Consider the following 51249-nt stretch of genomic DNA (forward strand, 5'->3'; position numbering starts at 1 on the left):
CTGGCGGTGCCCTCGTTGGACAGCTTCGCACTGTCCACTGTGGGGGTGATCTTCGCGTTGCGACCTGCTTGGTGCAGGACGCGCGTGATGTCCCGCTGCATGTCTTGCGCGGAGACCGCCAAGGTCACCCACGCAGTCATCAACTCCGGGATGATGCACCCCCCAACATTGTTGCGCCAGAACGCATGTCAAATTCCTTTCATGAGTTCGAGCACCTGTGGGCTCATGAGGTCGGTGACGTCCTCGACGGTGTCCCATGTCGGGCCGGTGTCCGCTGGCTCGTCGCTGCCTGGTCGCGGAACCCGTTCCGGGAAGGGCTGTTCCGCGCATCCCTCGAAATGGAGCGCGGCATAGCGCCAACGGATTTCGCTGAGTTCATCAAGCAGGGCAGCGGCCAGGTAGTCGCTGAGCGTCCACCCGCCGTTTCGGACGTGGTAGATCGCAGTACCGGGTTGTGCCGACTCGATGTAGGACCGCATGTCGCGGGGGTGAATCGTGTTGAAGTCGAGCCGATCTGAGAGCAGGTCACGGGTGATCGCGTCGGCCAGATCGCCCGTGACCTGATCGACCAGCCACGCTATTCCCCCGCGGTGGTGCCTTCCCCGTCACTCGCCTTATCTGCCGCCGTCCAAGCGTTCCACAGCGCCTGAAAGTCGTCAGGGCCATCAACCGGACACGGTCGGTTGTCGATCAATTCCTTGGCGGTTTCGCACGCGGCCCGGTCGATCGCCGCGGACTCGATGTCGAATTCGGTTGGCAGGTTCTTGATGCTGCGCAGCCATTGCTTGGAGTAGATGTGCTTGAACCGGCGCAACGCGACCACCTGGCCATCGGGGTAGGTGTGGACGTACAGCTCGGCGGCGCCGTAGTGGCTAGACCAGTCATAGTCGGGATCGCCCGGCACGGGCTCGGGCAGCATGTCACGTACGTCGTCGGATGCCTGGGCGCGGGCGTCGGCCAGCGCTTCGTGGGTGGACGGCGGCTCTCGATCGAGCGCCGCATTGTCCTGGGCCAGTTCGTCGGCCAGATCCGGCGCTTCGTCGTCTCGTCTCTTTGCCATTCTTCGGTTTCACCTTGGCTCACCTTGGCTGTGGTGTTTGGAGCCTCCCCGCGCCGCGCCAAGGTGTGTTTACGGCACGGGGAGACGGTTCTGGAATGCAGCCTGTGACTCGGCTGTACATTCGCGGGATGAGCAAGCTGGACATGTACGTGGCGGCCGCGCGCAAGGCATTCCTGGGAGCACCAAAGCCAGGCCGGTCTGCGCTCTCCCTTGCAGCAGTCACGTTTCTGATCACCGCGCTAATGGCGCTGTGGCCCGTGACCAACTCGCACGGCACCGACTGCGGCATGTGGATCGAGAACAACACGTCCAAAGCCGCCTATGAGGACGCCCGGTGGCAGTCTGATCACCCCGACTACTGGGGAGGGACACGTAGCGATCAAGTGGACGGTTGCATAGCGGAGCGAAATTCCCGCACACCGTGGCTTGCGATTTTCGCCGTTGCGGCGTTAGCGCTGTTGACAGTGGGAGTAATTCGCCGGTACCGGCCCGGTGGCCGCGCCCCGGAGGACGCGGCCACCAAGGACTGATTAGGCCGGCGCGATGGTCACGCCGCCGGCCGGGGTGAGCCCCGAGGCGTCGGCGCTGACCGGAGCGGCACCGGCGGTGACCAGGCTGATGGTGTAGGGGCCGCCGGCTGCGCCGGTGACGGTCGCCGAGCGGACGTTGACCAGCGCTTCCAGCTTCGCCTGGAATTCCGTGCCGTCATCGTCGAAGACGATCGTGGCGGGCTCGCCTGCCACCTTGAACAGCCAGCTACCGCCGGTCGGACCGCCAGTCAGCGTGGCAGTCAGCGCCGTGGTCACCAGCTTGTCGTCCAGCTCGGTGTAGTCGTAGAACGTGTTGCCGGCCAGGTCCGGGAACAGGTCATAGGTCAGCGGGTACACCGACCAATCCTCGGATTTCCATACCTCGTCTCCGATCTCGGCGACCTGAGCGTCGGGCAGGCACCGGCGCTTGCGCACGTTGCCGTCGAAGACGTCGATGATGTAGGCGTAGTGCGGCAGCACGTCGGAGTTGCTCTTCGCGGCAATCAGGGTGCCGTGCTCGGTCGTGGCCTCCGTGACCGTCACGTTGGCCTTCCCGAAGTACTCCTCCATCGTCCGCGGGTTCAGCGGCTCGATGTAGGTCACCTTGAGGGTGTCATCCTTGCCTGTCTGCACAGAACGGACCTTGTCGCCGTTCCAGTCCTTTTTCTTGTCGGTGTCACGCTTGGTGTTGCTGGTGGCGCCTTCGTTGGAGACGCCGCCCAGGCGGGAGTCCCAGTTGGGGATGATCGGTCGAGGGGTCCACGGGTCGGTGGGCAACGGGGTGCCCAGCGGGTAGCGGAAGATGCCGCCGGTGGCCTTCGGAACGAGCACGCCGGTGTTCTTGACGTTGGTGTGTGCCATGGCACGGTCCTTTCAAATGATGGTGTGTTACACGGGAATTGCGATAGTCCAGGCCACGACGGTCTGGTAGACGGCGACCTCGGGCAGGTCCGGGTCATCGAATCGCTCACAGGATTCGACCGTCGCTCTTGTCACCGCCGGCACGGTTTCGGCGGCCGCTTCGAGGGCACCAGCGATGCCGCGTGCCACCTCGCCACATTCGACCGCTTCGGCTTTTGGCCGGTGGATGCGGGCGGTGATGAGGTGGTTGGCGATGCGGGCGTTGCGTTTCCGGCCGCCGGTGACGACGAACTTGACGAACCATTCAGGACGGGGAAACGGGATCTCGGTGGCCACCTCCCAGTCCTGCAAACCGAGGTCACCGAGGCCGGCCGAAATGCACACTTCGGCCATCTCTTCGACGTCGGGCCCGACGACTACGGTCACGAGATCGCCCTGAGTAGCGCTTGGGTTTTGGCCTCGTGAGCCATCGCCCGGGCGCCGGTGCCGATGATGCGGCGGCGGGCCCGTTCCTCGTCTGAGCCGTCCGTGATCTCGTAGTACGGCTCGTCATAGGGCGGGCTCGTCGTTGAGGCAACCGAGTTCGCCTTGTCGGCAACGTTTTCGGCTAACTCGTCGAGGAGTCCCTGAGCTGCTGCGCCCGTGAGAAGCTCGCGGAACCCGCCCTCGTTGATCTTGATGCGTACGCTCACCCTTCGACCCTCCTGAGATTGACGACGAGACGATCCGGAGACATCCACGGCCCGTGGTTGTAGTCCTCGGGTAAGCCGGTGACCACCGAGTGACGCTGTCCGTCCACGATGAACCGGTCCCGATGGTCAACTGTCAGAGCCGAATCAACGATCAGCACCTGGTGGACGATGACCCGACTGCCGCCGGTGGGCGGCTGCGCCGGCTCGCTGGACTCTGGCGTCCACCAGACACAGTCGACCGGCACAGGGGCCGCCCATCCGGGTTTGGTGTTGCCGTGAGCATCCTTGGGCCCCGCAGCCGGCGTGTAGACCTCATGTCCGCACTTGAACCGCAGCGGGACACTAGGCATCCGACGCCCCTTCTGACGACCCCCACAGCGGGCCGCCGCCGGCCCCGGTGTAGATCGCCCCGCAATCGCAGTACGTGGCGCCGAAATTGATTGCGCACGTATCGCCGTGCTGCACTCCTGTGCTGCCGGCGGTGTCGTAGCTCCAAGCGCTACGACTACCGCCGGACGCGCAGATCTTTTGCAGCTGAGCGATCTCCGAGGGCCACAACAGCGAGCGCCGCGGCGCGGAGTTGTCGAAACTCTCGGAGTGCTGAAACGGCCCGGCGACGTCGGTGACTTGGGTTCGACCACCTTGCCCAGCTTCGTTCCACCGCAGGACCGCACCGCGCAGGATCGCTTTGGCAGCTGCGGCTTTCGCCGGGGCTAGGTTCTCGTCGTCGAGGCAGGGCGCTGCCAACCCGGCCAACGCCAACACGTCGTCGATCATCGCCTTGGCCTTGTTCTCGTCGAGGTCGGGCGCGAACGGTGCCAGGTCGGGCGGGGTGAGCAGCGCGTCAGCCATGGTCGGGTCAGGCCACCGCGTCGATGATCTTGGCGAAGGCGTTCAGGTCGGCGATGCCCCAGCCGTAGACAACCTCGGCACGGAACGCGACCTCGTTGTTGCGCTTGAGGTCGCCCTGGCCGTCCGGGTCGCCGTACTCGATCATCTCCAGGCCGATGGCGCGCTGAATGCCCCAGCGGATCGCAGAGAAGTCGCCGACGAACGCCTTGACGTTGGTGGCCACGTCCGCGATACCGACCGCGCCGACAGTGTCGGACACCGAGCTGTTGTGGTTCTCCAGCCGGCCCGCCGGCGCCGTGGCGTAGACGAGGTCGGGGTACATCTTCGGCCCGATCTGCTCCCCGGTAGCCACCGGCATGCGCTGCTTGCCGAACGCCGCGGCGAACGTCGTGTCGAGCGCCAGATCCTTGGGCATGAAGCGATCGGCCAACACCAGCTCGTCAGCGTCGTCCAGGAGCAGCTGCGGCGCATCACCGGCCGCGATCTCCACGGCGTTGGCGGTCTGCGACAGGTGTTCCTCCATCGCCGTGACCTCTTCGCCGCTGGCGGGGTTGATGCCGTGGTAGACGCCGAAGTCGAGCGCACGCGACAGCGACGGCTGGATCAGGGCCAGAATTTGCTTGACGGCATCCAACTGATGGTCCTCGTCGGCCCACTTGACCTCTTCGGTCCACCGCACCGTCTTGTGGAACTTGTACGGCTTGGTCTTCTTCCGCGTCCGAGTGATTGTCGACGGCCCCTTGGCCGTACCTTCCCCGACGTACTCGGCTTCTCCGATGTCAAAGGTCATGTACGAACCGGTGCCGAACTTCATCGGCTCCGAGGCCGACAGGGTAGCGATGGACGACCCGAACTTGACCTTGCCCAACCAGGGATCAAGGATCTCGTCGGGCAGTTCGAGCTGCGAGCTGTTGAAAACCGCCATGATGGCTTCTCCTTATTCGTCGTTACCGAACAGATGGCGCGTGAATTCGCGTATGCCACTGTCTTTTTCGGTGTCTTTGCTTCCGTTGCCCTGGTCGGGCACGTAGTTGGTGTTCTTTCGACGCTTGCCTGATTGGGCGAGCAGCCGATCGATCTGCTTGAGCATCAGTTCGGGATCGGTCGCGGTGAGGAACAGATCGGCATCCTCGGAGTCGATCTCGTGGCGGGCCACCAGGTGGGTTTTGAGCGCCTCGGCAACCTTCGCCGGTACGGTCGCAACCTCAGCCTCTGCCGTGGTGAGCTTGGTGGTGGTTTCGGCCAGTTGGGTAGCCGCCTTGGCGTTGGCCTTGGACTTGGTCTCCCAGTCGCGGGCTTTACCCTTCCAAAACTCCACTGTTTCAGTGGGGTTCGGTTCACCGTCACCGTCGCCGCCGGACTGGGCTCCCGTTGCGGGATCTCCCTGGCCGTCTCCTTCGCCGCCAGCGGCGCCACTGTCGCCGCCGCCGTGGTCCTCCGATGCGCCCATGATGGGCCACCACGGGCCTCGCTTGCCGATGCCGATGGCTCGCAGACCGGTTGTCGGGTGGATGGGCAGATCGTTGCAATCAGACATGCGTGTTTCTCCCGTTTCGGGTTCGCCCCTGCCGTTGCGGCCGAGGTTTGTTGAGGGGTGGCGTCCAAGGGACGCCGAAACACCGCCCCACGTTGCGTGTGGGCGGTCGAATAGGGGGTTACGGCTTAGGTGCCGTCAGTGGTGTCGCGGTTGGCGAGGTAGCGCTGAGCGCCGGGTGTCGAGTACCAGCGTTCCAACAGCATGTCCTCGTAGCCGGCGGCCCAAAGCTTGGCCAGGGCCAGCGACTTGCCGGCGTACGGGTTGACAGCGCCGAGCTGCGCGGCGCGGCCCTCGGCCCGTGCGCGCTTGCAATCTTCGGCGGTAATCACTGCAGGAAGTCCTCACCCATCGCGGTGTATCTCCGTAGACCGTACTGCCCGGACAGGATCATCTGCTTGTAGATCTGGCGAGTAATCCGGCCGCCGTTCTGGTCGAACCATTCGGCCATCTCGTCACTCATCCACTCGCGGGCCTTCTTGTCGCTGACGTACCAGAGGTTCTTCGTGTTGACCTTGCCGTCGAAACGGGGCTTCACCATGAACCCGTTTGTGGCGTTCTCGGCCTCGATTGCCAATTCGCTGATGTGCTTGTGGAATGCGGACGACAACAGTTGCTCGAACGTGTTGCCACGTAGACCCTCTAGCCGTGCCATGCGGACGAAGTCGCGGCGCCGGATTGCCTCGACCGACTTTCCGGTGACCTCAGCCTCAGCCTCAGCTGGGTCGTAGCCCTGTTCGATCTTGGCCAGGATCTCATCGGATTGCGCGTTGGCTTTCGCGGCCCGGCGGTCGCGGGCCCGTTCACGGTTGCGCGCCTTGCGTTCCGCCGCTTTGCGTTCGGCATCTTCGAGGTTCTCCAGGGCGATGGCGGCCCGCTCGACGCGCTCGTCATCACCGGCCGCCAGTGCCTCATCGAGCTCGCGGGCAGCCCGCTCCATCGGGGTCTCTGCTGCCGCCGGAGCTTCGATCTGCTTGGTCTCTGCCGGCGCGGTCGGCGCGGCCGGCATCGTGTGAAGGTCCTCGGCATCGACGCGGCGCCAGTAGTCGATGGCGGCCAGGTGCTCATCCTCGGCGTCGAGCCAGCGGCCGACGTCGGTAGCGTGCCGGCGTTCAGCGACACGTTCGGCGGCCACCCGGACCCGTTCCTGTGCAGCGCGTTCCATTCCCCGGGCGACCTGTGCGGGGCTGCGTGCGCCGCCGCGGCGCGCCAGGTTGTAGTCGGCTTGCCACTGTTCGACGTAGGCCGGCGGTTCGTAGGTGCCGTCGCGGTCGGGTACTGCGGTGCAGTGACAGCGATCGTGTGACTTTTTGGCGAGCCTCTCGTTGTGGTAGACCGCGCCACGGGTGGCCAGCATCCGGCAGAAGCCGCAAGCGTTGGCGGAGGCGTGACGGGCCCACCGGACGCCCTCGCGGCCCGCGTTGAGGATCACGGTGTTGCGTGAGCCGGTGAATACCGCTCGAGTCGCGCTGCCCTTGAGCGCGTCGGCCGGGTCACCCTGCAATGTCGCCCACCGAGCCGATGCGGCCAACTGCTTCTCGAGCGGTAGGTCGGCCGGCACGGCGACGAAGTCCGATCCCCCAGGGCCGGTGGGCAGATCGGTGTAGTAGACGGCGGTCAGGTCACTGCTGGCAGCAATGTACGGGGTAGCAAGCGCCGGGTAGGCGTCACTGACAAACGCGAGCTGCTCGTGGCGATCGAGGCGGCCCAAGCTCGGCGTCAGGGTATCGATCTTGGAACCGAGGTCAGCTGCCAGCCCGGCGAGCAGCTCCTGTAACTCAGTTGGCGACAGCGCCATTGAGCGTTACCTGGTCGGCGGCGGCCTGGTCGATGGCGTTGGCCGGGGGGGCCGGCATCGGTGCCGGAGTGGTCAGCTTGTTGACCAGTGCTGCGGCCTGGGCGCGGCGCTTGTCGGCCATGGCGCGCTTGATCTGCGAATCGGACAGGCCGAGCAGCTCTAGGCCGACCTCGGTCTCAGCAAGCCAGGGCACGGCGGCCAGCTGCTTGGAGCCGGCGTCGGCGGCCGCCGAGCGCGACAGGTAAGCCGGCGGGCGCCACTTGGTGTTGATGCTCTTGTAGTTGTCCGGGATCTCGTTGAGATCGTTTTTGATAGCCAGCGCCCGAATCATGGCCCGGCGGAAGGCCGGCGACCAGTCGTCAGTGGCGCCCTCGGCCTCGGCGATCAGTTGCTTTTCGGCGTTGTCGGAGCCATCGGCGGTGGTGGTGTTGGTCTTGGCCTGCACGCCGAGAGATGAGACGGGCAGGTCGGTTTCCCCGGCGAAGTCGTTGGCACACTGCTGAAACATGTCGATGTGTGGTTCGGGCGAGGACTGTTTAAACTGCTTGACGTCGGCGCGGGCCAACTTCGGGTCATCAGAATCAAGATCATGATCGTCAGCGATGCCCTTTATGCGGCCCATCACCGCCTTCCACGTAGGCAGCGGGTTACCGTCCTCATCTACGAGCACCTCAGACGGGTCCGCCCCCAAGATCCACAGCTCCGGGTAGGAGAACAGGTCGGCGTGACCTTCCATCCGAATCAGGGTTCGCAGTGCGCGATCGTGCAGGGACATCACGACACGTGAGATCCGTGACGAACCGAACGGACGCCCGGTCCTGGGCTTGTAGATGGCCGCTTCTGCCGGCACACCCCACGGGTGAGGTTTCGCGTCGACAGACCAGCGACCGTTGGCCCGCCCCCGGGTTGCCGTGATGGTCAGGCCGTCGAGGTAGAGAACGAAACTGAGGACGTTACGTTCCTCGTCGCGCTTGAGCACCGACAACAGGTTGTCCAGCCGGCGGCGGCGGCCGTTCATGTCGCCGGTCGCGTTCATCGCATCAGCAACGTGGATCAGCGACTCAGGCTCATCGGTGTCCTCGTCGCCAGTGGTGTTGATCAGGAATGAGGGACCGTGGATCAGTGACGAGATGACCGCACTGGACGATTCAGCACTAAAGAAGTTGTCATCCATGACCTCGGTGTAGCCGAGGGAATCCAGGTCTCCGTCCGGCCAGGTGTAGCCGTCGAGGTTGCAGCGCCGGGCCAAGATGTCCACTGACTTTGCGGACCAGCCGAGCACCAGGCCGATCTTGAAGTACTGATCAGGAATGACGCCGGCACCGAACTTGCGAACCGCATGACGGCCGTCGTAGTAGCAGGCCCGCAAGAAGTTGCGGCGACGGTGATTCTCGATCTCCTTGAGCAGACCGTTGATCAGGGCGTTGTGTTCACTGCCGGTGCCGCGCAGGCGCACCTGGGCAAGTTCTGTGGAGGTCATCGAACTACCCCCCTCCTTCCTGATCGCGTTGAATCTCTTGCGGGTCTGTGCTTTTCGGTCGCCGCTGCCAGAGCGAGAGTGACGCCGACGAGCGGGTGAATGATCGCGGTGGCGTCGCGGCGGTCGTATCCCCATCCGCCGGCATCAGCGATCGGCCGGCGCCGCGCCCCCTTGAGTGCCTTGGTCACCGAATCCTGATTGGCATGGGTCAACGTGCCGGCCTTTCCTCTGCCGCGGTTCCTGAAGAGCAAGCAGGCTTTCGCCATGTACCGGGCGGTCGAGCGGATCACCTTGACCTTGCGGGCCTTGAGCCCCGGAATCATCTGCGCGGCTGGTGACAGGTCATCGATCACGACGGGGATTCGGCGGCCGGCCACCTTGGCGATCCAGTCGATGGCGCCGGCCACATCGGTTCCGGCCCACACTTCCTCGACGTGGGCGTTCGAGCCTTCGATCCACGCGGCCCCCACTGAAATGTCCTCGTCGTGAGACATGTCCACCGCGAGGCCGTCTGGGGCGACGTCCTCGTCGGGACCGATGGCCCCGCGTTTCCGCCAGGCGTTGGGTCTGATGATCTCCTGGTGGACACTGACCTTGGGCCAGATGCCAAACGCCTCGCGGCGGAAGGCATCATCCGACAACGCTTTACGCATACGGCGGATCGCGCGTTCGCTGGTTCTGATCAGATAGGACGGGTTGGCCTTGCGGAGCTGGTCGCGGTCATCCAGGTCAGCATCAGCATCGGCGGATAGCTCGATGTAGAGCGACAATTCAGTGCTGACCCCGTGCACCGAGGGGTTGTCCTCTTCACCCCATTCGGGATTGACGGAGTCGAGGGCGTCCTGGCGCAGCATCGTGAACACTTCGCCGGGATCGGTCGGCCGAGGCGGGGTGCCCATCAGGAACAGCAATGGGTTGGCGACGGTGTTCATCGTCGGGATAAGGTCGTCCATCGCCTTTTCGGTGACCCGCTGGGCCTCGTCGAGGATCAGGATTCCGACTCCGGTGAAGCCGAGGCCGAAGCCGTTTTCTCTGGCTCCGAACAGGATTCGGGAGTCGTTGCGCAGGTATATGCCTTCGTCGCCGTGCGAGTCGGAGATTCTCTCGACGTGTGGCCAGCACTTGTCGCCGCGGGCCATGGCCTTCATCGAGTCGAACGTCTCGCGCGCGGTCTTGAAGCGGTGTGCGGTCCAGATCACAGTCAGGCCGGGGATGATCAGGGCCAGGGCGAACACGATCGCCCCCACCAGGTAGGTCTTTCCGACCTGGCGGGGGATCGAGATGACGATGGTGTCGGCGGCGTAGAGGCCTTCGGCGTCGAGCGCGAGGATCAGCCGGCCGGCGCCGTCTTGCCAGTTGTCGAAGCCCCAGCCGAGATTGATGCACGTGTCGCGCACCTTCGGCCACGCGGTCGAGACAATGCCGGCCGGTTGGACCAGGTGGCGGGCGACCTCAGATAACCGAGGCGTCCCAGAGTTCATCGCTGGTGGTGGCGATGACCGCGCCGTCCTGGTCGCCGGCTGCGGCGGCCAGCGCGGTCAGTTCGCGGCTGATGTCGGTCTGGCGGTGCGTCAGCGCCGACAGTGCGGTGGGACTGGTCCGGGAATCATCCAACGCCCGGGCGACCCTGGCGCGCATCGTGATCAGCCGATCAGGGTTGATCGGTTCACCGGACAAATCGGCGATCTCGCGCAGCAGGTCGAGCTGCCGGCGCACGAGAGCGGCCAGGGCGGTCGCGTTGGTCGACGGGTCGGCGATCGACCGGGCGATCCTGGCGCTCATCGCGACGAGCTGATCGAGTTCGCTGCCGGATTCCGCGGCGGTCAGCACCGAGGCGGTCAGTTCCCTCGCCGCCACCGTCTGCGCGGCGGTGTCAGGGACAGTGCCGTCAGCACGCACGAGGGCCAGATGCCGGCCCGGTGCGGGGGTGTCGTTGAACAGGACGTGATCGGCGGGCTTGCCAGCTTTGCGGCAGTCCTGGCACTGCCGCGTTCCCCCCGGAAGCGATCTGCTACCCCCCCAGAGCATCTTGCCGCAGCTTGAGCAGGGAGTATCGGGGTTGCGTGCCATCATCGATCACCTCCTTGCCTATGGATCGAAAAAGAAAGAAAAGCCCGGGGAGAGAGGGCCGCCTATGCCCTGAGGGGCGGGGACCGACCGCCTCGGGTCGACCCGCCCCAGGGGGGTGGGCGCCGGGGCGATCCCTCACAGCCCTGACCCGGCTTCCGCCCTGGGCTTAGAGGGTGGCGGGCGGCTCGCTCGGTGTTACCTAGTAGGAGTGCCACCCTTTGACGTCAGCCCCTCTGACGACCTGTTATCGGCGCGCTGCCTTGCTCTTTGGCCAGGCGGGTGGCGGTAGTTCTTAATCCGCGACGGTCCACCAACACCGCTCGGTCACGAACGTGACCCCGGCGGGCAGCTGCTCGTCCGGGTCCTTGTCGGACTTGTCGCGGTTGCACTTGCGGTGGGCCGGCACGATGTTGTCGAGCACGTCGCCGGCCGGCCCCGTGATCGCCAGCGGTTTGAGGTGGTCGATGGTGAAGCTGAGCGGGTCCAGGTGGTGAGCGTCGTAGTCGATCGGCTCGCCGCAGTGGTAGCACGGTGGCTTTGGCCCGAACGGACTCGGCGGTAGCCCGCGGCTGATGATGCGGCGGTGCCGATCGCGTGTCGTGGTGTTGCGCTGAACCTTGCCGGCCCTGCCTCGGCCCGCTCGTCCCGTCCTCATTTCACCTCCGACGAAGGTAGCTAGAAACGAGGAAACCCCCAGGTCCGAACGGGTTCAGACATGGGGGTATCGACTCGAGAAGGCATATTAGCAGGTCAGGGTGGACATATCTCCGCAAGAAGGTTGGAGCGGCGTGTTCCTTTGGCGATGATGCTGATTAGCCTGATGAGCGTCGCTAGCATCGAGCGATGGCGCCGATAGACCTCGACCTATTCGAAGAGCACACACGCGGCCGAGGCATGGTTGAGGTTCTACTGCGCGGCCACCTATGGCTTGAGAATGCCGTGATCGATCTGATAACAGTGGAGGTCAAGAATCCTGAGCCCCTGAAGTTGGACCGGATGACGTTCGCCAACAAGGTGAATCTCGCCGAGGCGCTTGGCCTCCTGGGACCCGGCGAAGCATCCACACTTCGAGCGTTTAACAGGATTCGCAATCGTCTGGCTCACGACCTTCATGGCGAGCCGACACTTGACGACCTCTCAAGGATCGAGCAAGGACTCACTGATCTCCAACGCGAGCTGGCTGACGGCCTATGCCGGACAGACGACTTTCAAAAGCGGCCCGCAGATCCTGACCACATGATTCGTCTTTCCACGACGATTCTGGCTTTGCTCGCGGATATCGAGTGGCACCGACAGCGGCACAAGTACTGGAAAGAGAACCGTGCCTCTATCGACGCCTTCGGCGTAGTGGCAGCAATCCAGAAGAGGTATGGACGGACACCTCAGACTTGGGATGACTGGTGCGCTGAGCGGAACATTCCGAAACCACCTTCGCCCGAAGGCGTCTCGTTTCGAGCCCGGGACATTATCACTTCCGAGTGATGGTCAAGTGGTGCGCGCCGAGCATCCTTATGTCCGGTTACCGGAAGCTCAGCCAGCGACCCGACAGTTCGGCTCGGAATACTCGTCAGCGCCCTCTAGCAAGAGATATTCTGGGGCCGTACTCAGCTAGAGTGCACCCGCGCACAGTTGGCAGAGTCATTGCTTGGCGGCGGAGTGAATCCCCCGTTCGGCCACGCGGTCACGGCGTCATAGCAGATACCCAGCAAATCGGCTCCTGTTAGGTCGGCACCCTCTAAGTTTGCTCCCGCTAAGTCAGCATTTCGGAGCTTGGCACCGGTCAGATCCACCTCGGCCAAATTCGCTCCCCTGAGGGATGCATGCTCCATGTTCGCTTCGATAAGGCTGGCCTGGTAGAGGTTAGATCCGGTGAGGTCGGCCGCAGGGGAGTACCCAAAGTCCTCTTCCTCCCATGAAAAGTCGGCCTCGTCAGCCTTAGCGTGAACCAGTCGAGCGTTCTTCATATTGGTGCCACGGAGTTTAGCGTTACTCAAATTCGCATTGCTCAAGTTCGCTTCAATCATTTGTCCATTTATTAACTCTAAACTGGCCAAATTTGCACCCTCTAGGTTCGCCCTATCTAACTTCCCTGCACTTAGGTTAGCGCTGGTTAGGTCAGCGTTTCCGATCTGGCTGCCCGAAAGGTCAATTCCGTACCCAGTGACAGAACTCATATTTGCTCCCGTCAGTGTTGCGCCAGGCAGATCGGTGTTAAGAAACGATGATTTGAAGAAACTTGCGCCCGCGAAATGTGCGTTGGGCAGATCTGCCAGATTGAAACACGAATACTTCAGATCGAGCGCGTTAACACCGTCATGACTTACGTCACGACGTGCAAGCACGGTCTCTGCAGCATAGATATCACTGGTTAACCACTCACCGGGAGGGCACTTTAACGGCGCGGAGCCGTACCGCTCGCCAGCGCGAATATGCGTATGGCTACGGATAAATGCACTCAATACTTCGACGATGGTTGGATGGTCAGGTGGCGAATCGTGCGCTAGTCGCTCTAACGAGTAAATGGCACCCATCCGCACATCGACCTTTTCTGAGCCGAGCTGATCGATAGCCTTCGTAAATCGGTCGGTAATCTGGCCGCGTTCTGTCAGCGCGTATTGGCTGTTGGTTGACGACAGCGCGCGGCCGCTGAAGTACAGCGCTGCGATTGCGGCTGCGGCTGTCGCCAACGCTGCGATGGACTTCCAACCCTCCCACGCGAAGAACCTGTGAAATCTGCCACCACTCGGCGTTGTTGAATCCGGAATGGGAGGTAGGGGCGGGACCGGCGGCAGGGGCGGCACCGGCGGTAGCGGAGGCAAGGGTGCAGGCAAGGATTGTGACGTCGGTCGCAACCGAGCGCGGAACCGGTCGATGATCGTCACGGATGGATCATCCCCTGAATTGCATATCCGCGTGATCTAAACCGGAGACCAAGAAAGTCTCCCGGGCTGAGGATTCGGCAGTCGGCAGAACTTTCGGGTCCGGCGCAGCGAATTAATGGCGAGCCGTCCCAATGGTCCATGACCCACACCAAGTCGGCACAGCTCACTACGTGTGTTAGTCGCGCCATCGCCCGACGTAGACGTTGCATTCCTCGCCGTCGTCCCAGTAGGCGTCGAATAGTTCCCAGATCCAGTCGCCGTTGGCGGCGATGATGCGCATGAAGCGCCGTTCACCCTCGGTGTAGAAGTGGGTCAGTGCGCTGAATTCCGGTGCGCCAGAATAGGTTGGGTCGTCTGCCAGGGCCTTGGAAACAAGGATGAGTGGTGCGATGCTATCGACGGTCACGGTGTCGGCTTCCCAATCCCATTTCGTCTTGGGCGTATCTCTGAAGATTCCCCAGTCGCAGACAACTTCGCGGTCTGCTATGCGCAGCTCGACGCAGGTAGTCGTGGTCATTTTGCGGTCGCTTTCTGCCGTCGGGCGGTCTTGTTGTCTCGTTGTAGGAGCCGGCGGGCTGTGTCGAAGCTGTAAAGGGCCCTATCGGCTTCCTGGACACGGGTTTTGACGAACTGGCCTTGATGTAGGTAGCCGCGCGGCCGGATTCGTTTGATGGCGATCCAGCGGGTGAGGGTCTTGGGTTCCATTGGTTCCCCGGCGTTGTCGAGCGCTTCGAGCAGTGTGGGCTCGGTCATCAGGTCGCGGCTGGCGAGTGCTCGGCGCTGGTTCTTCGCTACGTCGATCTCCTGGCCGCATTCCTGGCAGTCGACGGTGCGGTCTCCGACTTGGGAGTAGAGGATCTCGCCGCACTCCACAGCGTGGCCGGTGTCGTCGTGGCCGGTGATGGTGGGGCAGGGACCGGCGAAGTGCCGTTCCCGCCGGTCGATGGCCTTGACCAGTTCGCCGCCCTTGTCGCCCGACCCGACGAGCGCGTTGATCTCCTGGAAGATCTTGCCGGCGCAGTCCAGTCGGGCGATCGCGGCGACGTTGACTTGCAGCCAACGAGCGAGATCGGAGGTTGTGATGGTGTCTAGTCCGGGCGGCCGGCGGCCGGTGTGGCGTTCAGCGACAGTTTCGACCCACCCGCGCAGCATCTTCCGCGTACCGCGGGCGGTTTCAACGGCGTCGAAATCCATGACGTTGAGGTCAGACGCGCCGCGCAGTCGGCCGATCGTCCCGTGGGGCACTCGATCGAGCTTCTGGATACGTGCGTCGAGGTCGTCGAGCAGCTCGGGCACGCGGGCCAGCATGTTGCGCAAAACGGTGGTGCAGTCGTTGCACAGGAACAGCTGAGATGAACGCTTGCAAGCGTTGTTCCGGCACTCGGTTGTCATCGTGCGCCTCTCAGCATCGCGTCAATGGTTTCGTCGTCGTAGTCCGCGCCCTGGGCGCCGGCCGCTAATCGGCCGTGCTCCCAAGCGAGGACCGCGGCGGCGCATTGCAGACCCGTCCATGCGGTGTCTACGTCCTCGGTGGTGGCCACGCCGATGGCCTGGGCCACCGTGATTGCCGCCCATGCGCCGGCCGCGTTCAGGTAGGCGGCCCGGGCGCCGTCGAGGTCGAACCGCAGGGGCTGGCGCGGTACCAGCTCATCTAGCAGGGTCATCGTGTAGCCTCCGAGAGTCGTTGCCGGCAGGGGATTTTGCGTTCGGTGCCATCGGGGTAGTGGCAGAAGGCCAGGGGCTCGGCGCCGCAGTTCGGGCATGGCCTGTCGATCGGGCCGTCTGCGTAGGCCTCGATGTTCGGGCCGGGGGTACGGCGCCGCCGGCCAGGGCCAACGCCGTAGTACTTCACCTCGCTGTCGGTGCTCATCGGGCCGCCCTGACGTCGTCGAGCTGCTCGGCCAGTGCCGGCACCAGAGCGAGGGTTGCGTGGCCCTGCAGGGGCCGCTGGTGGTCGCATCGCTCGATGGGATCGCCATGTTCGTCGGTGATCCAGTTCGTGCCGCCGCAATCCGGGCAGTTCTGACGGAGCTGCTCGCGATCTCGGCGAGCGCTCCGGTCGACCGCCACGTCGATCGCGGCTTGCTCTGCGTGCCAAGCCCGGAACACGCGGCCGGCGGTCTTGCATCCCCAGCAGCCTCGATCAGTTCCACGCGGGTGCAGTTCGCAATACCGGGATGGAGTCTGGGGGGTGGGGGCCGGTTCGACGGGCGCTGGTGACGTACCCCAGTTACGTAACCCAAATGAGGTTGGTGATTGTCTTGGTGGGAGGAACGGCTGTTCCGGTGATGGTGACGTGGCCGTTCCGGTGGTGGAGTTGTTCACAGGAACGGCTGTTCCGGTGGAGGGGTTATTCACAGGAACCGTTGTTCCGGTGATGGATTCGATCAGAACGATTCGGTAGACCGCTGCGCGGTGTGCGCGGGGGTTCTCTTCGGCAGTCTGTTCGATCAACCCGAGGTCGCGGCCACGCTTGATTGCGGACCGCACGGCACGTGTTGTGATACCGCAGGTTTCGGATAGGAGGATCTCGCCAGGGTGGGCGTTGGTGCCGTCGTCGTAGTTGGCGAACGTCTGTAAAGCCACCAGGACGGTCTTCTGCGTCGGCGTGAGGTCGTTGTGGCCAAGTACCCGCCGAACCCATTGCCGGACAAGCTCAGGGCCCATACGGCGGCCAATGGAGGCCACTGTGGCTATGGTCCGGTCGTCGGGATCTCTCACGCCAGATCACCTCCTGCCGTTGGGAATTCGTTCATGCGGTCAGTCCGATCTGTCGCTCACTCGGGATAGTGCGGTCGTAGGGGAGGCGCTCGCCGGGGCATAGGTCGATACCAGCTGAATCCCAATGCGGTGCAATGAGTTCAGAGACGGTTGGGTGGACCAACTGCCAGCACACTGGACATGACTGCACCCGGTGAACGGGATGCCAGCAGTCCGGGCAGCGCGCCGGCAGATTGGTCATTGCTAAGCCACCGCGAACAGTGCGAGTTGACCAACCAGCTCGGAGGGCCCTTCGACCTCAACGAAAAAGGGGCCCTCACGGACCTCGACGAAGCCCAGGGCGCGATCGAGGGTGCGTGCCTCCCACTCTTTGATGCGGCGCAGCTCGCGGTAGTGCTGGTCAATCTCGTCGTCGGTCGGGTGATGCCGGCCGGCCCAGTTCGGGTCGCCCAGATTGGCCTCATGGCATTCGTCCTCGTGCCCGCAGTGGCACCAGTTCCTGTGGAGGTATTCGGTGTTCCAAGCGCGTCGTACTGCACGAAGCTCGTCGGTCATGTCCTGGGGAAGTTCCCGGGCGTATCGGTTGAGCTGCGCGGTGGTGATCGTCACGACAGGTCCGCGATCGGCGCCGTCACCAAATCTGCCAGTGACGATCTTGCCGCGGCCACAGTCGAATCCGTACGCGAGCCATTCCGGGCCACCGGGTAGCCGGCGGCTACTGCCGCCCCATTGGGACTGCATCAGGTGTGCAACCCCGTCAGGTCCGATCAGGCAGTCGCGGATCGCCCAGCCGCCCATGGCCCGCAGCAGCCACCGCTGATCCTCGGTTAGAGCCGGTGGCCGGGCCATCAGGCACCCGCCTGGGGCCCTGGGACCCTGATCTGGGGAAGCTCGGTCATGCCGGGACCCCCTGCATTGCGTCGGCGATGCGCCGGCACCGGTACTCGATTTCGCCGCAGGCCCGCCAGTACTCAAGGGTTGCGACGATGGCGCGTATGTCGCGATCGGCAAGTTCGTCGGTGGTCGTGATCGGCCGCCAGGTGACGTAGGACGCGACCGCGAGACGGGCCGGGCGCTGCTCCTGGCCGCCCACCCCGCCCTCGCGGTACAGAGCGAACAGCCGGCGCACCACGACGCCTGGAGCGTTAGGCGCCATGGCCGGCCCCCTTCAGCCAGAAGATGACGAGGGCGAGCTGCCACGTGTGCAGCAGGGCGAGGTGGTAGCGGACGTTGGGTCCGAGTGAGCGCACCAGGCCGGTCATGCGGCGTCCAGGATGCGCTCGACGGTCTTGTGGTGGACCCCGGTCTGGCGCGCTATGACGCTTGGCGTGCCGCCAGTTTCAGCGTGGGCGGCGAGGACCTGCGCGACCCGCTCGATCTCGATGCGCACGCCGGCCTTCGTCGCGATGCGCTGCGCAGTTTCGAGTTGCGCACCGTCGTGTGCGGGTTGCGCGTCAATGTGCGCGGTGTGCGTTTCGGTGTGCACGGTGTTGTGCACTTCGACATGCACGGGCGCCGTGGCCTGCGCGTCATGGTGCGCAATCGTGTGCAGCTGCGCGGCGCGTAGCGCGTTGGTGAGAGCCAGGATCGCGACGGTGCTGCCAGTCATGCCCAAGTCGATGATCAGCGGGACGATCCATGCGATGGCGGGCCATGTGCCGGCCCAGGTGATCACCAGATCGCGCAGCGCGACGAAGTTGAGCACGAATGCGCCGAGAGCGAGCGCGACGGCGATGGCCAGTGCGCAGCGGTAGGCGGCACCGATGAGGTCGGCTTGCACCAGGGCGTGCGCACCGTAGGTGGCGCACACCTGGATGACCACGATGACCACGGCCAGGACCGAGGCGATCACCGGTGAGGGTGCGTGACCGAGCACGGCATGGGTGACGACACCGGCGATTGACGCGGCGGCTGAACCGATCAGCCAGGCCCAGAAGAAACGCATGGCGCTGGTGCGCCGCTGTTCGATAGTCGACATGCGTGCGGCTCAGGCGGTGAAGTCCGCGAGCGGATCGGCGTCGGGGATGCCGCGCAGACTCAGCGGCTTGCCTTCGGCGAATTCCTCGCGCCACTGCCAGACCCATTCGCCGAGGCTGTCGCCGGCGTCAAACTGGGCGACGAGGTCGCGGGAGGCAATGTCGGCAACCTTGGGGTCGACGCGCTGCAGGACGGCGAGCAGGTAGACGAAGGCGTAGCCGTTGACGCTGGTATTGATCTCGGCCGCCCGGGCGCGCTGGTGGTCAGGGTTGTCCCAGTCGAGGCCCTCCATGTAGTTCTTGGAGTGCCCGATCCACCATTCGAGGTTCTCGCCCAACAGGGTGAAAGCTGGCTCACTCTCGCGGGCTGCAGCCTTGGCGTCGTCGTCGCCGTACAAGCGGACCGGGCGGCGGTAGGCGTCGGCCATCTGCCACTCGCGGATGATCGAACCAGCGGCATCGCGCTTGTCGGGGTGGGCGTAGAGGTGGTTGGTGTCGGTGAAGTTCCAGTCGAATTCGGGGAGTTCGTCGGTGAGCTTCTGCGCCAGCTGGTGGAGGCGGTAGCTGTGCATGTCAGACGTCAGGGCCCGGCCGGTGCCGGTGTGGGTGAGGGTCACCCCACCCCTGAAGTAGACCCGTGCGTCCTCGTCGGTCGCGATGCCAGGGGTAATCACCAAGTGCGGGCAGGCGGTGGGTTCGGCGGGCAGCTCGACAGTGCGGTTCATATTGTGATGCCGGCCGTATCGGACTGTGGTGGTGGTGAATTCGGTCATTGAGAATCTCCTGATGGCTTCGCGGTCAGCGGGTTGGGCGTGATCGCCGTGGTTTCGGGCAGTTGGTGTGATGGCCTTGCTTGACCGGGTGCCAGCCGCAGCCTTCGCAACGGCCGTACCGGCGGCATTCCTCGGTCGTGAACAGCACTCGCGGCGGTTCAGCGGTGGTCGAGGCGGCCGAGGTGGTCACCGGTTGATCTGGCCTCTGGTTTGGCACTTGCCGGCGAGATCGGCGGCCAGGCCCAGGACCATCGAGATGGCCAGGGAAGTGCCGACCATGGTGTCCGTGCCGGTGACCAGCGACATGAGCGCGAAGCCCAGGGCGAAGCCGGCGGCCAGGCCGAGAGCGAGGTGGGCGGTCATCCGAGCGCCCCGCCGCAGCCGCCAGAGCCGGCCACCGGCGGGAACGGTGACGCGTCAGGGATGATGCAGCGCAACGGTTGCCAGGCAGATCCGATGCGGTGCAGGTTGAGCCGGGTCCCATCCGCGAAGGTCTTGCCTTCGCAGTAGCCGCCCCACGCCGAGCTGTTTCCGCCACCAGGGCACCAGGTCGGTGGATTCGGTACGTACGGGTCCAGCTGGACCGGCCGCGGGGCCGGGATGATCGGATCGGCGCCGGCCCGGGCGGCGGCGAACCCAATGCCGGTACCGGCGACCACCGCGAGGGACGCCGCGGCGGCGAGGATTCGGCCGCCGGTGCGCTTGTGCACGGTGATCATGCCGATGCCGCCCACGCAGCCGATGCGCGTAGCGCGCTCTCGTATGCCTCTGCCAGAGCGTCGATCTCGGCGGCCATGGCCGGCGCCGTCGCAATGGGCTCTGGCGCGTTGACCTCGGCCGCGAGGATCTCGTTTGACGTTGACCGTTGAATGTCGACGACCCGCAGGCTTGCGGCGGTCATGTGGTGCCGGCCGCGGCCCCGGCGGAACCCGCCGCGCTGCGCGGTTCTGCCGGCGAACTGCTTTATCGTTATTTCGGACACGGGACCTACCTCCTGTTGTTGATGGCCCGCCCCGGCGCACACCGGGCGCGGGCCGCTTACTTGGTGGTGATGCGGAAATCTGCGAGCAGTTCGTGGGCGACAGCAGCCCAGTCCCCGCCGGCCGCGTGCCACGAGGCGTGGATATGCGCGGTCAGGTCGTCCTCGCGGACAGGTAGATACGGCTCGGCCTCGGCCACCGCGAACTGGGCGGCGCGATCGCGCACGACAGCGACGACCGAATCGGTGAACGAACCGAGGTAGCGCCGGCAGTAGCTATCGACCAGCTCGGCGAGATAGCCGAACAGGGCGGAATCGGGGAGATCCCCCGGGGAGGGCGACAGCGCAGAGGGGGAATCGCCGTCGCTCACATCCCCGGGGGTAGCCGCGTGCTGCAGCCCCTCAGCACGCGACAAGTCGGAATCGGCTACCGGTGTGTCGACATCGTGGCCGAGCCGGAACCGGCCCACCGCGTCAAAGACGTTGCCAACCCAAGTCATCGCCGCCCCCTCCATCGAAGGCCGGCGCGGGCCGCGGTGATGCCGGTCAGAGCGAGCAGTCCGAGCAGGAACAGTGCGTCCGTCATGCCGTGCACCGTCCGTGATGACCGAGCCACCGGTTGAGCGCCGCGTAGTCGTCGATCCCGCTGGTGTCGGGGAACTCGAAGGACTCACCGCACGGGCAGGTGTAGTGGGCGACGGCCCTGGCGAACGCATCGCGGACCAGCTCGGCGTCCGTTGCGCGTCGGCCGGCCTCGTCGAGGGCGCCGAAGAACACGGACGGCCGGGCCCTGTCGCCGGTGAGCTGGTCGATGCTGCGGAATGCCGGCGCAGTCACGCGCTGGCCTCGGTGATGGCAGCTTCAGCGTCTTCGGGCCGAATCCTGTACTGGCCGCCGGGAAGTCGGATCGACTTGATCCGTCCTTCGTTGAGGTACCGCTGAACGGTGCGTAGCGAGACCTTCCATCGCTGGGCAAGATCCGAAGGTGTCAGATAGCCATCAATATGGGATTTGGCCATGCGGCGAAGGTATGGCGATACGCCATAGAATGTCAAGCACGCCACGATCTATTGTCGTTGGTGACGTGATTGGCGTATCTTGACGTCTATGTCCATTGAGTTAGTTGATGCGCCAGACCCTAAAAAGCAGGGCAACGCCGTCATCGGCGAACGTGTTCATACCCTGATGTGGAGAACTGGCCGCACTCAAAAGCAGTTGGCCGCAGTGCTGAACGTTGACCAAGGGTCGATCTCGAATCGACTCAAGGGCAAGACGGCATGGACCGTGGTGGATCTCCTGGCCGCCGCAGCATGGCTTGACGTCCCGGTCACCGACCTCATGCCAGAAGTCGAGCTGACCCCCGGCGATGGCGACGACGGGGGGGCTGCTGGTGCCCCCAGTAGGGCTCGAACCTACGACCTGCGGATTAAAAGTCCGTAGCTCTACCAACTGAGCTATAGGGGCGCGAGAAGACAGGGTACAAGATGACCGAAATTGGTGCTGCGACCACCTGGTTTGAAGATTTGGGCATCCGTACCCTAAGCTATCGAAGCTCCCAACGAACGAGGTTGATGAGTACCCCGGAGAGATTCGGATTAGGCCCCCATCGTCTAGTGGCCTAGGACGCCGCCCTTTCACGGCGGTAGCACGGGTTCGAATCCCGTTGGGGGTACGCAACGCGGAAACGTGGAGCATGCTGGAAAAGTAAGGCCCTGTGGCGCAGTTGGTTAGCGCGCCGCCCTGTCACGGCGGAGGTCGCGGGTTCGAGTCCCGTCAGGGTCGCCATCACGGCGAGGCACTTCGGTCTAAGGCCGACGGCCTTCCGGCCAGGTAGCTCAGTTGGTACGAGCGTCCGCCTGAAAAGCGGAAGGTCGCCGGTTCGATCCCGGCCCTGGCCACTTCAGAGGCGGTTTCCATCTTGGATGGGGACCGCTTTCGTCGTTTATTCGTCGTTAATGCCGACCGCCCTGTCGAGCACATCAGCCACCTCGGTGTGTACCTGCCCGCGACTCATGTAGACGTCCTGGGTCATCGACGGCCGCGCGTGCCCGAGCTGGTCGGCCCCGATCCGTGCTGACATCCCCGCATCGTCGATCAGGGTGGCCACCGTCTTGCGGAAACTGTGGCTGGACACGTCCGGCAGGCCCAGCGCATCACGGACCTCGCGCCACTGCTTGCCGAAGTTGTCCGGGTCCCTCAGCGTGCCCGTCGACGAGGGAAAGATCACGCCGGCCGTGTTCGGTCCGGTCCACTCATCCTTACGTCGGCGCAGCGCGTCCACGGCGAACTGGGGGAGCGGCACTGACCGCTCGTCACCGCCCTTGGTCCTGTCCTGCAACACGAGACCCTGGCCCTTCAGTCGCACCACCGAGCCGGCCGCCGTGAGTACTCGCGCATCGAGATCCACATCGGTCCATCGCAGCGCCAGCAGCTCGGAGCGCCGTAGCCCAGTGGCCGCCAAGATGGTCACGGGGTCGCGCAGGTCTTTGCTCGCGCACACCTCCGATTCAGCGATCGCCGCCAGCAGCGCGCGCACCTGATCCACTGCGAGGGCCGGTGCGCCTTTCGGCTTCCGCTCGGTCTTCTTCTTCCGCCGCGGTGCGATCTCCCGCACTGGGTTCGACCCGATGGCCCCCACCATCACCGCATCGGTAAGGACTGCGTTCAACGCCACCTTGGTATGCCGCTCGCGGGTCGCGCCGTGATCCCTGCGGATGCCCTTCAGGATCTCGTTCAACAGGCCCGGATCCGCCTCACTCACGCGGATGCCCACAAAACGTGGCTTGACCGTGTTCAGTGTCGCTTCGTACGTGTCGATCGACTTGGGCGCGAGATCGCCGTCAGCGCGGCAACGTTCGATGTACCTGTCGAGTAGCTCGCCCAGAAGCGTGGCGCCGGTAATGGTCCCGGTGCCTGGCGGCCGGCGTTCGGCGATGGCATCGAGTAATGCGCCCTCAGCCTTGGCACCGTACTCATCCTCTACCCCGTCCGGCGTAGCCCGCTCCATGCGGCGCGTCACGCCGTCACGGTCCCGATATCGACACCGCGCCACCCAAACGTCCTTGGCGATTTGCGCCCGGGTGATCTTCCCGTGCTGCCCTATCCGCAGCGGAGGCCTACCCGCCATCGCGCGCCTTTCCGCCCACAAGTAAGTCGCCAACCGCGTCTGCTGCCAAATCTGCCAACCAAGCTGGAGGGGTGGGGGGAGCATCGATTTCCTCCACCCAGAAGCGTCCGTTCGGTTCCTCCACAAATGTCAGCGAGGGCAGCCAGTCGGCAAACACTCGTAGGTACGCCTTGCGCTCCGCCTCGATGTACTCGCCTTTCCGATCGTCTTGGTCTTCGGCGGCGTTGAGGTGTGGATACTCCGTCGCGAGAATCGCATCCTGTTCACGTTCCACTCTTGCCCCATCAATGCCGACCGCGGTGTGTGCGACCGCAATTCTCGCGAGACCATCGTCACCAGCGAGGGCTTCAGCAACGAGCTCGAAGAACTGATGCGGAGTTCCATGGACGGTGAATGCAGAACGGCCACTACGGATCTCGCTGGCCAGGGTCAATGCGATCAACCGTTCCTCCGTCGCGGTCGCGGCCCACGCGGCACGATCAGCGTTTATCTTCGCTTCCCGGTATTTCAGGGTGAGGCTCCTGAGCCTGTGGTCGAGGCTGTCTCCCACCGGGTTGAGCCGACTTACATCCACCCCTAGGGCATCGGCAGCGGCGAACGCTTCGGTTGCTTTGAGTGCACGCTTGCCGCCCTCGACTCTCGACAGCACCGTCTGCGTCCACTTGACCCCGCGCGCTTCCAGTAGGGCGATGAAGTCCTCCTGGCGAAGTTCCTTCTGTTTCCGAAGCTCCGCCAACCGCTGACCAACTGCAACGTCTGGCTCATCCATGCCCGCCAGTGTTCCACACGACTCGCCGAATCCGCATATGACGCTTGCGGTTCTCGTTGCGTCCCGTATGGTTGCGGTAACCGCATAAATCATATGCGGTATGCATCGAAGGGAAGGTGGACGGGATGGCTCAGATGCCCTCGTCTGAGGACTACTGGTTGACACGCCCCGAGGTCGGAGAACGGTTGCGCGTGCCTGAGAAGACGCTGGCCCAGTGGGCCAGCCAGAAAAAGGGACCCAAGTACGCGCGTTTCGGCAGGCATTGCCGCTACCGCCTGAGTGACGTAATCGCCTGGGAAAACGAGCAATTCGGCGATGCAGCCTAATGCGGGACTATCCGCAGGAATCGCACCCCGACCTCGGTCTCTGGCCCGAGTCGGACCACACCGAGGACATGAGAACGCCCCCGGCGGCAACCAGGGGCGTTCTGAACGAATCCCAACCCACCCCACTACGAGAGGACTGAATTCAATGACCACGATAGACGCATCACCGCAGTGCCGTCACTGCACCATCGCCACGTCGGCCGGCCGGGACGTGTGCGGCTTCTGCGCGACATACATCCCGCCAGCCACCACATCCCAGCGTCTTGACGTCGCGGTGAACCGAATCGCGCTGCTCCGCCACGACCTCAACGAGGAGTTGCGGAGCCTGCCCGCGGACTCTCCGTTGTTCACGTGCGCAGATCTGGTCATCGGGCTCTGCCATTTGAAGCGGGCCGCTGAAGTGATCGAACGGGCTTCTGCCGCGCTCGAAGCCGATGCCGCGGAGGTGACCCGATGAGTGAGCACGCGAACCTCCACAGCGTCTGGTGCGACCACCGGCCGACCAATGATCCCCATGACGACAACATCCCGTACTGCCTCAAGCAGATTCACGGCGTCAAACTGAACCCGACCGAGAGCGGCGACCACCCGAAGGTCTGGGTGTACGCCACCAGCTCCGCACACCCCGAGGCCCTCGCATCGAGACAACGGGCTACCGACGACCACCGTTTCGAAGGCGTCGAGTTGACCGTCGAACAGCGCGTCGGTGACGACTGGACCGAGCAGACCATGCGCCTGACATCAGACGCCGCACGATCTCTGGCCGCCGCATTGATCAGGGCCGCCGACATTGAACAAGGCCTGACCCGGTGATCAAACAGAAGGACGCGGAGGCCGGCCCGACCGTGGCGGGTATCCCATACGAAGCCAGCGAGATTCGGATTGCGGTGCGCTGCAGCGTATGCGGGCACTGGATGACCGACCTTCGAAGCATCGGCCTCGGCGTGGGGCCGAAGTGTAGAGGTGACCGTGGCTGAGCTCGACGTGATGCTCGGACACGGCTTTTCGGTCGGCCCCCTCGACGGCAAGGTGCCGTTGACCAAGCACGGCGTGCAGGACTTCACCCGCGATGCAGGCGTGATCGCGGGTTGGCGACGACGCTGGCCCGACTGCAACTGGGGAGTCACGCAACTCGGCGTGATCGCCCTCGACGTCGACCCGCGTCACGGCGGCAGCATCAAGGCACTCAAGCTGCGGCCCGAACATGTGACGTTGTGCGTGCAGACCGGCGCAGGTGGATGGCACGTGTACTACCGGGTGTCCGGCCCGGTGCGGGGCAAGGTCCAAGGCGTTCCCGGTATCGACGTGAAGGCCGGCGGCGCCGGGTACCTGGTGGCACCGGGCAGCATCCACCCGGTCACTCAGAAGCCCTACCGCTTGCACCGTGACGCCCCCATCGCAGATTGCCCCGAACACATCTGGGCACTGATCGCACAACCCACGCTCACCGCCCTGAGCGCACCCGCACACACATCAGGTGACCGCTGGGACGGCCTGGTGCGCAGCGTCACTGAGGCACAGGAGGGCAACCGCAACGGCACGTTGTTCTGGGCCGCAGCGCGTGCCGCAGCGGATTCCGCGCCGGCCAGTGTCTACAGCGCGCTCGCAGTAGCCGCCCACGGTATCGGCCTCGGCGCCCACGAAATCCAGCAGACCATCCAGTCCGCTCAACGAAAGGCGGCATCTTGACCGACGACGAAGATCGGCCGCAACTCACCCTGACGCGGCTCTCTGATGTGAAACCTGAACGCCTCGAATGGCTTTGGAGAGGCTGGTTGCCCAAGGGCAAGATCGTCACGCTCGACGGCGATCCCGGCTTAGGGAAGTCCACGGCAGCACTGGATATCGCGGCCACCATCACCACCGGTGGAACGTGGCCGGACGGCACCCGCTGCGAGCACCCCGGTGGCGTGTTGCTGCTGTCAGCCGAGGATGGTCTAGCCGATACCGTCCGGCCCCGGCTTGATGCTGCTGGGGCGGACGTGAGCCGGGTGCACGCGATCGAAGGGAAGTCTTACTTCGACCCGGAGAGCGGCCAGCGGTATCTGCGACCGCTCACGCTGGCCAACGTGACCGACCTCGGTGATGCGATGGCGACCACCGGGGCACGTGGGTTGATCGTCGATGTGCTCATGGCTTTCATGCCCGCCGGAACTGACTCGCATAAGGACCAGGACATCCGACGAGTGCTGTCGGCCCTCGCGGCTGCCGCTGATGCCAACGACTGCACGGTGCTGCTGCTGCGGCACCTGAACAAGGCCAAGGGTGGAGATCCGCTATACCGCGGCGGTGGCAGCATCGGCATCGTCGGCGCTGCCCGGTCCGGCCTCCTGGTCGCCGCCGACCCTGACGACCCGAGCCGCCGGGTTCTGGCATCGGTCAAGAGCAACCTAGGCGTGACGCCGGCATCGTTGGCCTACCGCCTCGTTGACAGCCCCGATCATGGTGTCGCGCGAGTCGAATGGGAAGGTGTCAGCAACCTCGACGCACACAGTCTGCTGTCCACCCCGCGCGACGACGACCCCGACGCCAAGAACTCCAGACGGGACGTAGACGACTGGCTCGGCAAGCTGCTGGCCGACGGCCCGGTCGAGTCGAACACGGTCTATGAGGCGGCCGACGCGGCCGGGTTCTCCAAGGACAAAGCCAAGCGCGCCAAGGGCCGGATGAAGGTCGAAGCGTACCGCGAAACCGGGGATGGTCCATGGCTTTGGCGACTGCCGACCAAGGGTGCAGATGACCAAGGGAGCACCCAGGACTCACAAAACCTTGCTCCCTTGCTCCCTTGCACGTCAGACGGGGTGCATAACGGTGAAATCGACCAAGGGAGCAAGCGTGCAAATGACTGCACCCTTGGTCTTGCTGACCAACCGACCGACCTCATCGAGGAGCCCGTGACGACACCCCGACCAACCATCTGTAAGCGCTGCTACGTCGCCCTGCCCGCAGCGGCCACCAGCCCGCTCTGCGACGAATGTGATGGGGCGCCAGAGCCCGCGGCAGCACCCGCCCACCCCGCTCCACCGCCCACCCTGCACGTCGTCCACGACGGAGGAAGCACCAAGCGAGACGAGGACCTCGCGCCGAACTATTGGCGTCCAGCGCCCAACGGACTGTCGCCCCAGCAAAATCCCAAGGAGACCGCGTGACCGCCGAACCGATGAGCAACCGACAGGTGCGAGCCGCAGCGGTCAGCGCAGCCGCCGCATTCTGCGCACCGTGCGAGACAAGCACACCCGACGACGTGGTGCGCATCGCAGAGCAGTTCGCGGACTACATCGCCACGGGAAAGCCGTTCGAAGACGCGTGGCCCTCATGAGCGCCGACCACCTCACCGCCCTACTCGGCGCCATCGGTGCCGCGCCGGCCCTGCCCGGTGCCCGCTGCCGCGGTAAGGCGCATCTGTTCGACGAGGCCGGCAAGTACGAGGATCCCGAGACCGCCGACCAACGGCACACCCAGGCCCTCGGACTCTGCCGAGGCTGTACCGCACTCGCATCCTGCCAACAGTGGCTCGACACGCTGCCCAGCTCCAAGCGACCGCCCGGTGTGGTCGCCGGCCAGATCCGCAAGCCCAGACAAGCGGGTCGACCACGCAAGGAACCGGCATGACCACCACGGCCAGCAAACACAGTGCCGTGCCCAGCAAACCCTGCCGCGATCCGAGCCGGTCGAACGACCCACAAAACCGCAGGTCACCCCGGGGGCGGGTCGCCATCGAGTAGCGCCCAGGGTCGACCCCTCCACTTCCTATGGCGAATCTCTCTCTACATTTTTTCCACACCACAAACCGCTGAACTGCACAAACGAGACCCTGACCTGACCGCGCATCTGCGCAGAGCGGCTAACCCGACATCCCTCACAGCAAACATTGCAAGGACGCCGACCATGAGTGACAACCAGATCCCGACCCGTGTGCACGAGATCCTGACCGCAGCGGTAGCCGACCTGGACCCCTCCGACCGTGCCGAGCGCATCGCCTGGTGCCACGCCACCGGCCAGCACGGCGTGCGGATGCACCCCAGCGACGATGACGACCTACTCGACTTCCGGTGGGGCGGCCGAACGTTGGCGATGGTTCACCGCGACGTGCTGACCGGCGACGGGCCGATACAGCGCGAGTTCATCGCCGAGAGTCCCGTGCCCGACACGGTGCCCGACGAGTGGACCGACAACAGATAGCCCGGAAACGTCGTGTGGTGGCAGTAGACTCGATGACGACGGTATGCGAGCGTGACCGCTTCGCAGTGGCCCGATCCGAGCAGGGTTGGCCCGCAAGCGAACCGGCAAGCTCCCGTAACCGGATTCTCACGTCGCGCAGCTTGGCGCCCGACACAGCGCAGCCGAGCACCCGGCGACCCCCATTTCTGTTGAGCGGTTCGCCGCAGCCCCTAGCCCAATCTGGGTGGGCTTGCGGTGCACCGCATCCCGAGTACGTGAGGACAACCAACATGTTCATCAATCTGACCCGCGCCCAGGCGGTCACCCGCATGGAAGAAGCGCACACCCGCATGGAGCAGCTCGGCGGCAAGCACCGCATGAGCAAGTCTGATGAGACCGAGTTCGACCAACTCCACGAAGAGTTCGAGGAACTGCGCGACCACATCGATCGCATCGACCGCCGCACCGAGATCGCCAAGGCCGCCACCGGTGGCGGCCGGCTGCGCACCGAACGCGGCAGCATCGGTGAGGACCAGGCCCCGGTGAGCGGCACCCGTGACGCGGCGCTACGCACCGTCGACGCCAAGATCAAGGCCGGCACCCTGGGCACTGGTGGCGCCGAGACCGTCGAACGTCTCGTCGGCAACGGGGAAACCTGGGCTGCCCGCTGGGCCGTCGCAGCCGGCTCAGACGCCTACGAACGGGCCTTCGCCAAGTGGTACACCGGCGGCTCGACCGGGCACCTGCGCTGGACCCCCGAAGAGGCCGACGCCTACCGCCGCGTTGAGGCCCTGCGCGACGAACTGCGCGCCCTCGGTATCGGCGGCTCCGGTAACGGTGGTGACGCGATGGTGCCGCTGAGCCTGGACCCGGCGATCCTGCTGAGCAACAACGGCTCGACCTCCAGCCTGCGTCAGATCGCCCGGGTGGAGACCATCGCCACCGACTCCTGGCACGGTGTCACCTCGGCCGGCGTCACCGCCGAGTGGCGCGACGAATTCGAGGAATCCTCCGACGGCACACCCACACTGGCCGACCCGGTGGTGCCCGTGCACCGCGGTAGCGCGTTCGTCCCGTACTCGTTCGAGGTGGAACAGGACGCCCTCGGGTTCATCTCCGAACTGCAGAAGGTCCTGCTGGATTCGGCGCTGCAGCTCTCCGATGCCGCGTACACCACCGGCTCGGGTACCGGTGAGCCCAAGGGCTTCATCACCAGCCTGGTCGCCTCGGCCGGCACCGTCCCACTCGTCACCCCAGGCACCGCCGAAACCCTGGTGGCCGGCGACGTGTTCAAGGTGCAGAACGCCTTGCCGCCTCGGTTCCAGGCCAATGCTCGGTGGGCCGCAAACCTGGCGATCCTCAACACGCTGCGGCAGTTGGAGACCACCAACGGTGCGTTGCGGTTCCCCAGCCTGCAGGACAACCCGCCCTCACTGCTGGGCCGCATGGTGCACGAGCAGTCCAACATGGACGGCACTTTCGACCCCGCGGCCACCGCCAGTAACTACCTGCTGGCCTACGGCGACTGGTCACAGTTCCTGATCGTCGACCGCATCGGCGCCACCATCGAGCGCGTCGACCATCTGCTCGGCTCCAACCGTCGGCCCAACGGCAGCCGCGGCGCCCTGCTGTGGTGGCGCACCGGCTCGGACGTCCTGATGCCCCAGGCCTTCCGACTGCTCAACATCGCCACCACGGCGTAGGAGACCTCCGTGGCTGGGCTGCTCGGTCGCTCAGGCAGCCCGGTCACGGACGCGGTCCGGCGTCAAACCCGCCTTCCGAACCTTTCTACGGGCAAGGACCACCATGACGGCGATGAGGCCAGAGTGGCACCCTGCGCCGGACCGCACACCACACCCCCCCGGGGGCCGGTCACCGTCGTGACCAGCACCGTTACCTGACCCCGCCCCAGTCAAGTCTCGCAATGTGTACGGAGTCTGGGGATTCTGGCGATATATCGGTAATTCCCCAGACCCGTACAGACGGAGGCTCCTGACTGGGGCGGGGTCAGGTGGCCGGCACCGTTCACGATCGGCACCCACCCCCCGTTGCTACTGCGCCGCGATGAATTCGCGCAGGTCAGGGGCCAATGTCCAGCCCCATTCGGCCTCTGTCTCCCACTTGGTGCCGATCAGACCGATCGGGCACGACGTGTCGCCCAGCAGCTTCACGGTGGCGGCGTCCGGTTGAGATTTCTCGGCGGCCTGCTTGAGCTGTTGGCGTTGTTCATCCGTCCGGGCTGACCACCATTTTTGCAGTGCCGCTTCACCGAATATCCCCATGACCGAGATCATCTGACGCTTATTCGTCACATATACCCGCGACACGCCGAGAACCAACGGAAAGTAGCGAGTTTCGAGAGTGCTCGAATCAGGTTGCGATACAGGGTAGTTGGCAATCAACGCGGCGTGTCGAGAATCGCCGACCTAAAAGCGGAAGGTCGCCGGTTCGATCCCGGCCCTGGCCACTGAGAGAACCCATCGGCGACGGTGGGTTTTTCTGCATTCTGGGGACGTTCCGGCATGAGCGCATATTGGTAGAGCCGCCGCCTATCGACGGGTCCGCAAGGGTGTGCCCGTGGCGGGCAACCAAGTTCCCGGGTCTTCACGTCAGCCGCGGCGCCAGTGCTCGGCTCCACACCTCTCGCGTGGCGATGCCGAGGAGCACCAGGAGGAACACGAGCAGCGGCGGAAGATCGAGCTGACCTCCGCCGAGGAACCCCGCCCGTTCGTAAAGCGCAGTGAGGATGATCGCCGCGCCGATTATCGGAGCGAGCACGGTCCCCGCACCTGACAGCCACCGCCGCCCGAGGACGGCTTCGACGAGCGCCGCGATCACGGTGACGGCCAAGGCGGCCACTGAGACGGTCACGATGATGTTCGCGCTGTAGAACGGGTCGGCCAAGGCCGACGGCGGCTGGTCGGTCAACGGTTCATAGGCGGTCCAGCCGTAGTCGGCTTGGCCCAGGCCGGAGCCGAAAATGGAATCGGCGCTGTAGTCGGCGTAGCGCCGCGGCATCCCGCCGCCCATCGTCAATCCCAGCTCCGACATCAGCCGAGCGACGACGAATATCCACCAGCTCACATGGCCGACGACCCTGGCAACACCCACACGGCGGAGTCTATCTACCCCACAACCGAAGTCGGTGGCGCAGCAAAGAGACGGGCCGTGCCTTCGCGTCACCAGGCAAGCTGCAACGTGAAGAGCGAGAGCAGCGCGAACGGCGCAGAGGCCACGAGCACCAGCACGATCGGGATGATCGCGCGGCCGGTGACCACGGACACCCATGCACCCAGGGCGGCGACGATGCTCCCGACCGCAGCGGCTCGGACACCTGCCACGTCGGCCCCGGGCGGCACGACGCCATTCTCGAACTTCGACGCCATGTTCGTGTCGGAAAGCACGGTGAACGCCAGCACGTATGCGATGACCATCGCCACGATGCCGATCATCGACAGTGCAGGGTTGCGGCGCAGTTCGCGGCTCATGGCACCATCGTTGGCCAAACGGCCCGCGGCCGGATCAGTAGAACTACGTGGACACGTCAGTCGATGAGGCTCACGAGTGCGGGATCGGCGAACAGCGCCGTCGGGATCCCGAGAACCTGGTTGGGGCGGACTCGCAGCACGATCAGGGCACCGGCCGGGCGGACCGAGATGATGTTGCTGCGGCTGATGACCAGAGTGGACGCCGGGGTGTCGATACGGATTCGGGTTTCGTCACCGCCGGCGGCCCATCGCGAACCGGTACGCAGAACTCGCCGGTTCGGGATGTAGGCGCACACCAGACTCACCAAGACTGCGAACGCCGCGTACACCGCAGCTGCCCCCGCGAATATGACGGACCCGACGAGCCACCCGCTGCCGTTGACGACACACACTGCGGCGGCGATCGCCGCGACCACCGTCGTGAATGTCAGCAGCCGTTTCCACAGCGCGGGTTGCCGCAGAATCGAAAGCGTTGCCCGGCGCGCGTCGCCGGGCTGAGCGGTCCACTCCGTGGTGGCCTTGGGGATCTGATCCACGCTGCCGGTCACGCCAGCAGTCTGGCACGGCGCGGGGACACCACCGGGCCGTAGCCTCGATGCATGGAGCACCGGATCTTTGGCACCGCCGTTGCCGCGGTGTACCCGCACTACCTGGCGAAGATGCAGCGCAAGGGCCGTACACAGGCCGAACTCGATGAGGCGATCTGCTGGCTGACCGGGTTCGACGAGACGACTCTGCGGGGCCATCTCGATGACGAGACCTCGTTCTCGGAGTTCTTTGCCGACGCCTCTCTGAACCCGAACGCCTCGCTCATCACCGGCGTCGTGTGCGGGGTGAAGGTTCAGGAGATCGAGGACCCGCTGATGCGAAAGATCCGCTACCTCGACAAGCTCGTTGACGAGCTCGCGCGCGGCAAGCCCATGAACAAGGTGCTGCGCACGGCGTAGTCGGGATCCCCAGGCGGTGAACTACTCCCGCACCCAGATCGCGTAATCCCAGTTTGGGACGATCAGCTCGGCCTGAGGAGCGGTTGCGCTCCCGCCGTTTTTCCGACCGCCGGCAAACCGTCTCCGAGGTGGGGCGTCGAGGAGCTCCCCGCTTCGTAGCTCAGCACCAGCAGCCGCCGAAGGACGAGGTGTGTTCGTCGGTCTCGATCGACTCCTCACGCACCACGGTGCTGCCGCGCTGCGGATCGAAGTGCAGCACCGAGCTCAGGGGGTCGTGCCGGATCCACACCGCCACCGACTGCGGATGCCGCGGGCGGGTCAGGTAGGAGACCAGCTCGATGTCACCGGGCTTCCCGAGGCTGCGGACATCGGACACCGCGGCCCGTATCCGCTGTCCCGACAGATCCGCCGCGGTGAACGCCAGTTCGCCCGCGTGCAGGTCGGCAATCGAGTCCATGTCCTCCACCTCGCCGTCGCGGATCCAGTACAGGTGGAGTTGACCGTCAGCGGCGACGGCCTCGACCGAGATCAGGTTGGAGGTCACGTCCACTCGCCGCATCGGCAAGTCGCCGAGTTGTGCGCGCACCACATCCAGTTCCGCGTCCAGGCGCTGCGACGAGAACAGGTCCTCGCGTGGAACTCCGCCGAACATCTGGCTCATCCGGCCGGGTGCATCAATAGCGACCGCGACCACTGCGGCTACGGCCACGGCAACCGCTACGACGATGGTCACGATGTACTTCACCCGGAGGTTTGGTCGGGGTGCACCCGGTCCGGTGCCCGGCATGCTCATGGGCGGATGTTTCCACAGCCCGGTGGCCCAAGCAGCCGCGGGCCCCAATCCATGTGCCGCAGCGCTCCTCTGCGTGTCCTGCCACCGCGGCCAACGTCGTACCCAACCTCGTACCTTCTCCAGCATGACCGACGGGTTCCTCGAGGAGCTGGGAACTCATGGCGAAGTTCGTTTCGGATTGCCCGCTGCGAACGCGTTGGGGATGCTGCGCTCTGAGTGGGTGATCGTCGGAACCGTTGCAGCCCTTCTCGACTAGCTCTGCTACGGGCTGGGTGTCACCGCTGCGGCACCCACGGCCACGTGCCTTCCCTGAGACGCCAGCGGACGAACGTGATCGCGAACGCGATCACCGAAAACGCCAGCGCCACGATCCAATCCATGCCGAAGGACACCAACGCGAGAAAGATCACGAGCGGCGCGACGACCAGCAGGACGAAGCGGACCACGCGAACACGTCGTTGGCGGACAGCTTCGAAATCTTCGGCCATGTCTGGAACCCTACTGGGGCCGAACCCAGCCGCACCGCACCAATTAGTCGGGAGCCAACGGGTCGAACCGTCTGTGGGCGAGGCCAGGTGTCGTAGGGTCGGTCGCACCGACAGCGCAGGTTGAGCTATGGGGGTGACATGCGAGCGGAACTGAATCCAGCGATCGATGACCGTTGGGCGCCCGCGTTGGCCGAGGCGTACCGAGCACTCGAGGAGGGCCACGCGCCGGCGGAGGTCGCGGCAGGTCTTGCCCCGATGGGTGTTGTCGTCACGCCGGAGTGGCTCGACGGTGCCTTCGGTTCGGTGTCGCCGGTGGAAGCGGCGGTTGATGCGTACGTCGCCGCACACGCCGAGGAGATCGCAGCACTGGATCCGTCACGCGAGGAACTGATCGAGATGGTGCGCGAGATCCTCACCCCGCGCAGCGGGCAAGAGCTGTGGACGGACTGGTGGCTCGCCGTATTCGGGGCCCATGTCCCTCATCCGCAACCGAGTGACCTGATTTTCAACCCGCCCACCGACGTCGTACCAGAGGATTGGTCACCTTCGCGGATCGTCGATGAGGCCCTCGCCTATCGACCGTTCGTGTTCTGATTCCAGCGGACTCAGATCTGCCAGTCGTTGGAGCCGTCGTAGCGGGTGTAGGTGCCGGTCGAGTTCTGAACGATGATGGGATCGCCCGGGCGGACGGTGTCGAAGAACCACTGTGCGTTCGACGGGCTGATGTTGATGCAGCCGTGACTGACGTTGCGCTTGCCTTGATCGGCCACAGACCATGGGGCGCTGTGGACGAAGTCGCCGCTGTCGTCGAACCGGACGGCCAGATCGACGTCCAGCTTGTATCCGTTCGGCGAGTTGACCGGAACACCGTAGGTCGACGAATCCATCACCACCGAGGGCAGCTTCTCCTGAACGTAGAAGGTGCCGTTCGGCGTCTGGTGTCCGCCCGATGCCATGCCCATCGACATCGGGATGGTTTTCTCCACGGCCCCGTTGCGGGTGACGGTCAGTTGGTGGGTGGCGTCGTTGGCCGTGGCCACCAGCGCGTCCCCGATGTTGAAGTTGGACACCGTGCCGCCGGCATCCACGGTGACCGTGGTGTGGGCGGGCCAGAAGCTCAGCGGCCGCCACCGCAGCTGCGTGGGGGTGATCCAGTAGAACTTGCCGGGCACTTCCGGGACCGACGAGATGTGGATGGCGTTTTCGGTGGCACCGGCATCGTCGACGGGGCCTGGGAAGTTGATGATGACCGGCTGGGCCACACCGACGGTCGCGCCGTCGGCCGGCACGAGCCTCGGCGGCTCGAACGGAGCCGGATCTGCCTGCGCGGCACCGGCGCCCAACACCAACGCACAGCCCACCATCGAAGCCGCTCCGGCCGCCCTCAAGGCACCGAAAAGTCTTCCCCTCGTCCAGTCACTCATCGGACCATCGTGTCACGCTGCCCGGGCTGTCCGGTATTTCAGCGCCACACCGACCACCACCGGCGCCGCCGAGGGGCGGCACCCGAGTGCGCGTCGCGTTTGTGACGACACACCTCGCCTGCCGCGGCGACTGCTGTCGGATCGAAACCGGGTGGCACCGGGCCGTCGGCCACCAAAGCCCGGACGAGGGCTTCCTGCCGCCGAGCCAGGCTGTCGCTCATACCCACACCTTTCGTGCACTCGGGGTGATCGACGCGGCCCCTGCGGCCGTGGCGATCGCGTCCAGTTCGTCGAACAGCTCTGCCGCGGGTGGGTACCGCCCGTCACGCTCGAGCATGAACGGGGTGTCCACCCGCTCACGCAGCGCGGTGACCAGGTCCAGCACCTCCGGTGGCGTCCGATCGGTGTGGGTGTCGTGATAGAAGTCGTCACCCTGCCGGCCACCTGCGACGTGGCTGTAGGCGACCCGCTCGACAGGGAGCCGGGCGAGCTCGCGTTGCGGGTCGAGGCCCCGATTCCGGGCATTGGCATAGACATTCGCCACGTCGAGCACCAGTAGCACGTCGGTGCGTTCCACCAGCTCGGTGAGGAATTCCGACTCGCTGAGGTCCGATTCCGGCCACTCCACGAAGGAGGCGATGTTCTCCACCGCCAGTGGTACGGGCAGCTGCGCGGAGGTGCGGGTGATGTTGTGCACCAATGCATCCAGTGCCTCGCGGGTGCGGGGCACCGGCAGTAGGTGCCCCGCCTCGATCCCGCCGACCCGCACGAAGGCGATGTGCTCGCTGACCAATGGGGATCCCAATGCCTCCGCGCAGGCCGCCAATCGACGGATTCGGGCCGCCTGCACCGGTTCCGCACCGCCCAGGGACAGCGCGACCCCGTGTGGGATCACCGGAACCCCGGCGGCCGCGAGCCCGGCGAGCATCGGATCAGGCCGGGCCCGACGGCGCCGTATCGGCACCGTCTCGGCGATCACCTCACAGAAGCCCGGCGTGAGGTCGGCTAGTAGCCCGGCGATCTCGCGGCGCCACCCCAACCCCACGTCGCCCAGTGCCGGCACGGTGCGGGTCGCGGTGGTCATCCGCCGCACCCTCCGCAGCCGCCGCACCCACCACATCCGCTTCCACAACCGCCGCCGCCGTCGCCGCCGCAGGAGGCGCCACAGCCGCCACCGTCAGCGCCGCCGCCGGAGGAGTCCCCGGCCAGTTGCACGGAACTGGAGTAGTCGGAGTCCACCGCCCACAGTGCTCCGGTGCCGAACAATGCCACCGAAAGGGCCACCGCTGCCGGCCCATACGTTTCGTACGCCGGGCGCTCGGCCGGGTTGAGGTAGGCCAGGCGGCCCTGCTCGGCAGCCAACCGCTGCCGGCCGGCGCGCGTCAGCCGTCCCACCGTGAGCAGCCGGGGCAGCACCACGGCGCTGTAGAAGACCGTCGCCAGGATCAGCACCATCAACGGCACCACGTAGCTCGGCTGGTCTTCGGCATGGGTCGCGAGGTACACGCAGTAGCCGATGCCGATTGCCAGCACGAGAAACGACGGTGCCGCGCCCCACCGCATCCGGGTCCGCTCGGACCGGCTGCGGAGCAGACCACGTTCGGCCAGCTTTTCTTCCAGCGCGGCCAGGTCGGCATGGGAATCGGTGAACAGGCCCGGCACGGTGTGCCCCGGATCGGCCGCGACCCGCGCCAGCGTCTGTTCGGTGAACCGGTCGTCCTCCGGGCCGGCGGGTACCGCGCGGTCTACTCGTCCGTCGCCGGTGATCCGTCCACTGGCGCGAAGTCCGGCCAGGGCGGCGACCACCGGCGCGATGTCCGATCGCAGCAGTGCGAGCTCGGTCGGGCTGATCGGTTCCTGGGTTGCCGGTCGCCGCGGGGCAGTGGCGGCCCGCCAGAGCACCGCGAAGACCGCCGCTGCGACCAGTGCGGCCAAATACCATTTCGCATCTGCGTACGGGGCTGACGCGTAAAAATCAAGCACTTCGTGGATCGACATCACAGTCACCTCCTGGTGTTCGGTTCAGACCACCGTGCCGGGGCTGTGCCCGTTACCGGTCACAACTTTCAGTCGGATCGCTGTGGCGCACGGCCCGGCTGAACCAGCCAGCGTGCACGGCGGGGGACAGGAGTTGGTGAGGGCTCATTGGCCGTTGAATGAGGAAAATCCGTTGCGTCAGCGCGTGTTCCGAAGCCCGTGATTTCGGGCGCGGAAGTGCCGGAACACCTGGAAAGTCACAGTAGGCACACTGCGCCTCACGGACCTTATCTGTAACATCGCCCTCAGAGGCATCGATAATCACGCGTGTCGCAATTTTTTCGGGGGTGAACCTGTGCGCCGAGGGTTGGCGGCAACTGTCCTGGCCGTGACGGTGGTGTTCGGCGGGCTGAGCGCGCCCGTCGCCCAGGCAGTCCCGCCGGTGGCCGGCAAGGACTTCACCAAGCCAGCCATCGTCATCCTGGGCTACGGGCTGAAGCCGGACGGGTCGATGCGCGCGATCCTGTATCACCGTGTGCTCACGGGGCTGGCGATCGCGCAGTCGTTCCCGCAGTCGCCTGTCATCGTCACCGGCGGCAACCCGCAGAACGGTCAGACCGAGGCGGCGCAGATGCGCAATCTGCTTCTCATGCTGGGTTTCCCGGCCAACCGGATCATCGTCGAGGACAAGGCCAACAGCACCGTGCAGAACGCGCAGTTCTCGGTGCCGCTGGCCAAGAAGGCCGGGGCCACCGGGATCATCGTGGTGACCTCTTCGACTCATCAGGGCCGTGCGGATCAGAACTTCGCGGACGCCGGCGGCACTGTGCTGGCCACCGTGAGCTTCCCGGACGGAAACCCGTCGGTGAACATCGCGCAGTTCGTGCGGGACGTCCTGAGCCCGATAACGCCGATCGGCTGACCTGCGGGGTTACGCTGCCAGAATGGGTCGGATCGTCTTGGCCGTCGTCGCGCTGGTGGTGGTGTTCGCACCGCCTGCCGCCGCTGAACCGGCCGCGTTGGATCCGACCGGCAACCGTTCCGGGGGTCCCGTTCCGACGGTCAACGGGGTGCCGTGTGTGGGCGGCAATCTCGGGGTCTGTCTGAGCTTCCGGCAGAACCGGCCACCGTCCGCCAGCCCGGGGGCGCGGTCCAGCGTCGGCCATAGCCCCACCGTGCGTCGTTGACCGGCACTACCATGGCAGCCCGAGATGAACAGTCCTACGACGTCGGTTGAGGCCGACAAGAGCGCGTTCCGGTCGCGGCTGCTCGATGCCATGATTCAGTCGGTCGTCGAGGACGGCTATCAGAACACCACGGTCGCCGATATCGTGCGGCGGGCCAAGACGTCGCGCCGCACGTTCTATGAGCACTTCGCCAGCCGTGAGGAGTGTTTCGTTGCGCTGTTGACGACGGTCAACACCAAGCATGTGCGGGAGATCGCCCGGGTGGTCGATCGTGATGCGCCGTGGCAGGCTCAGGTCCGCCAGGCGGTCGAGGCGTGGATCGGCTCGTATCAGGCCCACCCAGAGTTGATGCTGGCCTGGATTCGCGATCTGCCGACCATGGGGACCGCGGCGCGGACGCTGCAACGGGAGTCGATGGAGAATTTCGTCGCGATGGTGCAGGTGATGACCAGCTCTGAGGCGTTCCGAGCGGCCGGGGTGTCGATCTCTCGGCGCCGCACGATCATGATGATCGGCGGGTTGCGTGAGCTCACCGCGATGACCGTCGAGAGCGGCGGCGAGGTGGGCGAGATCATCGAGGACGCGGTGCAGGCCTGCACCGCGATGTTGACCCCGCTCAGCTGACGGTGACTTCGGCCTGCTGGTGGCGGCGCTGCCGTTCGATGGTGGCGAAGTAGAAGGCGAACGCGAACGCGAAGCTGGTGAACAGGCTCGCGACAAAGAACAGCCAGGGATGGCGGATGCCGCGTCGTAGCCCGTCGATGATCGTAAACAGCGGCAGCAGAATGACATTCGCGATCGTGTAGTCGGCGCTGGCCGAGCCGGCGGCGGGGTTGGTGTAGCCGAGAGCGATGAACTCGGCCCAACTTCCGGGCCCCCAGATCGGGTTGCCGCCGGGTACGGCGTACTGCGCGACGAACCGCATGTTGAAGTACCAGCAGATCGGGATCGATGCGAGGCCGACGACGTAGAAGGCCAGTTCGACGCGGGACAGCGCCGGCCCGGGCGGGCGGGCGAAGATCCCAGGGTTGAGCCGGATGACGAGCGCGACGACGGCCACGCCCAGAATTGCATGAACGATGAGCGACACCATGGCGTGAGCACACTCGCGATCCGAAGTTTTGTCAATATTGACATTTCGAGTCGTCCGGGTACGGCTCGGCGATACGGTAATTTCACTGCCATGGCCAGGCCCGCGCAGACCGCGCGCAGTGAGCGCACGCGCGAGGCGCTGCGGCAGGCCGCGTTGGTGCGATTTCTCGCCCAAGGGGTCGAAGACACCTCGGCCGAACAGATCGCCGCGGACGCCGGGGTCTCCCTGCGCACGTTCTACCGGCATTTCACGTCCAAACACGACCTGCTGTTCGCGGACTACGATGCCGGTCTGCACTGGTTTCGCGCTGCGCTGGCCGAACGCCCCGCGTCGGAATCGGTCCTCGATTCCGTGCAGTCGGCCATCCTGGCGTTCCCCTACGACGTCGATGCGGTGACGAAAATCGCCAGCATGCGCGCAGTGGAACTCGACCCCGACCGGATCGTGCGCCACATTCGCCAGGTCGAATCGGACTTCGCCGACGCGGTCGCCGAACTGCTCGTTGCCCGTCGGGGCCAGGTCCCGCAGGGCGATGACCGGCTGCGGATCGTGGTGACGGCCCGATGCGTTGCGGCCTCGGTGTTCGGCGCCATGGAGTTGTGGATGGTGGGCAACGAGGCGGGGGAGCGATCGCTGCCCGAACTGGCGCGGATGTGCCGGACCGCGCTGGAAGCGTTGCGCTCCGGGCTGGATTGAGTCAGAGCTCGGTGCCGGTTCGTCCGATGTTTTGTCATTATTGACAAAACATCCGGATCGGTGCCAGCCTCAAGCGATGGCGGACTACGACGCGATCGTGATCGGCGCCGGGCACAACGGGTTGGCCGCGGCAGCTCTGTTGGCGCGGGCCGGAATGCGCACCCTGTGTCTGGAGGCCAAGCGGTATGCCGGCGGGATGGCCTCGACCGTGGAGCTTTTCGACGGCTACCGCTTCGAGATCGCCGGGTCGCTGCAGTTCCCGACCTCGGCCGTGGTCAGCGCCGAGTTGGGGCTGGACGCCTTGCCGACCGTGGACCTGGAGGTCATGTCGGTGTCACTGCGTGGAATCGGTGACCCGCCGGTGGTCTACTACGCCGACCCGATGAAGATGCTGGGTCACCTCGGTGAGGTTCACGGCGCCGACGCGGTGGCCGGCATGGCGGGCCTGATGGGCTGGAGCCTGGCACCCACCCGGGCGCTGGGCCGGTTCGACGCGGGTCGCCCGCCTCGCACGCTCGATGAGATGTACGCCTGCGCGGCAACAGAATCCGAGCGGGCAGCCATCGATGACCTGCTGTTCGGGTCGGTCAGCGACGTCCTGGACCGTTACCTGCCGGACAAGGACAAGCACGGGGCGCTACGCGGCATGCTGGCATTTCTCGCGGTCAACACCACCTATCGCGGGCCGGAGACGCCGGGCAGCGCGGCCGCGCTGGCCTACGGCCTGGCGGTGCCTGACGAGAACGCCGTGCTGATGAAGAAGCTGGCCGGCGGAATCGGTGCTCTGACCGAACATCTGCACGCCCTGCTGATCGCCGCCGGGGGTGAGCTGCGGTTGCGCAGCAGCGTCGACCGGATATCGGTCGACGACGGGCGGATCACCGGCGTGCGACTGGCCGACGGTACGACGGTCACCGCGCCCGTCGTGGTGTCCGCGATCGCCCCGGACACCACGGTGACCCAGCTGATCGACCCCGAGACGCTGCCGGCCGAGGTGCGCGAGCGGTTCACCCGGATCGACCATCGTGGCAGCTATCTGCAGATGCATTTCGCCCTCGACGGAGCCCCCACCTTCGACGCTCCGTACGAGATGCTCAACGACCCTGAAATGCAGGCTGCCATCGGCCTTTTCAGCACCCCGGAGGAACTGCAGCAGCAGTGGCAGGACGCCCGTCGCGGGATCGTGCCCGTCGATCCTGCCATCGCCTTCCAGATCCCGTCGGCCCACGATCCGACGCTGGCCCCGGCGGGCAAGCATGCCGCCTCGGCGTTCGCGCTGTGGTTCCCGGTCGAGGAGTCGGCATCCGGTTACGGCGAACTCAAGGATGAGATGGGGCGGCGGGTCATCGAGAAGATCACCCGGCTGGCACCGGATTTCGAGCGGCGGATCATTCGGCACACCACGTTCACACCTCGCCACATGGGCACCATGTTCGGCGCGCCGGGTGGCGACTACTGCCACGGCCTGATCCATCCGGAGCAGATGGGACCCAATCGCCCCGGGCCCAAAGGGTATGTCGGTCAGCCGATTCCGATCGATGGTCTGTATCTGGCCAGCGCCGGGTGCCACGGCGGCCCTGGCATCACCTTCATCCCCGGTTACAACGCGGCCATGGCGGTGCTGGCCGGCTAGCGATTGCGCAGCTGTTCGGCCCAGTCCTTGGGTACCCGACCCTTGGGGCCCGGCACCGGCTGGTCCGTCGGATGATGCTGCGGCTGCGCGAGCTCGGGCCCGTCGTAGTACTGGTTGGTCTCGAAGTTCCAGAACCAGTCCTCGCCCGGCTCGAACGAGCGGATGATGGGGTGCCCGCTTTCACGCCAGTGCGCCGAGGCATGACGGGCCAGCGAATCATCGCAGCACCCGATATGGCCGCACGCCGCGCAGCGTCGCAGATGGACCCACCAGCCTCCATCGGCCGTGCACTCCGCACATCCGGGTCCGCTGGGGCGAGCGGTCGGATCGACCGGATTAGTCATATCGTTGAGCGTAGCCCCGGGTAATCTCGCCGCATGGCAACCAGCGATTCCCGTGAAGTAGTGATCGAGGCGACGCCCCAGGAGATCCTCGACGTCGTTGCCGATGTCGAGGCGACGCCGAGCTGGTCGCCGCAATACCAGCGTGCCGAGATCCTCGAGTCCTACGACGACGGTCGGCCCAAGCAGGTGAAGATGACGGTCAAGGCCGCCGGGCTGACCGACGAGCAGGTCATCGAATACACCTGGAGCGAGAACAAAGTCAGCTGGACGCTGGTGCGCGCAGGCCAGCTCAAGGCCCAGGACGCCAGCTACACCCTGACTCCCGATGGTGACAAGACCAAGGTGCGGTTCGACATCTCCATCGACCTGTCGGTGCCGCTGCCGGGCTTCATCCTCAAGCGGACCATGAAGGGCGGCGTGGAGACCGCCACCGAGGGCCTGCGCAAACAGGTGCTCAAGGTCAAGAAGGGCTAGCAGGCCTAACTCGAGTTGGCGTCCGAGGCGGACTGCGCCAATTCGGTCAACAGTGGCGGGATGTCCATCCGGCCCAGCATCACCTCGAGAAACACCATCCGGTCCGGGGTGGCCGCCGCGGCGGTCAACGCATCGTCGAGTTCGCCGTAGGTGCTGACCCGGAAGGTGAGCGCATCGGGGACGCCGAGCGCGGCGGGCAGCTCCGTCCAGCGCCAACCGGTGATGTCGTTGTATTCGGCTGTGACACCGTGGATTGCGCGTTCCACGGTGTAGCCGTCGTTGTTGACCACCACGACGACCGGGGTCAGGCCCTCACGGCCGAAGGCGCCCAACTCCTGGATGGTCAGCTGGGCGGCGCCGTCACCGATGAGCAGCACGGTGCGGCGGTCCCGGTCGGCCACCCCGGCCCCGAGCGCGGCGGGCAGGGTGTAGCCGATCGAGCCCCACAGTGGTTGGCCGATGAACGTCACACCCGACGCCAACCGGTGTCCGGCCATGCCGTAGAACGAGGTGCCCTGATCGGCGAGCACCACATTGCCGGGCGTGAGAGCCTCAGAAAGGCGGTCCCACAAGGCTTCCTGTGTCAACGCGGCATCGCGCCCGGGTGGGTCGGTGTGTGTTCGGACGGGGAGCGGGGGCAGCGCGGGTGAGGTGATGCCGCGCTCGGTGAGGATCGCCGTGACAGCCTCGAGCGCGGCCGACATGTCGAGCGGGGCGTAGACCTGCCCGGCCACCACGCTCTGGTTGGCGCCGATGTCGATGGTGCGGGCCGGGTCGATGCGTTGGCTGAAGAAGCCGCTGACCATGTCGGTGAACAACACGCCCGCGGTCACCAGCACCGGAGCGTCTTCGATCGCCTCGCGCACCGAATCTTCGCTGGCCGCACCGGCATAGATGCCGAGATAATTGGGTGAGCTCTCGTCGACCAGACTCTTGCCCCACATCAGGGTGGCGTGACCGACCGTATCGGCCGACAGCAGCGCGCTGAGTTCGTCGACGCAGTCCAGGCGGTGCACCAGGAAATCGGCGAGCACGGTCAGCGGATGATCGCCGATCAACTCCGCGGCCGTGGCGGTGAACATCGACAGGGCCCGCGGACTGGTGCCGCCGGTGTAGCGGGGCAACGGTGCGACGGGAGGTTCGGTGGGGAACCGGGCCACATCCGTCGCGATCAACAGGTAGCCGGGCCGCTTCTGCTCGCGTACCTCCGATAGCACCCGGTCGATCTCGCGCGTCGCGGTCGCCGGTACCAGATTGGCCTGGGCGCAGGTGATCTCGCGACTGATCCGTAGGAAGTGATCGAAGTCCCCGTCGCCCAGGGTGTGGTGCACGATCCGACGCGCCGCCTGGGAATCCTTGGACGGCGCACCGACGATGTGCACCACCGGCACATGTTCGGCATAACTGCCCGCGATCGCATTCGCCGCCGACAGCTCACCGACCCCGAATGTGGTGACCAGCGCGGCCATGCCGCGCAGCCTGCCGTAGCCGTCGGCGGCATAGCCGGCGTTGAGCTCGTTGGCGCCACCCACCCAGCGGAGCGTCGGGTGGGCGAGGATGTGGTCGAGGAACTCCAGCTGGTAATCGCCGGGAACGCCGAAAACCTCGGTCACACCGAGTTCGGCGAGCCGGTCGAGCAGGTAGTCGCCGACGGTGTAGCCGTTTTCGCTCATGCCTTAGTGTGCCTCGCATGACCAACACGGGACCGCTCGCCGGAGTGCGAGTTATCGAACTCGGGGGCATCGGCCCCGGGCCGCACGCCGCGATGATGCTCGCCGACCTGGGTGCCGACGTGGTGCGGGTGCGCCGTCCCGGTGGCCTGACCATGCCTGCCGAGAACGTCGACCTGATGCACCGCGGCAAGCGCATCGTGGACCTTGACGTCAAGGCCGAGCCCGGCAAGCTGTTGGATCTGGTCGCCAAAGCCGATGTGCTGCTGGACTGTTTCCGTCCGGGCACCTGTGAACGTCTCGGCATCGGTCCGGCCGAGTGCGAGGCCGTCAATCCGCGGCTGATCTTCGCCCGGATCACCGGCTGGGGTCAGGACGGGCCGCTGGCCACCACGGCGGGCCACGACATCAACTACCTGTCGCAGACCGGTGCGCTGAGCGCGATCGGCTACCGCGACCGCCCGCCGGTGGCCCCGCTCAACCTGGTCGCCGATTTCGGTGGCGGCTCGATGCTGGTGCTGATCGGCATGGTCACCGCGCTGTATGAGCGGGAGAAGTCCGGCAAAGGGCAGGTCATCGACGCCGCGATGGTCGATGGCGTCAGCATGCTGGCGCAGATGATGTGGACCATGCGGGCCACCGGCTCGCTGCGCGACGAACGCGAGTCGTTCCTGCTCGACGGCGGCGCCCCGTACTACCGCACCTACGAGACGTCCGATGGTGGCTACATGGCCGTCGGTTCGATCGAGCCGCAGTTCTTCGCTCAGCTGGTGGCCGGTCTCGGTCTGGACTCCGCCGAGATCCCCGGACAGTTCGAACTGGCCCGGTACGACGAGATGCGGGCCATCTTCACCGAGCGGTTCGCCACCAAGACCCGCGACGAGTGGACCAAGATCTTCGCCGGTACCGATGCGTGCGTGACACCCGTGCTCACCTGGGGTGAGGCTGCCGAGGGCGAGCATCTGCAGGCGCGGTCGACACTGGTCACCGTGGACGGTGTCGCCCAGGCGGCCCCCGCCCCGCGGTTCTCCCGGACCCCTCCCGCAACGCCCGGCCGTCCGCCGCAGTCGAGCACCGACATCGCCGACATCGGCTGGACCTGACCGACACCTGAGGTCTTTGTGCCCTGGCGATCGGGCTCAGAAGCAGCCACGATGAGGGTGTGACTTCCTCGGACGCACCAGTAGTAGTCGGAATCAACGGCAGCGACGGCGCACTCGACGCGGCCCGCTGGGCCGGCGCCGTCGCCGCCCGGTTCGGCGCGCCGCTGCGCATCGTGCACGCCCTACCGTCCATCGGCCGCAATCTGACCCAGACCGCGGCCGCCCTGACCGCGGCGATGATGTCGTATCAGCGCGACATGGCCGACGCGTTCCTCAAGGCTGCGGACGAGGCCGTACGCGCCGATCACCCCGACCTGTCGGTGTCGACGGTCTCGTTCAACGAACCCGCCGATCAGGTACTGATCGAGGCCAGCCGGGAGGCACGCCTGGTGGTCCTCGGCGGTAAGACGGTGACCCCAGCGGCAGCCCTGTTGATCGGGTCGACGGCGCTGTCCGTGGCGACCCGGGCCGCATGTCCGGTGGTCGCCTTCCGCGGCGACCGGGTCGCCCCGGGGGACGGCCCGGTCGTCGTCGGGGTCGACGACAGTCCCGCGGCCCAGGCTGCACTGGAAACAGCGTTCGAGTTCGCGGAGCGGTTCGGACTGCCGCTCACGGCCGTGCGGTCGTTGTCGCTGACCGCTCCGGCCGAGACCGGTGTCACCATCCCACTGCTGATCGACTGGGATGGCGTGGAGTCCGCCGAACTGGCGGCCCTGACCGAGACCGTCGACGCCCACGACAAACGCCACCCCGCCGTCACCGCCAAGTGCTTCATCGAGCCGGACTCACCCGGCAAGGCACTGCTGAAGCATGTCGACGATTCCGGGCTCGTGGTGGTCGGGTCACGTGGCCGCAACGCGCTGGCCGGTGTGCTGCTGGGCTCGACGAGCCTGAACCTGCTGCACCACAGCCCGGTACCAGTGATGATCTGTCGGGCACAAGGAGATTCGCATGAGTGAGCACGAGCGGTACGGCATCGTCGTCGGGGTTGACGGGTCGCCGGCATCGGACCACGCAGTGGCCTGGGCTGCCCAGGATGCGGCGTTGCGGGGAGTAGAGCTCACGCTCGTGCACGCACTGCCGGGTGCCATGTCGCCGATCTGGTTGGATGTGGCTCTGCCCCAGGACTATTGGGACTACCAGGATCAGTTGGGGCAAGAGGTCCTCGATGGTGCCCAACGGATCGCCGTGGAGGCTGCGGGGGCGCATCCGCTTCGCGTCGTCACCAAAGCTGTTCCGGGGCATGCGGTTGCGACACTGATCGAATACTCGCGGCGGGCCGATCTGGTGGTCGTGGGTTCTCGTGGCCTGAGTAAATGGGGACGCCGGTTGCTCGGATCGGTGAGCTCGAGTCTGGCGCTCCATGCCCACGGTCCGATGGCGGTGATCCCCCACAGCGAACGCCCGCCGACGGCGCCCGTGGTGGTCGGGGTCGACGGGTCACCCGCATCGGAGCTCGCTACCGAGATCGCCTTCGACGAGGCGTCGCGCCGCGGTGTGGAGCTCGTGGTTCTGCACACCTGGACCGACCTGAACTTCGAGTTTCCCGCCATCAGGTGGGAAGACCTGAGCGCCGAAGCTGAGCGCATCTTGGCGGAGCAGCTGGCCGGCTGGTGCGAGCGGTATCCCGATGTGGCCGTCCGCCGGGTCGTCATGCCTGACGAGCCGGGCCGCCAGCTCTTGGCTCAGGCCGAGACCGCGCAACTCGTGGTGGTCGGTAACCGTGGCCGGGGCGGGTTCGCCGGGATGCTGCTCGGCTCGGTCAGTTCCGCGGTGGTGCATTCATCCACGGCGCCGGTGATCGTTGCGCGGCAAGCCAACTGATTGTCGGCAGTATTCAATGCGGAGAACCGCAGCATTAGGCGGCACACTTCGCTAGATTTGTGGACGTGGCCGTACAGGCATCACGCGAGGCCGTCTTCGATGCCTCGCCGGAGGCGATCATGGAGGTGCTCGCCGATGTCGACGCGCTGCCGTCCTGGTCTGCGCTGCACCGTCGCGTGAAGGTGCTCGACCGCTATCCCGACGGCAGGCCCCACCACGTCAAGGCGACGATGCGGTTGCTGGGCATCACAGACAAAGAGCTGCTTGAGTTTCACTGGGGCGACCACTGGATGGTGTGGGATGCCCAGCCGAACCTGCAACAACGCGGTCAGCACGTCGAATACAACCTGACGCCTGAGGTGGACAGGACGCGGGTGCGGTTCGACGTCATCGTCGACCTCGCGATGCCGATCCCGGAGTTCCTCATCAAGCGCGCACGCACGCTCGTCCTCGATGTCGCCATCGAGCGGTTGCAGCGGCGTGTCATGAATAATTCACGGCGCCGGTAATTTTCGCGCCAGCTGAACTCGGAACTTTCCAGAGTCAGGCGCATCGTGATCACAACGGAATAGCGCCGACCGTCGTGGCGGTTGGTGCCTGGTATGCCGACCGGAGTCGTCCTCACCCTCAACCCGTCCGCCCCCAATGTCGTCGATGCCGCGATCACACAGGCCCGTACCGCGTACGCCGCCGGGGTCCGCCAGATCTGGGTGGCCCAGCAGTTCGACATCGACGCCATCACCCTGGCCGCGTTGATCGGGTCCGCGGTGCCCGGTCTCGGCGTCGGCACCTCGGTGGTGCCGCTCAATCCCCGTCACCCACTGGTGGTGGCGTCAGCCGCGCAGACCGCGCAGGCCGGCACGCACGGGAACTTCACGCTGGGTCTCGGCCTGGGCTCGCATGCGCCCGAGCACCGGGCATTCGGCACGGTGTGGCCGGATCCGGTCGGCCGGTTGCGGGAGCACCTCCAGGTGCTACACGCGATCCTGCACGACGGAGCGGTCGACTTCCACGGCACGGAGTTCACCGCCAGCCCCGAGTGGCCCGTGCATGTGCCCGGTGGTGCCCCGGTCCCGGTGTACGTCGCCGCGATGGGGCCGAAAGCTCTGCGAGTGACCGGTGAGCTGGCTGACGGGACACTGCCGTACCTCGCCGGGCCGCGCACGGTGGGGGACTTCATCGTGCCGACGATCTCGGCCGCTGCTGCCGCGGTCGGCCGTCCGCAACCGCGTGTGGTGGCGATGGTTCCGGTACTGGTCAGCGATGATGCCGACAGTGCCCGCGCTGCCGCTGCGGAACGGCTAGCATTCTATGAGGCCATCCCTTCGTATCAGAAAGTGATTGCCCGAGAACAGGTTTCCAGCGTTTCTGAACTCGCCGCGGTCGGGTCGACCGAACAGGTGCGCGCGCAGTTGCAGCGCTACCTCGACGCCGGGGCCACCGACGTGGCGCTCAGCCCGATCCGGACCGAGCCGGAAGATCTCGCCGCGATCTGGGCGGTGGCTGCCACCCTGCCCTAGTTGGTGGGAATCCGTTCGCGTATGTCGTAGGCGATGGCCACGGCGCGTGCTGGATCTCCGGTGCCACACACATCGACGGCAACGACGATGTTGGACTTGGCAGCCAGGGCTTGGGTGCAGTCCGGGTTCGCGGTCGACGACGCCGAATCAGGCATGGACAGAATGCGTTCCTGTACTCCGAGAGTTCCGAGAGTCCGGGGCTGCGCCTCGCCGTAGCGGTTCAACGCGGCGGTCATGCCTGCGCAAGCGTTCCAGCGGTCCAGGGCGCCGGCCATGAACTCCTCTGCCTGGGCAGGGTTGTCGAACATCATGGCGCGTTCACGTACCCACGGGCCGTCGCCGGTGAAGGCACGTTCGCGCACAATCGGTGTTTTCGCCAGAAAGTCTTCAGGCACACACTCGTCGGGTGTGGCCGTGTTGTCACGGTCGGGCGTGATCGTGTCGGGGCCGGTGACGCTCAGGCGACCCGCGCCCGACAGTGTCTGGGTGGTCTCCGCGCTCAGCAGGATGGGTTCGAGGTCGGAGGGCTGGAAGACCCGCACCACCTCCGGGCACTGCCAGTACGGGTCGACGGTTCCGCCTTTTGCCACCTGTGTGGAGTTCACGACACCCGTGATGCGGTGTGACGCATCGGGTGTCACCGTGATGACGTAGCCATTCTCGCGCGACCACCGGGCGGGCACCAGCACATAACGTCCGCCGTGCGCTTCCAGGACACGCAGGCACTGGTAGCGATAGACCGGGGCCGCGGGCGGGCCCTCCGCGGGCAGAGTCGATTTCTTGACGAGCGAGCCCGGAATGCCCAGTACCTCGGTGGTGTCCAGCTGCACTGCGGTGTATTCACCGTCGGCGGCCCACAGCACGCCTGCGGCGAAGGCTCCGTCGCGCTTGCCCTGATCGGATGCGTAGATCTTCGTGACCCAGAACAGGGCCGCGACCGTGGTGATCACTGCGAGCACGAGCATCGTCCGCTCGGCGATCTTCGGCAGCCGCCCCAGGCTGCCGACGCCGCCGGTGAGGGCCAGCACCGAATAACCGGCGACGAGCAGCGCGATGCCCGCCACGATCAGTCCCGCCATATAGATCGGGGGAGCGCCTTTGATGACCCAGTTGATCATGCTGTACTCCGACGTCAGCCAGACGACGGCAACGATCAACCCCGCCGCACCTGCGGCCGCTGACAGCCATGCGATGGTGCGGAGTAACGGAATTCGACGTTCTGAAGCTGCCCAACGCCGAACACCCACGGTCAGAGCCACCAGCACGGCCATCACGACGAGCACGCGAAAGGCGGCGAAGAAGAACACCCTGATGGTGGTGACGGCGTAGTCGGCCGACGTGTATCCCAGGGTCGACGGGTCGACGCCGAAGTAGTGCAGTCGGTCGTGGATGAACAGCAGACCGTAGAAGTAGCACAGCCCGGTGATCAGCGATGTCGGTGCCACGATCAGGGCGGCCAGGCTCAGCCACCGTTCGGCGGACTGGGTGAGCGACCTTGTCTCGTCGCTCACGATGGCGGTGTCGCCGGCGATGTGGTGGTGGTGATGGTCGTCGTCGGAAGCGTCGTGGTGGTCGTGGTGGTGGGGGCAAGCGTCGTGGTCGTTGGCGGGGTCGTCGTCGGGTGCGTGAACCCCACGCCCGAGGTCGTCGTCGGGTCCGAGTACGCGGTCGTCGTTGTCGTGATGGTCGTCGTAGGCAGCGGGACCGTCCCGGTCGTCGGGGTGTGCGTCGTCGTCGGGTCTGTGTGGTCCTGTTGTCCGCCACAGGCCACCGCCAGCACTGCCGATAACCCAAGCGCCGCGATCCCCATCGCGCGCCCCACCGTCGATCCGACGTTCATCAGGCCTCCCACCAGTGTCTTTACGATGGTGGCAAATTTGGGAACGTTGCGCGCGAGTATCGGACTACTCGATTCGCGGACGTCCCCGTTGAAGATGGGCGTACCACTCGATCGTCCACGGCGTGCCGGAATGGCGCAGCAAAGTGTCGCGATCTGC

Annotated in this window: 75 protein-coding genes and 4 tRNA genes (1 of these 79 cut by a window edge); 29 read left to right on the forward strand and 50 right to left on the reverse strand. The window is 65.6% G+C overall.

The annotated features are described in order from the left end of the window. The 3 genes from AC4ELH_RS31445 to AC4ELH_RS31455 all read right to left on the reverse strand — a co-directional run. On the reverse strand, window positions 1-140 hold the 5' portion of the coding sequence (locus AC4ELH_RS31445) for a phage tail tape measure protein (RefSeq protein ID WP_498888684.1). It extends 4156 nt beyond the left edge of the window; 140 of the gene's 4296 nt are visible here — the first part of the coding sequence; it begins with the start codon at window positions 138-140; its stop codon lies off the left edge, out of view. A 48-nt stretch (window positions 141-188) separates the two neighbouring features. Next, a complete protein-coding gene (locus AC4ELH_RS31450; RefSeq protein WP_498888686.1) occupies window positions 189-479 on the reverse strand; it encodes a hypothetical protein in 291 nt (96 codons plus the stop codon). A gap of 98 nt (window positions 480-577) precedes the next feature. After that, the gene (locus AC4ELH_RS31455; RefSeq protein WP_498888688.1) at window positions 578-1060 is read right to left on the reverse strand and encodes a hypothetical protein; all 483 of its coding nucleotides are present in this window, start codon (window positions 1058-1060) and stop codon (window positions 578-580) included. 128 nt (window positions 1061-1188) lie between these two features. Between AC4ELH_RS31455 and AC4ELH_RS31460 the strand changes: the two genes are divergently transcribed. Further along, window positions 1189-1590: a hypothetical protein gene (locus tag AC4ELH_RS31460; RefSeq protein WP_498888690.1), complete on the forward strand. Its 402-nt coding sequence runs from the start codon at window positions 1189-1191 to the stop codon at window positions 1588-1590. Here AC4ELH_RS31460 and AC4ELH_RS31465 read toward each other — a convergent pair whose 3' ends face one another. From AC4ELH_RS31465 to AC4ELH_RS31525, 13 genes are all read right to left on the reverse strand, one after another. Beyond that, entirely contained in the window at window positions 1591-2451 is an 861-nt protein-coding gene (locus tag AC4ELH_RS31465; protein ID WP_498888692.1) for a phage tail tube protein, read from the reverse strand. A gap of 27 nt (window positions 2452-2478) precedes the next feature. Continuing rightward, window positions 2479-2877 carry a hypothetical protein gene (locus tag AC4ELH_RS31470; protein WP_498888694.1) on the reverse strand — a complete coding sequence of 133 codons (399 nt, stop codon included), beginning with the start codon at window positions 2875-2877 and terminating at the stop codon, window positions 2479-2481. After that, window positions 2874-3143 (reverse strand): hypothetical protein, encoded by a 270-nt coding sequence (locus tag AC4ELH_RS31475; protein WP_498888696.1) that lies wholly within the window; start codon window positions 3141-3143, stop codon window positions 2874-2876. The genes AC4ELH_RS31470 and AC4ELH_RS31475 overlap by 4 nt, the downstream gene beginning before the upstream one ends. Next, entirely contained in the window at window positions 3140-3493 is a 354-nt protein-coding gene (locus tag AC4ELH_RS31480) for a hypothetical protein (protein WP_498888698.1), read from the reverse strand. Before AC4ELH_RS31480 ends, AC4ELH_RS31475 begins: the two co-directional genes overlap by 4 nt. After that, a complete protein-coding gene (locus AC4ELH_RS31485) occupies window positions 3486-3995 on the reverse strand; it encodes a hypothetical protein (RefSeq protein WP_498888700.1) in 510 nt (169 codons plus the stop codon). Before AC4ELH_RS31485 ends, AC4ELH_RS31480 begins: the two co-directional genes overlap by 8 nt. Before the next feature lie 7 nt (window positions 3996-4002). Then, window positions 4003-4920, reverse strand: a complete 918-nt coding sequence (locus tag AC4ELH_RS31490) for a hypothetical protein (RefSeq protein WP_498888702.1) — start codon at window positions 4918-4920, stop codon at window positions 4003-4005. A gap of 12 nt (window positions 4921-4932) precedes the next feature. Then, window positions 4933-5532: a hypothetical protein gene (locus AC4ELH_RS31495; RefSeq protein ID WP_498888704.1), complete on the reverse strand. Its 600-nt coding sequence runs from the start codon at window positions 5530-5532 to the stop codon at window positions 4933-4935. A 125-nt stretch (window positions 5533-5657) separates the two neighbouring features. Further along, a complete protein-coding gene (locus tag AC4ELH_RS31500; RefSeq protein ID WP_497429802.1) occupies window positions 5658-5861 on the reverse strand; it encodes a ribosome modulation factor in 204 nt (67 codons plus the stop codon). Beyond that, a complete protein-coding gene (locus AC4ELH_RS31505; RefSeq protein ID WP_498888706.1) occupies window positions 5858-7327 on the reverse strand; it encodes a VG15 protein in 1470 nt (489 codons plus the stop codon). The genes AC4ELH_RS31500 and AC4ELH_RS31505 overlap by 4 nt, the downstream gene beginning before the upstream one ends. Next, complete coding sequence (locus AC4ELH_RS31510) at window positions 7308-8807, reverse strand: phage portal protein (protein WP_498888708.1); 1500 nt, start codon at window positions 8805-8807, stop codon at window positions 7308-7310. The genes AC4ELH_RS31505 and AC4ELH_RS31510 overlap by 20 nt, the downstream gene beginning before the upstream one ends. Further along, window positions 8804-10288, reverse strand: coding sequence for a terminase large subunit domain-containing protein (locus tag AC4ELH_RS31515; protein WP_498888710.1), 1485 nt, complete (start codon window positions 10286-10288; stop codon window positions 8804-8806). Before AC4ELH_RS31515 ends, AC4ELH_RS31510 begins: the two co-directional genes overlap by 4 nt. After that, window positions 10260-10835 carry a hypothetical protein gene (locus tag AC4ELH_RS31520; protein ID WP_498888712.1) on the reverse strand — a complete coding sequence of 192 codons (576 nt, stop codon included), beginning with the start codon at window positions 10833-10835 and terminating at the stop codon, window positions 10260-10262. Before AC4ELH_RS31520 ends, AC4ELH_RS31515 begins: the two co-directional genes overlap by 29 nt. Before the next feature lie 334 nt (window positions 10836-11169). Beyond that, window positions 11170-11532: an HNH endonuclease gene (locus AC4ELH_RS31525; protein ID WP_498888714.1), complete on the reverse strand. Its 363-nt coding sequence runs from the start codon at window positions 11530-11532 to the stop codon at window positions 11170-11172. A 188-nt stretch (window positions 11533-11720) separates the two neighbouring features. Between AC4ELH_RS31525 and AC4ELH_RS31530 the strand changes: the two genes are divergently transcribed. After that, entirely contained in the window at window positions 11721-12359 is a 639-nt protein-coding gene (locus AC4ELH_RS31530; RefSeq protein WP_498888716.1) for a hypothetical protein, read from the forward strand. Between the two features lie 122 nt (window positions 12360-12481). Here AC4ELH_RS31530 and AC4ELH_RS31535 read toward each other — a convergent pair whose 3' ends face one another. The 17 genes from AC4ELH_RS31535 to AC4ELH_RS31615 all read right to left on the reverse strand — a co-directional run bounded on the left by AC4ELH_RS31535 (window position 12482) and on the right by AC4ELH_RS31615 (window position 21672). Then, window positions 12482-13759 carry a pentapeptide repeat-containing protein gene (locus AC4ELH_RS31535; RefSeq protein ID WP_498888718.1) on the reverse strand — a complete coding sequence of 426 codons (1278 nt, stop codon included), beginning with the start codon at window positions 13757-13759 and terminating at the stop codon, window positions 12482-12484. Between the two features lie 175 nt (window positions 13760-13934). Next, complete coding sequence (locus AC4ELH_RS31540; protein ID WP_498888720.1) at window positions 13935-14276, reverse strand: hypothetical protein; 342 nt, start codon at window positions 14274-14276, stop codon at window positions 13935-13937. After that, a complete protein-coding gene (locus AC4ELH_RS31545; protein WP_498888722.1) occupies window positions 14273-15151 on the reverse strand; it encodes a DUF1922 domain-containing protein in 879 nt (292 codons plus the stop codon). The genes AC4ELH_RS31540 and AC4ELH_RS31545 overlap by 4 nt, the downstream gene beginning before the upstream one ends. Beyond that, window positions 15148-15423, reverse strand: coding sequence for a hypothetical protein (locus AC4ELH_RS31550; RefSeq protein ID WP_498888724.1), 276 nt, complete (start codon window positions 15421-15423; stop codon window positions 15148-15150). The genes AC4ELH_RS31545 and AC4ELH_RS31550 overlap by 4 nt, the downstream gene beginning before the upstream one ends. Then, on the reverse strand, window positions 15420-15629 hold the full coding sequence (locus AC4ELH_RS31555; protein WP_498888726.1) for a hypothetical protein: 210 nt from the start codon (window positions 15627-15629) through the stop codon (window positions 15420-15422). The genes AC4ELH_RS31550 and AC4ELH_RS31555 overlap by 4 nt, the downstream gene beginning before the upstream one ends. Continuing rightward, window positions 15626-15829 carry a hypothetical protein gene (locus AC4ELH_RS31560; RefSeq protein ID WP_498888728.1) on the reverse strand — a complete coding sequence of 68 codons (204 nt, stop codon included), beginning with the start codon at window positions 15827-15829 and terminating at the stop codon, window positions 15626-15628. Before AC4ELH_RS31560 ends, AC4ELH_RS31555 begins: the two co-directional genes overlap by 4 nt. Before the next feature lie 894 nt (window positions 15830-16723). After that, window positions 16724-17329, reverse strand: a complete 606-nt coding sequence (locus tag AC4ELH_RS31565) for a hypothetical protein (protein WP_498888730.1) — start codon at window positions 17327-17329, stop codon at window positions 16724-16726. Window positions 17330-17375: 46 nt separating this feature from the next. Then, a complete protein-coding gene (locus AC4ELH_RS31570) occupies window positions 17376-17636 on the reverse strand; it encodes a hypothetical protein (protein ID WP_498888732.1) in 261 nt (86 codons plus the stop codon). 102 nt (window positions 17637-17738) lie between these two features. Further along, window positions 17739-18458 carry a hypothetical protein gene (locus AC4ELH_RS31575; protein WP_498888734.1) on the reverse strand — a complete coding sequence of 240 codons (720 nt, stop codon included), beginning with the start codon at window positions 18456-18458 and terminating at the stop codon, window positions 17739-17741. Window positions 18459-18467: 9 nt separating this feature from the next. Next, window positions 18468-19229 (reverse strand): hypothetical protein, encoded by a 762-nt coding sequence (locus AC4ELH_RS31580; RefSeq protein ID WP_498888736.1) that lies wholly within the window; start codon window positions 19227-19229, stop codon window positions 18468-18470. Window positions 19230-19415: 186 nt separating this feature from the next. Then, window positions 19416-19592: a hypothetical protein gene (locus AC4ELH_RS31585; protein ID WP_498888738.1), complete on the reverse strand. Its 177-nt coding sequence runs from the start codon at window positions 19590-19592 to the stop codon at window positions 19416-19418. Further along, window positions 19589-19963: a hypothetical protein gene (locus AC4ELH_RS31590; protein WP_498888740.1), complete on the reverse strand. Its 375-nt coding sequence runs from the start codon at window positions 19961-19963 to the stop codon at window positions 19589-19591. The genes AC4ELH_RS31585 and AC4ELH_RS31590 overlap by 4 nt, the downstream gene beginning before the upstream one ends. Beyond that, window positions 19945-20211: a hypothetical protein gene (locus AC4ELH_RS31595; protein ID WP_498888742.1), complete on the reverse strand. Its 267-nt coding sequence runs from the start codon at window positions 20209-20211 to the stop codon at window positions 19945-19947. The genes AC4ELH_RS31590 and AC4ELH_RS31595 overlap by 19 nt, the downstream gene beginning before the upstream one ends. 56 nt (window positions 20212-20267) lie before the next feature. After that, window positions 20268-20708 carry a hypothetical protein gene (locus AC4ELH_RS31600; protein ID WP_498888744.1) on the reverse strand — a complete coding sequence of 147 codons (441 nt, stop codon included), beginning with the start codon at window positions 20706-20708 and terminating at the stop codon, window positions 20268-20270. A gap of 82 nt (window positions 20709-20790) precedes the next feature. Further along, window positions 20791-21045: a hypothetical protein gene (locus tag AC4ELH_RS31605; RefSeq protein WP_498888746.1), complete on the reverse strand. Its 255-nt coding sequence runs from the start codon at window positions 21043-21045 to the stop codon at window positions 20791-20793. Then, entirely contained in the window at window positions 21042-21227 is a 186-nt protein-coding gene (locus AC4ELH_RS31610) for a helix-turn-helix domain-containing protein (protein WP_463742566.1), read from the reverse strand. The genes AC4ELH_RS31605 and AC4ELH_RS31610 overlap by 4 nt, the downstream gene beginning before the upstream one ends. Before the next feature lie 369 nt (window positions 21228-21596). Then, window positions 21597-21672 (reverse strand) — tRNA-Lys (locus AC4ELH_RS31615). 135 nt (window positions 21673-21807) lie between these two features. On the opposite strand from AC4ELH_RS31615, the gene AC4ELH_RS31620 reads away from it, so the two are divergent. The 3 genes from AC4ELH_RS31620 to AC4ELH_RS31630 all read left to right on the forward strand — a co-directional run bounded on the left by AC4ELH_RS31620 (window position 21808) and on the right by AC4ELH_RS31630 (window position 22106). Continuing rightward, window positions 21808-21880, forward strand: a tRNA-Glu gene (locus AC4ELH_RS31620). Window positions 21881-21916: 36 nt separating this feature from the next. Beyond that, window positions 21917-21993, forward strand: a tRNA-Asp gene (locus AC4ELH_RS31625). Window positions 21994-22032: 39 nt separating this feature from the next. Continuing rightward, a tRNA-Phe gene (locus AC4ELH_RS31630) sits at window positions 22033-22106 on the forward strand. A gap of 44 nt (window positions 22107-22150) precedes the next feature. Here the strand turns inward: AC4ELH_RS31630 and AC4ELH_RS31635 are convergent. Next, complete coding sequence (locus tag AC4ELH_RS31635; RefSeq protein WP_498888748.1) at window positions 22151-23227, reverse strand: tyrosine-type recombinase/integrase; 1077 nt, start codon at window positions 23225-23227, stop codon at window positions 22151-22153. 97 nt (window positions 23228-23324) lie between these two features. Further along, a complete protein-coding gene (locus tag AC4ELH_RS31640; protein WP_498888750.1) occupies window positions 23325-24104 on the reverse strand; it encodes a helix-turn-helix domain-containing protein in 780 nt (259 codons plus the stop codon). Window positions 24105-24238: 134 nt separating this feature from the next. Here AC4ELH_RS31640 and AC4ELH_RS31645 point away from each other — a divergent pair, with 134 nt between their 5' ends. The 10 genes from AC4ELH_RS31645 to AC4ELH_RS31690 all read left to right on the forward strand — a co-directional run bounded on the left by AC4ELH_RS31645 (window position 24239) and on the right by AC4ELH_RS31690 (window position 30294). Then, on the forward strand, window positions 24239-24430 hold the full coding sequence (locus AC4ELH_RS31645) for a helix-turn-helix transcriptional regulator (RefSeq protein ID WP_498889509.1): 192 nt from the start codon (window positions 24239-24241) through the stop codon (window positions 24428-24430). Window positions 24431-24575: 145 nt separating this feature from the next. Next, a complete protein-coding gene (locus AC4ELH_RS31650) occupies window positions 24576-24887 on the forward strand; it encodes a hypothetical protein (RefSeq protein WP_498888752.1) in 312 nt (103 codons plus the stop codon). Then, entirely contained in the window at window positions 24884-25243 is a 360-nt protein-coding gene (locus AC4ELH_RS31655) for a hypothetical protein (RefSeq protein WP_498888754.1), read from the forward strand. Before AC4ELH_RS31650 ends, AC4ELH_RS31655 begins: the two co-directional genes overlap by 4 nt. A 101-nt stretch (window positions 25244-25344) precedes the next feature. Beyond that, window positions 25345-25407, forward strand: coding sequence for a hypothetical protein (locus AC4ELH_RS31660; protein WP_498889511.1), 63 nt, complete (start codon window positions 25345-25347; stop codon window positions 25405-25407). Further along, on the forward strand, window positions 25394-26119 hold the full coding sequence (locus AC4ELH_RS31665; RefSeq protein WP_498888756.1) for a bifunctional DNA primase/polymerase: 726 nt from the start codon (window positions 25394-25396) through the stop codon (window positions 26117-26119). Before AC4ELH_RS31660 ends, AC4ELH_RS31665 begins: the two co-directional genes overlap by 14 nt. Beyond that, window positions 26116-27579, forward strand: coding sequence for an AAA family ATPase (locus AC4ELH_RS31670; RefSeq protein WP_498888758.1), 1464 nt, complete (start codon window positions 26116-26118; stop codon window positions 27577-27579). The genes AC4ELH_RS31665 and AC4ELH_RS31670 overlap by 4 nt, the downstream gene beginning before the upstream one ends. Then, a complete protein-coding gene (locus AC4ELH_RS31675; protein ID WP_498888760.1) occupies window positions 27576-27749 on the forward strand; it encodes a hypothetical protein in 174 nt (57 codons plus the stop codon). The genes AC4ELH_RS31670 and AC4ELH_RS31675 overlap by 4 nt, the downstream gene beginning before the upstream one ends. After that, window positions 27746-28042, forward strand: coding sequence for a hypothetical protein (locus AC4ELH_RS31680; protein WP_498888762.1), 297 nt, complete (start codon window positions 27746-27748; stop codon window positions 28040-28042). The genes AC4ELH_RS31675 and AC4ELH_RS31680 overlap by 4 nt, the downstream gene beginning before the upstream one ends. A gap of 276 nt (window positions 28043-28318) precedes the next feature. Then, entirely contained in the window at window positions 28319-28612 is a 294-nt protein-coding gene (locus AC4ELH_RS31685; protein WP_498888764.1) for a hypothetical protein, read from the forward strand. A gap of 269 nt (window positions 28613-28881) precedes the next feature. Further along, window positions 28882-30294, forward strand: a complete 1413-nt coding sequence (locus AC4ELH_RS31690) for a phage major capsid protein (RefSeq protein ID WP_498888766.1) — start codon at window positions 28882-28884, stop codon at window positions 30292-30294. Window positions 30295-30642: 348 nt separating this feature from the next. Here the strand turns inward: AC4ELH_RS31690 and AC4ELH_RS31695 are convergent, their stop codons facing one another. From AC4ELH_RS31695 to AC4ELH_RS31710, 4 genes are all read right to left on the reverse strand, one after another. Further along, entirely contained in the window at window positions 30643-30993 is a 351-nt protein-coding gene (locus AC4ELH_RS31695; protein ID WP_498888768.1) for a hypothetical protein, read from the reverse strand. A 202-nt stretch (window positions 30994-31195) separates the two neighbouring features. Further along, window positions 31196-31702, reverse strand: a complete 507-nt coding sequence (locus tag AC4ELH_RS31700) for a hypothetical protein (protein ID WP_254358753.1) — start codon at window positions 31700-31702, stop codon at window positions 31196-31198. A 68-nt stretch (window positions 31703-31770) separates the two neighbouring features. Then, on the reverse strand, window positions 31771-32079 hold the full coding sequence (locus AC4ELH_RS31705) for a hypothetical protein (RefSeq protein ID WP_082941761.1): 309 nt from the start codon (window positions 32077-32079) through the stop codon (window positions 31771-31773). A 56-nt stretch (window positions 32080-32135) separates the two neighbouring features. Beyond that, entirely contained in the window at window positions 32136-32627 is a 492-nt protein-coding gene (locus tag AC4ELH_RS31710; protein ID WP_064884853.1) for a hypothetical protein, read from the reverse strand. 51 nt (window positions 32628-32678) lie between these two features. Here AC4ELH_RS31710 and AC4ELH_RS31715 point away from each other — a divergent pair, with 51 nt between their 5' ends. Beyond that, entirely contained in the window at window positions 32679-33026 is a 348-nt protein-coding gene (locus AC4ELH_RS31715) for a DUF2200 domain-containing protein (protein WP_064958907.1), read from the forward strand. Window positions 33027-33186: 160 nt separating this feature from the next. Here the strand turns inward: AC4ELH_RS31715 and AC4ELH_RS31720 are convergent, their stop codons facing one another. Then, window positions 33187-33819, reverse strand: a complete 633-nt coding sequence (locus tag AC4ELH_RS31720) for a hypothetical protein (protein ID WP_498888771.1) — start codon at window positions 33817-33819, stop codon at window positions 33187-33189. A gap of 124 nt (window positions 33820-33943) precedes the next feature. On the opposite strand from AC4ELH_RS31720, the gene AC4ELH_RS31725 reads away from it, so the two are divergent. After that, window positions 33944-34075: a hypothetical protein gene (locus AC4ELH_RS31725; RefSeq protein ID WP_498888773.1), complete on the forward strand. Its 132-nt coding sequence runs from the start codon at window positions 33944-33946 to the stop codon at window positions 34073-34075. A gap of 19 nt (window positions 34076-34094) precedes the next feature. Here AC4ELH_RS31725 and AC4ELH_RS31730 read toward each other — a convergent pair whose 3' ends face one another. Then, window positions 34095-34307: a hypothetical protein gene (locus AC4ELH_RS31730; protein ID WP_498888775.1), complete on the reverse strand. Its 213-nt coding sequence runs from the start codon at window positions 34305-34307 to the stop codon at window positions 34095-34097. A 138-nt stretch (window positions 34308-34445) separates the two neighbouring features. Between AC4ELH_RS31730 and AC4ELH_RS31735 the strand changes: the two genes are divergently transcribed. Then, window positions 34446-34901: a bacteriocin immunity protein gene (locus AC4ELH_RS31735; protein ID WP_498888777.1), complete on the forward strand. Its 456-nt coding sequence runs from the start codon at window positions 34446-34448 to the stop codon at window positions 34899-34901. An 11-nt stretch (window positions 34902-34912) separates the two neighbouring features. Here AC4ELH_RS31735 and AC4ELH_RS31740 read toward each other — a convergent pair whose 3' ends face one another. The 4 genes from AC4ELH_RS31740 to AC4ELH_RS31755 are packed head-to-tail and all read right to left on the reverse strand — an operon-like array spanning window position 34913 to window position 37729. Then, window positions 34913-35731, reverse strand: coding sequence for a L,D-transpeptidase (locus AC4ELH_RS31740; RefSeq protein WP_064884861.1), 819 nt, complete (start codon window positions 35729-35731; stop codon window positions 34913-34915). Window positions 35732-35769: 38 nt separating this feature from the next. Then, window positions 35770-35952, reverse strand: a complete 183-nt coding sequence (locus AC4ELH_RS31745; RefSeq protein WP_498888779.1) for an SCO6045 C-terminal-like domain-containing protein — start codon at window positions 35950-35952, stop codon at window positions 35770-35772. Then, the gene (locus tag AC4ELH_RS31750) at window positions 35949-36815 is read right to left on the reverse strand and encodes an MbnB/TglH/ChrH family RiPP precursor modification enzyme (RefSeq protein ID WP_498888781.1); all 867 of its coding nucleotides are present in this window, start codon (window positions 36813-36815) and stop codon (window positions 35949-35951) included. Before AC4ELH_RS31750 ends, AC4ELH_RS31745 begins: the two co-directional genes overlap by 4 nt. After that, entirely contained in the window at window positions 36812-37729 is a 918-nt protein-coding gene (locus tag AC4ELH_RS31755; RefSeq protein ID WP_498888783.1) for a TIGR04222 domain-containing membrane protein, read from the reverse strand. The genes AC4ELH_RS31750 and AC4ELH_RS31755 overlap by 4 nt, the downstream gene beginning before the upstream one ends. 334 nt (window positions 37730-38063) lie before the next feature. On the opposite strand from AC4ELH_RS31755, the gene AC4ELH_RS31760 reads away from it, so the two are divergent. Genes AC4ELH_RS31760 through AC4ELH_RS31770 form a run of 3 tightly spaced genes read left to right on the forward strand, consistent with a single transcriptional unit; the run spans window position 38064 to window position 39519 of the window. Continuing rightward, the gene (locus AC4ELH_RS31760) at window positions 38064-38630 is read left to right on the forward strand and encodes a YdcF family protein (protein ID WP_064884867.1); all 567 of its coding nucleotides are present in this window, start codon (window positions 38064-38066) and stop codon (window positions 38628-38630) included. A gap of 22 nt (window positions 38631-38652) precedes the next feature. Then, on the forward strand, window positions 38653-38895 hold the full coding sequence (locus AC4ELH_RS31765) for a hypothetical protein (protein WP_064884869.1): 243 nt from the start codon (window positions 38653-38655) through the stop codon (window positions 38893-38895). Window positions 38896-38919: 24 nt separating this feature from the next. Next, entirely contained in the window at window positions 38920-39519 is a 600-nt protein-coding gene (locus AC4ELH_RS31770) for a TetR/AcrR family transcriptional regulator (RefSeq protein ID WP_064884871.1), read from the forward strand. Here AC4ELH_RS31770 and AC4ELH_RS31775 read toward each other — a convergent pair. Then, window positions 39512-39988, reverse strand: a complete 477-nt coding sequence (locus AC4ELH_RS31775; RefSeq protein WP_064884873.1) for a DUF2834 domain-containing protein — start codon at window positions 39986-39988, stop codon at window positions 39512-39514. The two genes, AC4ELH_RS31770 and AC4ELH_RS31775, sit on opposite strands and share 8 nt — an antisense overlap. Before the next feature lie 90 nt (window positions 39989-40078). On the opposite strand from AC4ELH_RS31775, the gene AC4ELH_RS31780 reads away from it, so the two are divergent. Together AC4ELH_RS31780 and AC4ELH_RS31785 are read left to right on the forward strand one after the other, a co-directional pair. Continuing rightward, window positions 40079-40684: a TetR/AcrR family transcriptional regulator gene (locus AC4ELH_RS31780; RefSeq protein WP_064884875.1), complete on the forward strand. Its 606-nt coding sequence runs from the start codon at window positions 40079-40081 to the stop codon at window positions 40682-40684. Window positions 40685-40760: 76 nt separating this feature from the next. Further along, a complete protein-coding gene (locus AC4ELH_RS31785; RefSeq protein WP_498888787.1) occupies window positions 40761-42317 on the forward strand; it encodes a phytoene desaturase family protein in 1557 nt (518 codons plus the stop codon). Here the strand turns inward: AC4ELH_RS31785 and AC4ELH_RS31790 are convergent. Next, a complete protein-coding gene (locus tag AC4ELH_RS31790; protein ID WP_064884879.1) occupies window positions 42314-42661 on the reverse strand; it encodes a UBP-type zinc finger domain-containing protein in 348 nt (115 codons plus the stop codon). The genes AC4ELH_RS31785 and AC4ELH_RS31790 overlap by 4 nt on opposite strands. A gap of 33 nt (window positions 42662-42694) precedes the next feature. Here AC4ELH_RS31790 and AC4ELH_RS31795 point away from each other — a divergent pair, with 33 nt between their 5' ends. Further along, the gene (locus AC4ELH_RS31795) at window positions 42695-43135 is read left to right on the forward strand and encodes an SRPBCC family protein (protein WP_064884881.1); all 441 of its coding nucleotides are present in this window, start codon (window positions 42695-42697) and stop codon (window positions 43133-43135) included. A 5-nt stretch (window positions 43136-43140) separates the two neighbouring features. Here the strand turns inward: AC4ELH_RS31795 and AC4ELH_RS31800 are convergent, their stop codons facing one another. After that, window positions 43141-44808 carry an alpha-keto acid decarboxylase family protein gene (locus tag AC4ELH_RS31800; RefSeq protein ID WP_498888790.1) on the reverse strand — a complete coding sequence of 556 codons (1668 nt, stop codon included), beginning with the start codon at window positions 44806-44808 and terminating at the stop codon, window positions 43141-43143. A gap of 17 nt (window positions 44809-44825) precedes the next feature. Between AC4ELH_RS31800 and AC4ELH_RS31805 the strand changes: the two genes are divergently transcribed. The 5 genes from AC4ELH_RS31805 (at window position 44826) to AC4ELH_RS31825 (ending at window position 49252) form a co-directional block, all read left to right on the forward strand. Further along, a complete protein-coding gene (locus AC4ELH_RS31805; protein ID WP_498888792.1) occupies window positions 44826-45908 on the forward strand; it encodes a CaiB/BaiF CoA transferase family protein in 1083 nt (360 codons plus the stop codon). Between the two features lie 59 nt (window positions 45909-45967). Next, window positions 45968-46867, forward strand: a complete 900-nt coding sequence (locus AC4ELH_RS31810) for a universal stress protein (protein ID WP_064884887.1) — start codon at window positions 45968-45970, stop codon at window positions 46865-46867. After that, the gene (locus AC4ELH_RS31815; RefSeq protein WP_064884889.1) at window positions 46860-47732 is read left to right on the forward strand and encodes a universal stress protein; all 873 of its coding nucleotides are present in this window, start codon (window positions 46860-46862) and stop codon (window positions 47730-47732) included. The genes AC4ELH_RS31810 and AC4ELH_RS31815 overlap by 8 nt, the downstream gene beginning before the upstream one ends. Window positions 47733-47797: 65 nt before the next feature. After that, the gene (locus AC4ELH_RS31820; protein WP_064884944.1) at window positions 47798-48241 is read left to right on the forward strand and encodes an SRPBCC family protein; all 444 of its coding nucleotides are present in this window, start codon (window positions 47798-47800) and stop codon (window positions 48239-48241) included. A gap of 93 nt (window positions 48242-48334) precedes the next feature. Further along, window positions 48335-49252: an LLM class F420-dependent oxidoreductase gene (locus AC4ELH_RS31825; protein ID WP_448448289.1), complete on the forward strand. Its 918-nt coding sequence runs from the start codon at window positions 48335-48337 to the stop codon at window positions 49250-49252. Here AC4ELH_RS31825 and AC4ELH_RS31830 read toward each other — a convergent pair. Further along, window positions 49249-50763 (reverse strand): sensor domain-containing protein, encoded by a 1515-nt coding sequence (locus tag AC4ELH_RS31830; protein ID WP_498888795.1) that lies wholly within the window; start codon window positions 50761-50763, stop codon window positions 49249-49251. The genes AC4ELH_RS31825 and AC4ELH_RS31830 overlap by 4 nt on opposite strands. Beyond that, entirely contained in the window at window positions 50760-51092 is a 333-nt protein-coding gene (locus AC4ELH_RS31835; protein ID WP_498888797.1) for a hypothetical protein, read from the reverse strand. The genes AC4ELH_RS31830 and AC4ELH_RS31835 overlap by 4 nt, the downstream gene beginning before the upstream one ends. Window positions 51093-51249: the final 157 nt, after the last annotated feature.

It is taken from the genome of Mycobacterium shunyiense, assembly GCF_058270075.1.

Bases quoted from the DNA above. Each gene is read 5' to 3' on its own strand.
- AC4ELH_RS31450 (WP_498888686.1), bottom strand. From the start codon at position 479: ATGCGGTCCTACATCGAGTCGGCACAACCCGGTACTGCGATCTACCAC.
- AC4ELH_RS31455 (WP_498888688.1), bottom strand. From the start codon at position 1,060: ATGGCAAAGAGACGAGACGACGAAGCGCCGGATCTGGCCGACGAACTG.
- AC4ELH_RS31460 (WP_498888690.1), top strand. From the start codon at position 1,189: ATGAGCAAGCTGGACATGTACGTGGCGGCCGCGCGCAAGGCATTCCTG.
- AC4ELH_RS31465 (WP_498888692.1), bottom strand. From the start codon at position 2,451: ATGGCACACACCAACGTCAAGAACACCGGCGTGCTCGTTCCGAAGGCC.
- AC4ELH_RS31480 (WP_498888698.1), bottom strand. From the start codon at position 3,493: ATGCCTAGTGTCCCGCTGCGGTTCAAGTGCGGACATGAGGTCTACACG.
- AC4ELH_RS31485 (WP_498888700.1), bottom strand. From the start codon at position 3,995: ATGGCTGACGCGCTGCTCACCCCGCCCGACCTGGCACCGTTCGCGCCC.
- AC4ELH_RS31490 (WP_498888702.1), bottom strand. From the start codon at position 4,920: ATGGCGGTTTTCAACAGCTCGCAGCTCGAACTGCCCGACGAGATCCTT.
- AC4ELH_RS31495 (WP_498888704.1), bottom strand. From the start codon at position 5,532: ATGTCTGATTGCAACGATCTGCCCATCCACCCGACAACCGGTCTGCGA.
- AC4ELH_RS31505 (WP_498888706.1), bottom strand. From the start codon at position 7,327: ATGGCGCTGTCGCCAACTGAGTTACAGGAGCTGCTCGCCGGGCTGGCA.
- AC4ELH_RS31510 (WP_498888708.1), bottom strand. From the start codon at position 8,807: ATGACCTCCACAGAACTTGCCCAGGTGCGCCTGCGCGGCACCGGCAGT.
- AC4ELH_RS31515 (WP_498888710.1), bottom strand. From the start codon at position 10,288: ATGAACTCTGGGACGCCTCGGTTATCTGAGGTCGCCCGCCACCTGGTC.
- AC4ELH_RS31520 (WP_498888712.1), bottom strand. From the start codon at position 10,835: ATGCTCTGGGGGGGTAGCAGATCGCTTCCGGGGGGAACGCGGCAGTGC.
- AC4ELH_RS31525 (WP_498888714.1), bottom strand. From the start codon at position 11,532: ATGAGGACGGGACGAGCGGGCCGAGGCAGGGCCGGCAAGGTTCAGCGC.
- AC4ELH_RS31530 (WP_498888716.1), top strand. From the start codon at position 11,721: ATGGCGCCGATAGACCTCGACCTATTCGAAGAGCACACACGCGGCCGA.
- AC4ELH_RS31540 (WP_498888720.1), bottom strand. From the start codon at position 14,276: ATGACCACGACTACCTGCGTCGAGCTGCGCATAGCAGACCGCGAAGTT.
- AC4ELH_RS31545 (WP_498888722.1), bottom strand. From the start codon at position 15,151: ATGACAACCGAGTGCCGGAACAACGCTTGCAAGCGTTCATCTCAGCTG.
- AC4ELH_RS31550 (WP_498888724.1), bottom strand. From the start codon at position 15,423: ATGACCCTGCTAGATGAGCTGGTACCGCGCCAGCCCCTGCGGTTCGAC.
- AC4ELH_RS31555 (WP_498888726.1), bottom strand. From the start codon at position 15,629: ATGAGCACCGACAGCGAGGTGAAGTACTACGGCGTTGGCCCTGGCCGG.
- AC4ELH_RS31565 (WP_498888730.1), bottom strand. From the start codon at position 17,329: ATGGCCCGGCCACCGGCTCTAACCGAGGATCAGCGGTGGCTGCTGCGG.
- AC4ELH_RS31570 (WP_498888732.1), bottom strand. From the start codon at position 17,636: ATGGCGCCTAACGCTCCAGGCGTCGTGGTGCGCCGGCTGTTCGCTCTG.
- AC4ELH_RS31575 (WP_498888734.1), bottom strand. From the start codon at position 18,458: ATGTCGACTATCGAACAGCGGCGCACCAGCGCCATGCGTTTCTTCTGG.
- AC4ELH_RS31580 (WP_498888736.1), bottom strand. From the start codon at position 19,229: ATGACCGAATTCACCACCACCACAGTCCGATACGGCCGGCATCACAAT.
- AC4ELH_RS31585 (WP_498888738.1), bottom strand. From the start codon at position 19,592: ATGACCGCCCACCTCGCTCTCGGCCTGGCCGCCGGCTTCGCCCTGGGC.
- AC4ELH_RS31600 (WP_498888744.1), bottom strand. From the start codon at position 20,708: ATGACTTGGGTTGGCAACGTCTTTGACGCGGTGGGCCGGTTCCGGCTC.
- AC4ELH_RS31610 (WP_463742566.1), bottom strand. From the start codon at position 21,227: ATGGCCAAATCCCATATTGATGGCTATCTGACACCTTCGGATCTTGCC.
- AC4ELH_RS31640 (WP_498888750.1), bottom strand. From the start codon at position 24,104: ATGGATGAGCCAGACGTTGCAGTTGGTCAGCGGTTGGCGGAGCTTCGG.
- AC4ELH_RS31645 (WP_498889509.1), top strand. From the start codon at position 24,239: ATGCCCTCGTCTGAGGACTACTGGTTGACACGCCCCGAGGTCGGAGAA.
- AC4ELH_RS31650 (WP_498888752.1), top strand. From the start codon at position 24,576: ATGACCACGATAGACGCATCACCGCAGTGCCGTCACTGCACCATCGCC.
- AC4ELH_RS31655 (WP_498888754.1), top strand. From the start codon at position 24,884: ATGAGTGAGCACGCGAACCTCCACAGCGTCTGGTGCGACCACCGGCCG.
- AC4ELH_RS31680 (WP_498888762.1), top strand. From the start codon at position 27,746: ATGAGCGCCGACCACCTCACCGCCCTACTCGGCGCCATCGGTGCCGCG.
- AC4ELH_RS31685 (WP_498888764.1), top strand. From the start codon at position 28,319: ATGAGTGACAACCAGATCCCGACCCGTGTGCACGAGATCCTGACCGCA.
- AC4ELH_RS31690 (WP_498888766.1), top strand. From the start codon at position 28,882: ATGTTCATCAATCTGACCCGCGCCCAGGCGGTCACCCGCATGGAAGAA.
- AC4ELH_RS31705 (WP_082941761.1), bottom strand. From the start codon at position 32,079: ATGAGCCGCGAACTGCGCCGCAACCCTGCACTGTCGATGATCGGCATC.
- AC4ELH_RS31715 (WP_064958907.1), top strand. From the start codon at position 32,679: ATGGAGCACCGGATCTTTGGCACCGCCGTTGCCGCGGTGTACCCGCAC.
- AC4ELH_RS31720 (WP_498888771.1), bottom strand. From the start codon at position 33,819: ATGAGCATGCCGGGCACCGGACCGGGTGCACCCCGACCAAACCTCCGG.
- AC4ELH_RS31725 (WP_498888773.1), top strand. From the start codon at position 33,944: ATGACCGACGGGTTCCTCGAGGAGCTGGGAACTCATGGCGAAGTTCGT.
- AC4ELH_RS31730 (WP_498888775.1), bottom strand. From the start codon at position 34,307: ATGGCCGAAGATTTCGAAGCTGTCCGCCAACGACGTGTTCGCGTGGTC.
- AC4ELH_RS31735 (WP_498888777.1), top strand. From the start codon at position 34,446: ATGCGAGCGGAACTGAATCCAGCGATCGATGACCGTTGGGCGCCCGCG.
- AC4ELH_RS31740 (WP_064884861.1), bottom strand. From the start codon at position 35,731: ATGAGTGACTGGACGAGGGGAAGACTTTTCGGTGCCTTGAGGGCGGCC.
- AC4ELH_RS31745 (WP_498888779.1), bottom strand. From the start codon at position 35,952: ATGAGCGACAGCCTGGCTCGGCGGCAGGAAGCCCTCGTCCGGGCTTTG.
- AC4ELH_RS31750 (WP_498888781.1), bottom strand. From the start codon at position 36,815: ATGACCACCGCGACCCGCACCGTGCCGGCACTGGGCGACGTGGGGTTG.
- AC4ELH_RS31755 (WP_498888783.1), bottom strand. From the start codon at position 37,729: ATGTCGATCCACGAAGTGCTTGATTTTTACGCGTCAGCCCCGTACGCA.
- AC4ELH_RS31765 (WP_064884869.1), top strand. From the start codon at position 38,653: ATGGGTCGGATCGTCTTGGCCGTCGTCGCGCTGGTGGTGGTGTTCGCA.
- AC4ELH_RS31770 (WP_064884871.1), top strand. From the start codon at position 38,920: ATGAACAGTCCTACGACGTCGGTTGAGGCCGACAAGAGCGCGTTCCGG.
- AC4ELH_RS31775 (WP_064884873.1), bottom strand. From the start codon at position 39,988: ATGGTGTCGCTCATCGTTCATGCAATTCTGGGCGTGGCCGTCGTCGCG.
- AC4ELH_RS31780 (WP_064884875.1), top strand. From the start codon at position 40,079: ATGGCCAGGCCCGCGCAGACCGCGCGCAGTGAGCGCACGCGCGAGGCG.
- AC4ELH_RS31785 (WP_498888787.1), top strand. From the start codon at position 40,761: ATGGCGGACTACGACGCGATCGTGATCGGCGCCGGGCACAACGGGTTG.
- AC4ELH_RS31790 (WP_064884879.1), bottom strand. From the start codon at position 42,661: ATGACTAATCCGGTCGATCCGACCGCTCGCCCCAGCGGACCCGGATGT.
- AC4ELH_RS31795 (WP_064884881.1), top strand. From the start codon at position 42,695: ATGGCAACCAGCGATTCCCGTGAAGTAGTGATCGAGGCGACGCCCCAG.
- AC4ELH_RS31800 (WP_498888790.1), bottom strand. From the start codon at position 44,808: ATGAGCGAAAACGGCTACACCGTCGGCGACTACCTGCTCGACCGGCTC.
- AC4ELH_RS31805 (WP_498888792.1), top strand. From the start codon at position 44,826: ATGACCAACACGGGACCGCTCGCCGGAGTGCGAGTTATCGAACTCGGG.
- AC4ELH_RS31815 (WP_064884889.1), top strand. From the start codon at position 46,860: ATGAGTGAGCACGAGCGGTACGGCATCGTCGTCGGGGTTGACGGGTCG.
- AC4ELH_RS31825 (WP_448448289.1), top strand. From the start codon at position 48,335: ATGCCGACCGGAGTCGTCCTCACCCTCAACCCGTCCGCCCCCAATGTC.
- AC4ELH_RS31835 (WP_498888797.1), bottom strand. From the start codon at position 51,092: ATGAACGTCGGATCGACGGTGGGGCGCGCGATGGGGATCGCGGCGCTT.